The sequence below is a fragment of the Nocardioides sp. SYSU D00038 genome (genome assembly GCF_016924665.1).
Lineage (GTDB): Bacteria > Actinomycetota > Actinomycetes > Propionibacteriales > Nocardioidaceae > Nocardioides.
The window spans coordinates 1-57,671 of sequence record NZ_JAFFJT010000025.1 but is presented as its reverse complement, the minus strand read 5'-3'; the positions used below and the strand labels follow the sequence as shown (position 1 = coordinate 57,671).

The following is a 57,671-nucleotide window of genomic DNA, read 5'->3' as shown; positions in this document are numbered from 1 at the left end:
GCTGCTGAAGTACGACGAGCAGCCCACCACGTGGGCTGTCACCGACCCCGCGGTGAAGACCACGACGGCGGGCGGCGTCACGACGTACGAGGTGCGGCTGCCGGTCAACCAACAGCTCACGCCGTATGTGAAGCTCGGCGCCGCCACCGAGGCCGGCCGGACCGTCGGCCTCAAGACCGACCACGCGACCGTGCGCGGCTCCGGCATCGAGCAGGCGGTGCAGGCGGAGTACGTCACCAAGGCCGGCGCCCAGGAGTACGAGTCGCTGGTCTGGATGAACGGCGACAAGCTGTTCATCACGTCCCAGGCGGGCGCGCAGGTCGAGGAGATCGGCTACCGGTTCTCCGGCTACGCCTCGGAGTTCGACGGGTCCTTCACCTCCGACGACCCGTACCTGAACAAGCTCTGGACGATGGCGCGCGACACCCTCTACGTCACGATGCGCGACTCCTACATGGACTGCCCCGACCGGGAGCGGTCGCAGTGGTGGGGCGACGCCACCAACGAGCTCGAGGAGGCGTTCTACGCCCTCGACCCCGCGGCCGCCGACCTGGCCCGCAAGGGCATCACCAACCTGATGGGGTTCCGCAACGGTGACCTGATCCCGACCCAGGCGCCGGCGGCCAGCTTCTCGGAGCTGCCCGCCCAGTCGCTGGCCGCGGTGATGAGCTTCTGGATGTTCTACGAGTACTCCGGCGACCAGACCGCCCTCGAGGAGACCTACCAGCCGTCGCTCGCCTACCTGCGCACCTACAACATGGCCGCCGACGGGTTGCTGCAGCACGACCACGGCGGCACCTGGCACTGGCACGACTGGGGCTACAACGAGGACGGCCGCCTCATCGACACGCTCTGGTACTACATCGCGCTGCAGTCGACGTTGAAGTCGGGCGCGACCCTCGGCGTGCCGGCCGACGACCCCGGCACCACCTGGATGCAGGAGCGCGTCGACTCGATCGCCGACAACATCGACAAGCTGTGGGTCGAGGGCAAGGGCTACTACGAGTCCACCGGCGACGGCCGCGCCGACGACCGCGCCAACGCGCTGGCGGTCTACGCCGGCCTGGCCGACCCGTCGCAGTACGAGCAGATCCGCGACGTGCTGGTCAACGTCAAGAAGTCCAGCCCCTACATGGACAAGTACGCCCTCGAGGCGCTCTACCTGATGGGCTACCCCGACGACGCGATCGCGCGGATGAAGGACCGCTACGCGCCGATGGTCAACGATCCCGACCACTCCACGCTGTGGGAGTTCTTCGCCGGCCCCGAGCAGGACGCCGCCGGCACCTTCAACCACGCCTGGACCGGCGGGCCGCTGACCATGATGAGCCGCTACGCCGCCGGCATCCAGCCCGTGACGCCCGGCTTCGAGGAGTTCGCCGTCCGGCCCCAGCTCGGGTCGCTCAAGAGCGTCCAGGCCGGCGTCCACAGCGTCAACGGCAAGATCGCCGTGCAGATCGACGCCGCCGACCCGCGGCTCTTCGAGCTCGGCGTCACCGTGCCGGAGGGCGCCGTGGGCCGGATCCACCTGCCCAGCACGGTGCTCGGCGACATCGAGGAGTCCGGCTCGCCGCTCGACGAGTCGACCCCCGGCGTCCTCGACCTCTCCGTCGACGAGGCCACCGGCCAGACCGTGGTGCGGGTCGAGGCCGGCGACTACGACTTCGCCGTCGCGGCGCCCCCGGCGACGGTCACGCTGCCCCGGGTGGGCACCGTCAGCCCGGGCGCCGACGCCGCGGGCGTCGTGAAGGTGCAGAACACCGGCACCGTGTCGCTCGACGAGGTCTCGGCCGTCGTCGACGTCCCCGGCCTCACCGAGCCGGTCACCCTCACCGGTGGTCCGGTCGCGGTGGGCGAGACCGCCGACCTGCCGTTCACGATCGCGGTGCCGCAGGGCATGCGCAGCGGCTCGTCGTTCGACGCCCAGGCCGAGGTGACCGTCACCTACGGCGACCAGCAGCGCAGCTTCACGGTGCCGGTCGACAGCTACCTGCGGGTCGCGGCCGACGTCACCGTCGAGTCCGTGGTGGTCGGCGAGCGGACCGGGACCTATCCCAGCACCGGGCGGTGGACCGCCACCGCCACGGTGCGCAACGACAGCGCCACCGCGGTGGCCGGACGGGTCGTCGCGCGCTCGGTGGACGACGTCCTCGAGGCCGGCGCCCCGTCGGCGCTCGTGACCGTGCCCGCCGGCGGCTCGCTGCAGGTGCCGGTCACCGTGCACGGCGGCGGTGAGCACTGGCTGCCGATCATGCAGTCGGTGAGCGTCGACTTCGTCGACCGCGGCTCGGTGCTGGCGACCGGCACGAGCACCACCCGGATCAAGTGGTACGGCCCGAAGGGCCAGGGGTGGAGCACCACCGGGGCCGGGGCGATCGCCGGTGCCACCGACTTCGTCGACCTCGGCGACGGCGGCACCGGCTCGACCGGCAACAGCCCCGCCAACGTGCGGCCCGGCCCGACCGAGCTCGCGCACAACCTGCGCTGGAACTACCAGCCCAGCATCCCGGTGGGCGGCACCAACACCGAGGGCGGCCTGACCCGTCGGTTCACCTGGGCCCGCGACGGCAGCTGGTACAGCGTCGACGTCAGCGTGCCGACCGGCGAGCCGTTCGTGCTGAGCATGCGCGAGACGGCCGACACCTCGGTGGCGAGCACCGTCGCCGTCGTGCAGACCCGGCCGAAGGTCTACCGGGTGCTGGTCGACGACGTGCTCGTGCAGCAGGTGCGCTACCTGATGCCCAACGAGGGCGTCGTCGGCAACACCCTCGCCAACTACCAGGTGCTGGTCGACGACCCGGCCGCCCTCGACGCCGACGGCGACGGGAAGGTCACGGTCAAGTACCTCTACAACGGGCCCAGCGACGGCTTCTACGACCCGTCGCTCACCGACGTGTGGGTCTCGCCCGCGCCGACGCCCGCCGCCGACGTCAGCGCCCCGACGGTGTCAGCCGCGCCGGCCGACTCGACGGCGTACGGCAACAACGGCTGGATCACCGAGCCGACCACCGTGGTGGTCGACGCGGTCGACGACGTCGACCCCGAGCCCGCGGTGCGGGTCGCGGTCGGCGACGCGGCGCTCGCCCCCTACACCGACCCGGTGCCGGTGACGACCGACGGCACCCACGTGGTGCGCTACACCGCCACCGACGCTGCGGACAACGCCGCTGCCGAGCAGGCGCTGACCGTCAGGGTCGACACGACCAAGCCGGTGCCGGCGTTCGGCGAGTGGCCGACCGGCGTGATCCGCGAGGGCGAGGTGCCCGACGAGCCGGCGTGCCTCGGCACCGACGCGACCTCGGGCGTGGCGTCGTGCGTGCAGACGGGCTACGGCCGCACGGTCGGCCCGCACACGATCACCCAGACCGTGGTCGACAAGGCCGGCAACCGGGCGCGGGCGACGTTCAGCTACGTCGTGGTGGCCGTCGACAAGTCCGAGCTGGAGCTGGCGCTGCTGGAGCTCGCGGTTCTCGACGCCGACGACTGGACCACCTCGTCGTGGGCCGCGCTGCGGTCGGTCGTCGACGGCGAGTCGGGTGCGCAGGCCGTGCTCGACGGCACCGAGTTCTCCCAGGCCCAGGTCGACGCCGCCGTCGCGGCGGTCGAGGCGGCCGTGGGCGGGCTGGTGCCGCGGGGCGACGCCACCGCGCTGACGACGCTGGTCGATGCGGCCCGGGGTCTCGCCGACAAGCTCGACGGCTTCACCGAGGCGTCCGCGAACGCCCTGCGGGCGGCGCTGGCCGACGCCGAGGAGGTGCACGAGGCCCGGGCCGACAAGACCCAGGCCCAGCTCGACGCCGCCACCGAGGCGCTGCAGACCGCGCTGAACGGGTTGACGGTGCAGCCGCCGACGACCGACAAGGCCGTGCTGCAGCACGTGCACGACGAGGCGAAGGTGCTGTCGAACGACGACGGCGCGTTCACCGCGGCGTCGTGGGCGACCCTGCAGGCCGAGCTGACCGACGCCGCGGCGGTGCTCGCCGACGCCGACGCCACCCAGGCGGAGGTCGACCAGGCCGTCGTCGAGCTGACCTCGGCGGTGTCCGGTCTCGAGCCGGCGCCCGCCCCCGTGAGCAAGGCCGTCCTCGAGGCCGTGCTGGCCCAGGCGACGGGGCTGACGGAGGCGTCGTACACGAAGGACTCGTGGGCCGCGCTGCAGGTCGAGGTCGCCGACGCGACCGAGGTGCTCGGCCAGGCCTCGGCCACCCAGGCCGAGGTCGACGCGGCCACGGTCGAGCTCAGCGCGGCAGTCGCGGGTCTGGTGCCGGCGAAGCCCGACGTCCCCGCGGCCCAGGTGGTCGCGAAGGTGAAGCTCAACCAGGCCCAGCTGCGGCTGGTGCGCGGCAAGAAGCTCCAGCTCGAGGAGGGGGTCTACCTCACCGACGGGCGGGCGTCGTACGCCGGCACGGTCGTGTGGCGCTCCTCGAACCCGAAGGTCGCCACGGTCTCGGCCGCCGGCGTCGTGAAGGCCAGGAAGAACGGCCGGACGACGATCTCCGCCACCACGGTGGGGGCGAGCGCCTCGGGCGCGAAGCTCTCGACCAGCATCAAGGTGACGGTCGTCAAGAAGAAGCCGAAGGCCAAGGTCCGCAAGGTCTCCGCCGTCGTGCCGAGCACGATGAAGGTGGGCCAGGCGGTCTTCGTCACCGGTCGCTACCTCCCGGCGAAGGCGACCGGCCTGAAGGTGACCTACCGGTCGTCGGCGCCCGGCGTGGCCTCCGTCGACGTCGCTGGACGGATCCTGGCAAACGCCAAGGGCGTCGTGACCATCACGGTCCGCGCGGGCGGCAAAACGCAGGCCTACCGGGTCACCGTCCAGTAGTCCCGAGACGCACGCACCCCCGGGCCCGCGCTCGCGGGACCGGGGGTGCGTCGTCGTCCGGCCTACCTCGGTTACGACGGCGACCAGCGCAACGTCTCGGCCCGGACCGCGGAGCCGTCGCGCAGCGGCTGCCACTCGCCGGTCGCGGCGAAGCCGAGCTGCGCGTACAACCGCCGCGCGGCGTCGTTGCCCTCGGTGACGTGGAGGACGACGGCGCGCCCGATCGTCCCGGCCTCGATGAGCAGCCGCTCCAGCACCTGCCTCGCCAGGCCGCGCCCGCGCCACTCCGGCTCGGTCCACATGCCCCAGACCATCGCGTCGGGGGAGTCGGCGGCCAGGAACAGGCCGCCCATCGCGACCGGCTGCTGCCCGCTGAGCGCCAGCACGACCGGGCCAGCGCCGCCAGCGCGCCGCCGCCACTCCGCCTCGGGGTGGCCCTGCGCGTCGGCCAGCCTCGCCCCGAACTCCTCCGGCGATTCGGCCAGCGCCCGCAACCGGATGGTGCGCAGCACCTCCCAGTCGTCCGCGGTGATCACGCGCAGCTGGGTGTCGGGACCGTCGAGCATGGCGGGACTGTAACGACGGACGGCCCCTGGCGGGAGCCGCGCCGGCGCCCTACGGTGACGCTCGTGCAGGACCTGCTCTTCGTGCTGGGGCTGGGACTCTTCGTCCTCGGCCTGTTGACCGGCCTCGTCGTGCCGCGGATGCGCAACCCGCGGATGGCGGTGGCGAGCCACATGCAGGGCATGACCAACGGCCCGTTCCTCGTGGTCGTGGGGCTGCTCTGGCCCCACGTCGAGCTGCCGCACGCCTGGGAGGTCGTGGTCGTCGTGCTGCTGGCCTACGGCGCGTACGCCAACTGGCTCGCCACCCAGCTCGCGGCGTTGTGGGGGAGCGGGCACAAGCACGCCCCGCTGGCGACCGGCGACCACCGCGCCTCGCCCGCACGCGAGCGGGCGGTCGAGCTGCTGCTGGTGACGCTCGCCCCAGCCATGCTCGTCGGCACCGTGGTGCTGGCCGTCGGCGTGCTGCGCTGAGGTGCCCCAGGCAGGAGTCGAACCTGCGACCTTTCGCTTAGGAGGCGGCTGCTCTATCCGCTGAGCTACTGGGGCCCGCGTCGAGGACGCGAGCACCGATCCTAGTGCGGGTGGTGGTCCGGACCGGCGGCACCTCGAGTTGAGACATCGCCGTCTCATATGAGACAGTAGTGTCTCATTCAGGAGGTAGTTCGTGGTCCACACCCGCGAGTCGCTGCTCGCCGCCGCCCAGCGGCAGCTGAACGCCGACCCGCTGTCGTCGATGGCCGTCGTGGCCGCGGCCGCGGGGGCAGGCCGGGCGACCCTGCACCGCCACTTCGCCAGCCGCGAGGCGCTGCTGCTCGAGATCGGCGAGCGCTCGCTGGGCCGCTGGGAGCAGCGGCTCGACGAGCACGCGGTCGAGGAGGTCGCCGCCTCCGGCGACCCCGGGCGGATCCGCGAGTGCATCCGCGGGCTGGTCCGGTCGTTCGTCGACGACTCGGACGACTTCGGGTTCGCGCTGACCGACCACTTCATCGTCACCGACCCGGTGCTGGTGGCACGTGGCGACACCCTCGTCGAGCGCGAGGTGACGCTCTGGGAGGCGGCGCAGGCGGCCGGCGTGCTGCGACCCGACCTGGCGCCGCGCTGGATCAGCCACGCCATGTACGGCCTGCTGGTCTCGGCCCGCGAGGCGCTGCGGGCGGGCGACGTCGCGCGCCGCGACGTCGGCGACCTGGTGGTCTCGACCCTGCTCGTCGGGGCGGGTGCCCGGTGACCGCCGCCGTCGAGCCGGTCGGCACCGAGCCGGCCGTGCCGGTGCGCAACCGGTGGGCCGGGCTGGCCGTGCTGACCGCGAGCCTGCTCGTGGTCGTCATGGACATGACGATCCTCAACGTCGCGCTGCCCGAGCTCTCGGTCGAGCTCGGCGCCGGTGCCCTGGCGCAGCTGTGGGTGGTCGACGCCTACGCGCTGGTGCTGGCCGGGCTGCTGATCCCGATGAGCGCCGTGGCCGACCGGTGGGGACGACGCCGGATGCTGCTGTCGGGCTTCGCGATCTTCGCCGTCGCCTCGACGCTGGCGCTGGTCGTCACCAGCCCGGGTCAGCTCGTCGCGCTGCGGGCCGCGCTCGGCGTCGGCGGCGCGATGGTGATGCCGGCAACGCTGTCACTGATCCGCACGCTCTTCCCCGACCCGACCGAGCGCGCCTACGCCCTCGGGCTCTGGGCCGCGACCGCCTCGGTGGGCGCCGCCCTCGGACCGGTGATCGGCGGGGCGCTCCTCCAGGCGTTCAGCTGGCACGCGGCGTTCCTCGTCAACGTGCCGGTGATGGTGGTCGCGATCGTGGGCGGCGCCAGGCTGCTGCCCGAGAGCCGCTCCGCGCGGCCCGGCGTGCTCGACCCGCTCGGCGTCACGCTCTCGGTGGTCGGCATGGTGGCCACGGTCTACGCCGTCAAGCACCTCGCCCGCTCGGGTGTCGACGTCGAGGGCGTGGTCGCGCTCGTCGTGGGGGCGGCCGCGCTGACGGCGTTCGTGCGGCGCTGCCTCGCGCAGCCGCGGCCGATGGTCGCGCTGCGGCTCTTCGCCAACCCCGTCTTCCGCTCCGGGGTGTTCTGCGCCCTGGCGGCGAGCACCGCGATGATGGCGCTGCTCTTCACCGGCTCGCAGTGGCTCCAGCTGGTGCAGGGCTGGTCGCCGCTGGTGGCGGGGGTCGCGCTGGTGCCGCTCGCCGTCGGCGGGCTGGTCGGCTCGCCGTTCGCACCGGCCCTGGCCGCCCGGGTCGGGGCTCGACCGGTCGTCGTGGGCGGCCTGGTCATGCTCGGCCTCGGCTCGGCCGCGATCGCGCTGCTGCCCCGGCCGATGCCCTACGTCGGCCTGGCGCTCGCTTTCGGCGTGGTCGGTCTCGGCACCGCCGCGCTCGGGGTGGGCTCGGCGCTGATCATGGGCAGCGCCCCGGTCGACGACGCCGGCTCGGCCGGCGCGATCGAGGAGATCTCCTACGAGCTCGGCGGCGTGCTGGGCGTCGCGGTGCTCGGCAGCCTGGTCGGCGCGACCTACCGCCACGGGCTGCCGGCCGACGCCTCGCCCGCGGCCGTCGACTCGGTGGCCGGCTCGGTCGGCACGCCGTGGTCGGCGGTGGCCGAGGCGGCGTTCACCGATGCCTTCGCCGTGGTCGGCGCGGTCGCGGCGGTCGTGATGCTGGCTACCGCCTGGGCGGTGTGGCGGATGCTGCCCCGCGAGCTCGACCTGGCCGAGCTCCAGCACTGACCAGCACTGACCAGCATTGACCAGCACTGACCAGCACTGACCAGCACTGGTCGTGGCCTGGTCCTGGGCCGGGTCACGCCCGCGCCGCGGCCACCTGCTCGCGCACCGCGGGAGCGACCTCGGCGGCGAACCGCTCCGCGGTGCGGGCGTCGTCGCCGCCGATGATGAAGGCGCTCAGCCCGTGGTCGAGCGCCAGCCCGGTCAGCTGGTCCACCCACGCCTCGGGCGGCCCGTCGAGCAGGCCGCGCGAGGTGGGGGAGAAGTCGGCCTGCATGAAGTTCATCAGCCGGCGTACGTCGGTGGGCCGGCGGCCGGCGGCCGAGGCGGCGTCGTCGATGCGGGCGTTGAGCTCGGGCAGCGAGTCGGCGCCGCGCGGCAGGTACCCCATCGAGGGCAGCCAGCCGTCGGCGTACGCGCCGGTGAGCTCGAGCATCCGTGGCTTGTAGGCGCCCACCCAGATCGCGACGTCGTGGGCGGTGGTCGGCCCGCGCTTGGCGCCGTCGACGGGGTGGTGGTCGCCGCGCAGGTGCACCCCGCCCCTGGTGTCGGTGTCCCACAGCGCGCGGATCACCTCGATGCCCTCGCGCAGGGCGTCGACGCCCTGGCGCGGGGTCAGCCGCGGGCCGCCCATCGCCGCGACGCCGTCCCAGAACGCTCCGGCGCCGAGGCCGAGCTCGAAGCGACCGCCGCTGAGCTGGTCGAGCGAGGCCGCGGCCCGGGCGAGCACGGCCGGCGGGCGCAGCGGCAGGTTCAGCACGTTGCCGCTCACGTGCACCCGCTCGGTGCGCGCCGCGACCCACGACAGCAGCGTCCAGGTGTCGAGGAACGCCGGCTGGTAGGGGTGGTCCTGGAACGTGACCAGGTCGAGCCCGGCCCGGTCGGCGGTGACCGCGAGGTCGACCGCCGCCTGCGGGGGATGGGCGGTGGGGGTGACGAAGGTGCCGAAGAGCAGGTCGTGCCCGTAGTCGGTCATGATGCGTGCTTCTCCTGTCCTGCCTCGAGGTCCGGGCGGACGCCGAGGACGTTGAAGTTGTCGTGGAACCGGTTGGTCGGGTCGACGCACCGCTTCACCTCGCGCAGGCGGGCGAGCGTCGCGGGCGGGAAGGCCAGCTCCACCACCTCGGGCCCGGTGCCGGTCTCGAAGCTGAGGTAGAGCCCGGTCAGGTGGCGGCGCACCGGCGCCCACGCGGCGTCGAGCGGCCCGGCCGCGGCGCCCATGGCGGTGACCTGGAAGGCCGCGTCGCGGTGGGCGAACGCCGTCGCGCCGGGCGCGACGTCGGCGATCGCGCCGCCCATCGTGCGCAGCTGGAAGAAGTGCACGTCGCCGCCGGCCAGCATCCGGGTCACGTCGGCCGCGACCTCGGCGTTGATGCTCCTGAGGAAGCCCGAGCGGGCCGCGGGCTCGCCGAACCCGCGGTGCCCGTCGGGTCCCACGTCGGCGGCGCTCCCCATCACGTCGCGGTACGCCGCCAGCACGACCTGCTGGTCGACCAGCACGCCCAGCTCGGCGAACGGCGTCAGCCGCTCGACCACCACGTCCGGGTCGTCGGAGTCGACCAGGCCGTAGAGATGGAGGAAGGAGTGGTCGCCGTGGGGCCGCCCCGCGACGAGGAAGATCGTGGTGTCGCGAGGGGCCGACGTCGCGAGCTCACCGAAGCGCAGCAGCGCGTCGGCCAGGTCGGTGACGGCGACCCGGAGCTGGGCCCAGCCCACCGTGCCGACCTCGTCGACCTCCAGGTCGAACGACGTCACGACCCCCACGTTGGCCCCCGCGCCCCGGACCGCCCAGAACAGCTCGGGCTCCTTGTTCGCCGAGGCGTGCACGACCGACCCGTCGGCCAGCACCACCTCGGCCGCGCGCACGTGGTCGATCGTGAGGCCGTGTTCGCGCGAGAGCAGGCCGATCCCGCCGGCCGTGGCGAGCCCGCCCACCCCCACGCCGCCGTAGTCGCCCGAGCCCAGGGCCCAGCCGTGGGGGTGGAGCGCCGCGGCGACCTGCTTCCAGGTCGCGCCGGGGCCGACGCGCACCAGCCGGCGTGCGGGGTCGACCACCTCGACCGAGCGCAGCGCCCCCACGTCGACCACGATGCCGCCGCGGTTGGTCGACCGGCCGCTCACCCCGTGGCCACCGCTGCGCACGCCGAGCGGCACCGTCGGGTGCCGACCGGCGAAGCGCACCGCGTCAGCGACCTCGGCCACCGTGGTGGGGCGCAGCACCAGGCCGGGCGCACCCCCGCGCAGGTACGTCGACGACACCGCGGCGTACGCCGGGTCGCCGGGCTCGACGGCCCGGGCGGCGAGCGAGGGCGGCAGGTCGTCGTAGGCGATGCCGGGCCGGCGGCGGGCGCGGGCGGCGGCCGACCGGTTGCTGCGCCCGGCCGGCAGCGCCGACCGCAGAGCGGCGACCGCCCCGACCTCCTGCGGGGTCGACACCGCCACGACCACGGCGCGCCCGTCGTCGACGGCTGCCACCCGGTCGACGCCGCTGCCGGCGGGCAGCACCACCCACGCGTCCGCCCCGGAGACGACCCGGGGCCCGGCGAGGGCGTCGAGCGCGGCCAGCGCCTTGGCTCTCATCTCGTCGCTCACCAGGCCGTCGGCGAGCGGGTCGTGAGCCAGGCCGACCTGGAGCCGGACGGTGCGGGCGGCCACCCACGACGCGACCGTCCAGGGGTCGAGCCCTGGCTCCCCCGGTGGTGCCGCGAGCAGCACGAGGAGGTCGAGGCCGGCGCTCTCGGCCTGCTCGGCCAAGGCGGCGACGGTGGCTGCGGTGGGTGGGTGCGACCAGGTCGTGGCCAGGTCGAGGGCGTGCCGATCTCGGGCATGGGGGTCCTTCTCATTGATCTGAAAGTCAGACGATATCGGTACAAGATTGTTGAGGACCGCGCGTATTCCCGCGCTACGCTCGCAGGGTGACCGCAGCACCGACGCGCCGACCCGACCGACCCGACCGACCCGCCGGCCACGCCGCCCGCGAGGGCGAGGACCTCGCCCGGGCGCTCGCCGTGCTGCTGCGCGCCCACCGGTCCGCGGTCGCGCCGACGGTCGCCGACGTGCCGGGCGGGTCGCGCGGCTACCAGGTCCTGGTCGAGGTCGTCGAGGGCGGCCAGCCCAGCCAGCTCGCCCTGGCCCAGCACCTCGGGATCGACCGCACCGCGATGACCTACCTCGTCGACGAGCTGGTCGAGGCCGGCCTCGTCGAGCGCCGGCCCAACCCGGCCGACCGGCGCCAGCGGCTCGTCGTCGCCACGTCGCTCGGACGCCGTCGCCTGGCCGCCGCGTGCGGCCGGGTGGCCGAGGCCGAGGAGGCGCTGCTCGGCGGGCTCGACGCCGGTGAGCGTGCCGAGCTCCGACGCCTGTTGGCCCGAGCCGCCTGCCACGCGGTGTCCGTCGACCCCGCTGCCGAGCTCCAGCAGGACTGAGCCCGGCCCGATGGAACCTCGTCGAGCCGCCACCTCGTCGTCCTCCTGACAGACCGGAAGGACGCATGGACCGCGACGAGGACTTCTCGGCGTACGCCGAGGCGCGCTGGAGCGCACTCGTGCGGTCGGCGGTCTTCCTCGGGTGCTCGGTGGAGGAGGCTCAGGACCTCGTGCAGACCGCACTGCTCAAGTGCTACGTCGGCTGGTCGCGCGTCGCGCGCGCCGACGACCGTGACGCCTACGTCTTCAGGGTGCTGGTCAACGCCCTGCGCGACAGCCGGCGCCGCCGCTGGTGGGGCGAGCGGGCCACCGACGAGGTGCCCGAGCGCGGCGTCCCGGACGCCACCGGCGACGTCGACCGCGCCGACGCCGTTCACCGCGCCCTGGCCGGGCTCAGCCCGGTCAACCGCGACGTGGTGGTGCTGCGCTACTTCGCCCACCTCTCCGAGGCGCAGACCGCGGCGGCACTGGGCATCGCCCGCGGCACGGTGAAGAGCCGGCTCTCCCGCGCGCTGGCCCAGCTCTCCCTCGACGACCACCTGCTCGACCTGCGGGGAGGCGCGTCGTCGTGACCGGGCCCGAGCAGCGGCTCGAGGAGCTGTGGGGCTCGCTGCCGGTCGGCGAGCCTCCGCTCGACGCGCTCCTCGACCGGGGGCGGCGGGCCCGACGCCGCCGCCAACGGGTCGCCGTCCTGGCCTCGGCGGCAGTCGTGGCCGTGGTCGCCGTCCTCGGCTCCGGCTCCTACGTGGCGCTCGACCGGCTGCGCACCCCCGACGGGCCCGCGCAGACCACCGTCACCGATCTCGACGCCCGGATCAGCCGGCCGCCGCTGGTGGCGCCGCCCGGCACCCGGCTGGTGGGGCTCGGTCGGGCGGCGGTGGCGGTGCCGGCGGAGTGGGGCACCAACGACGTCGCCTGCCCGGAGCCGATCGCCGACACCGTCCTGGTCGGCAGCAACCTCGGCGACGCCGACTACTGCGCGGTGGCCGCGGATCCCGACGCCACGGCAGCCGCGTCGTGGCTGGAGATCTGGGACACCCGCCGCGAGACGCCGTCACACCTCTTGGAGCCCTACGGCACCGTCGACGGGCTCGAGGTGTTGGCGATTGAGCCGTCGTGCCACGGCCGCGGGGCAGAGCGGTGCACCGCCACGCTCGCGGTCCCGTCACAGCACGCGGCGTTCGTGGTGAGCGTCGTGGGCGACGACGCGCAGGCGCGGGTCGACGAGGTGGTCGGCTCGCTCCAGGTCGTGCCGGCCGGCTACGACGCCCTGCCCCTCACGCTGCCCTCGACCCCGAGCGCCGCGCGCGAGGAGCTGCGCGGGCTCGGCTTCGCCACCCGGGTGGTGGAGGTCGACACCCCGGCCGCCGAGCCCGGCCGCGTCGTCGAGACGGTGCCGCCCGGCGGCACCCCGGTGCCCCTCGGCAGCCAGGTCACCCTCCGCGTCGCGGCGCCCGCGCGCTGACCCGTCGTACCCCCGCCGCCACCGAGGAGGCCACCCGTGTTGCCCCGCTTCGTTAGTCTTGCCCCGCGATCTCGGCGCAGGGGGTTTGGCCTACTCACCGGTCACGGTGACAATGGCATCTCCGCGAAGACCCAGGGCGTCGACGCATGCCCGCTACCCGAGACCGTGCGCAGGTGACCGTGAGCAGGATCGACAACCTCGACGAGGTGCCCGGCCAGCCCTACGGCCGCGGCGGCAAGCGCAAGGGCAACGCCCGGCGCCGCCACACCGTCGCCAAGGTGCTCGGCTCGACGATGCTCGTGCTGGCGATGGTGACCGCGCTCGGCGTGACGTTCCTCTACCGCCACCTCAACGGCAACCTCAACGTCGTCGACGTGACCTCCCAGCTCGGCGACGACCGCCCGGAGGAGGTCGACGTCAAGGGGCCGACCCAGCCGATCAACATCCTGGTGATGGGCTCCGACGCCCGCGACGGCGCCGGCAACAACATCGACGGCCTGACAGGTGACGGCCAGCGCTCCGACACCACGATCCTGTTCCACCTCTCGGCCGACCGGAAGAGCGCCTACGGCGTCTCGATCCCGCGCGACTCGCTCGTCGACCGGCCGGAGTGCTTCGACGACGACATGAACAGCATCCCCGGCGGCTCCGGCGCGATGTGGAACGAGGCGTTCTCGGTCGGCGGCGCCGCCTGCACGATCAAGCAGTTCGAGGCGCTCACCGACATCCGGATCAACAACTACGTCGTGGTCGACTTCCGCGGCTTCCGCGACATGGTCGACGCGATCGACGGCGTCGAGGTCTGCATCCCTCAGGACATCAACGACGAGGCCCACGGCATCGTGCTCAAGGCCGGCACCCGCGAGCTGGGCGGTGAGGAGGCCCTCAGCTACGTCCGGGTCCGCCACGTCGAGGGCACCGACGGCAGCGACCTCGGCCGGATCCAGCGCCAGCAGGCGTTCATCGCCGCGATGGCCGCCAAGGTGATCTCCGGCGACACCCTCGCCCGCGTCGACCGGCTGATCGGCTTCCTCAACGCCGCCACCAAGTCGCTGACCACCGACATCGAGAACATCGGTCGGATGGCCCGCATCGGCGCCGACTTCAACGGCGTCGGGCTCAAGCGGATCCAGTTCATCACCGTGCCGTGGCAGTACTCCCCGGCCGACCCCAACCGCGTCGAGTGGCTCCCCGAGGCCGAGCAGCTGTGGGAGAAGATCCGCAACGACTCGCCGCTCGGCAGCTTCCGCAAGGGCGCGATCACCGCCGGCGAGGTCCCCGGCAAGGGCAACCGACCCGGCAACGGGAACGGCGGCGGCGCCGCCAGCGACGGCCCGAGCGCCTCGGCGACCGCGCCCGGCGACCAGGAGACCCAGTCGGCGGCCGAGGAGGCCGAGGAGCGTCGCGAGCAGCGCGAGGCCGCCGGCCTCTGCGCCTGAGGTGACCCGGTGACCGACTCGCGCGACGAGCCCGACTGGAAGCGCCGGCGCCGGCTGGCCGAGGTGTTCGGCGACGTCCTGCCCGAGACCACCAGCGACGAGCGCGACCCGGAGTCGCCCGGTGGCGACCCCGGCGAGGAGTGGCTCAAGGCCCAGGTGCCGCCTCACCACGGCTAGGGCGGCCCCGCTGGTCGAGCAGCGAGCGCCAGCGAGCGTCATCGAGACCCGGTGAGACGGGAGCCCTCCGGTGAGCAAGGGAGGGTGTTCGGGTGCGGGGTCTCGACGGGCGCTCCTCGCTGGGGCTCGTCGCTGCTCGACCACCGGTGGGTGGCGGTGGTCGAGGTGCGAAGGCCGCTCGGCCTGAGCCTCGAGACCCCGTACGACGAAAGCCCTCCCGTCCCTATCGGAGCGCGTTCGGGTGCGCGGGTTTCGAGGCTCGCTTCGCTCGCACCTCAACCAGCGCGGGGTGGCGGTGGTCGAGGTGCGAAGGCCGCTCGGCCTGAGCCTCGAGACCCGGTGAGGCGAGAGCCCTCCCGTCCCCACCGGAGGGCGTTCGGGTGCGCAGGTTTCGAGGCTCGCTTCGCTCGCACCTCAACCAGCGCCGGGAGGGCGTTCGGCCGGCGGGGGTTTCGAGACAGTCGCTAGCGCGACTTCCTCAACCACCGGTGGTCGAGCAGCGAGCGCCAGCGAGCGTCGTCGAGACCCGTGAGACGACAGCCCTCCGGTGAGAACGGGAGGGCGTCGGCCCGCGGGGTTCCGAGGCTCGGGTCGCTCGCACCTCAACCAGCGCGGAGGGTCAGGGCTGCGGGGGCGTCGCGCTGCCGCCGCGCTGGGCGGCGAGCAGGTCGCGGATCTCCTGGAGGAGCTTGACGTCCTCGGGGGTGCCCGGCTCGGGGCTGGGGAAGTAGCGCTCCTTGGCCTTCGTGTACGGCGCCACGATGAAGAAGTAGACGACCGCGGCCAGGATCAGGAACGCGATCAGCGCCGTCAGCCAGGCGCCCACCGAGACGCCGCCCGGGTCGTAGTTCGAGAAGTCGGGGCTGCCGCCGGCCTTGCCGACGAGGTCCATGATCAGGTCGACGGTCGCCGTCACGACTGTGGCGAACGCGCCGCCCATGATGAAGGCGACGGCGAGCTCGACGAGGTTGCCGCGCAGGATGAAGTTCTTGAAGCCACTGAGCATGAGGACTCCCTGAGATCGTGGTCGGCGGAGGTGTCGGACCTGGCACGCTAGCGCGACCACGCGAAGCTCAGGAAGTGCCGCAGCGAGGCGTCGGCGACGGCCGTGACGTCCCCGATCCGCAGGCCGACCACCACCAGCCTGCCCGGCAGTCCGTCGCCGGAGTCGGCGGCGGCCGGCGCCGGGAGGGCGAGCACGACGGCGCCGGAGGCGACCACGGCGGGAGCCGCGCCCTGGGGGTCGGCGGCCACCAGGTCGATCTCGTCGCCCACGCGCAGCAGCCCGGCCATCGCGCCGTCGGGGAGCCGCACCGGCGTGGTCACCAGGTCGGGACGGCCCTCGGCCAGGCCCGGACCGACGAGCCGGGTGGTGGTGACCGGCTCGCCGCGCGCCATCGGCCCGGCCAGCACCCGCCCCACCGGCGAGGAGACGACGCCGTCCGGCGGTGCGTGCTCCGGCAGCCGCACCGTCGCCAGGTCCGCGTCCGTCAGGGTCGCGCCGGCCGGCAGCGCCCGTGCGGCCACGACCACCTCGGTGGTGGCCGGCGGTGCCGGCGCGACCGAGCGTACGGCGGCCAGGGCGGCGACCCCGACGAGCACGGCCGCCAGCAGCCGGCGCCGGCGCAGCACCGCGCGACGGGCCCGGCGCAGCGCCGCGGCCAACCTGGCCCGGGGCGGGCGGGGAGGCGGGACGTCGTCGGTCGAGGACATGCCCCGACGCTAGGACGACTGCGCAGGACGGCGGGCCCGTCGTCCACAGGCCCTCGAGGGGCGGTTCAGCTGGAGGTGGCCGCGGGGGTGCTCGACGTGCTGGACGAACCCGAGGAGGCCGAGGTGCCCGACGTGCTGGACTTGCTGTCCGACGAGCTGCCCGAGGAGCCCGAGCCGGAGGAGTCGCCCGACGTGGCGGAGGAGGTCTTCGTCGACGAGTCGGGGCCCGAGCCGCGGCTGTCGGTGCGGTAGAAGCCCGAGCCCTTGAAGACGACGCCGACGGCGTTGAAGAGCTTGCGGAGCCGGCCCGAGCACTCCGGGCACTCGGTGAGCGCGTCGTCGGAGAAGCTCTGGACCTGCTCGAAGGCGTGGCCGCACTCGGTGCAGCGGTACTGGTACGTGGGCACGGGTCCTCCGGTGGTGCGAGGCGATCGGGTTGGCACTCTGGGCCGTCGAGTGCCAATCGTACGACACGGCACAATGACGTCCACCATGACCGACCAGCTCGTCGCCGACCCGCCCCACACACCCCGGCGAGGAGGATTCGGCAGCTGGCCGACCCCGGTGCGGGTCGCCCTGGTCGGCGGCCTGGCCCTGGTGGTGCTGGTCGCGGCGGTGGTCGTCACCGGCGTCGTGCTGGTGCGCCGCCCGTTCCCGCAGTACGACGGCAGCACGCCACTGCCCGGCCTCGAGGGCCGGGTCGAGGTGGTGCGCGACGAGCACGGCATCCCGCAGCTCTACGCCGACAGCCTCGACGACCTGATGCGCGGGCAGGGCTACGTCCACGCCCAGGAGCGCTTCTTCGAGATGGACGTGCGGCGGCACGCGACCGCCGGCCGGCTCGCCGAGCTGTTCGGCGAGAGCGGGCTCGACAGCGACAAGGTGGTGCGCACCATGGGCTGGCGCCGGGTGGCCGAGCGCGAGCTGGCCCTGGTGCGGCCCGCCACCCGGACCGCGCTGCAGGCCTACGCCGACGGTGTCAACGCCTTCCTGGACGCGCACGAGCCGTCGGAGATCGCGGTGGAGTACACGGTGCTGGCGGTGGGTGGGCTCGACTACGCCCCCGAGGACTGGACCCCCGTCGACTCGCTGGCCTGGCTCAAGGCGATGGCCTGGGACCTGCGCGGCAACATGCAGGACGAGATCGAGCGGACCCTGACCGTGGCGGCCGTGGGCGCCGAGCGCGCCGCCGAGCTCTGGCCGCCGTACCCCTTCGCCGAGCACCGGCCGATCGTCGCCGGCGGCACGGTGGCGGAGGGTGCCTTCGCGCCCGCGACCGCCACCGCCACCGAGGTGCCGGGTGGCGAGGAGGGCGCCAAGGCCCTCGCGCTGACCGCGCGCGCCCTCGACGACCTCCCGGCCTGGCTCGGCCGCGGCGACGGCGTCGGCTCCAACAGCTGGGTGGTCGACGGCGACCACACCACCACCGGCGAGCCGCTGCTGGCCAACGACCCCCACCTCGGCGTCGGGATGCCCGGGGTGTGGATGCAGATGGGGCTGCACTGCCGGACGGTCGGCGACGACTGCCCGCTCGACGTCGCCGGCTTCACCTTCTCCGGCGTGCCCGGCGTGATCATCGGCCACAACGCCGACATCGCCTGGGGCTTCACCAACCTTTCGCCCGACGTCACCGACCTCTACGTCGAGCGGGTGCGCGACGACCAGTGGTGGCGGGCGGGGGAGTGGCGGCCGCTGCGCTCCCGGCGCGAGACCATCGAGGTCGACGGCGGCGACGACGTGACGATCACGGTGCGCTCGACCCGCCACGGCCCGCTGCTCTCCGACGCCGCCGACGACCTGCGCGACGTCGCCGACGTGGCGGAGGGCGCCGACCCAGACCACGAGTACGCCGTCGCCCTGGCCTGGACGGCGCTCGAGCCCGGCACCACTGCCGACGCGATCCTCGACCTCAACCAGGCCGCCGACTGGGACGACTTCCGTGCCGCCGCGGCGTCGTTCGACGTGCCGGCCCAGAACCTCGTCTACGCCGACCGCGCCGGCCACATCGGCTACCAGGCCCCCGGTCGGGTGCCGGTGCGCCGCCCCGGCCACGACGGCAACCTGCCCGCGGCCGGCTGGCAGAAGCGCAACGACTGGACCGGCCGGCACGTGCCGTTCGCGGAGCTGCCGTGGGTGCTCGACCCCGAGGAGGGCTTCGTCGTCACGGCCAACCAGGCCGTGATCGGGCCCGACTACCCCCACCACCTCACCGACGACTGGGACCGCGGCTACCGCTCCCAGCGCATCCGCGACCTGCTCGACTCCTCCGGCCGGATCTCGCCGGAGCGGATGCTCGAGGTGCAGCTCGACTCGCGCAACCCGATGGCGCCCGTGCTCACGCCGTACGTGCTCGACCTGCGGGTGGTGCGCGGCTACTACCGCGCCGGCCAGGACGTGCTGCGGCGGTGGAGCTTCGACCAGGCCGCCGACAGCGCCGGGGCGGCGTTCTTCAACGTGCTCTGGAGCAACGTGCTCGCGCTGACCTTCCACGACGAGCTCCCCGAGGAGCTGTGGCCCGACGGCGGGGAACGCTGGTTCGCGGCCGTGACCGACCTGCTGCGCGACCCGCGCAACGCCTGGTGGGACGACGCCACCACCGACGACGTCGTCGAGGACCGCGACGTGATCCTGCACCGGGCGATGATCGACGCCCGCGACGAGCTGACCCGGCGTCAGGCGCTCGACCCGCAGGACTGGGCCTGGGGTGGCCTGCACCGCCTCGACCTCCACTCCCCGACGCTGGGGGAGTCGGGCATCGGCCCGGTCGAGTGGCTGGTCAACCGCGACGGCCGCAAGGCCGGCGGCTCCACCTCCGCCGTCGACGCGACCGCCTGGGACGCCGCCGAGGGCTACGAGGTCACCTCGGCGCCGTCGATGCGGATGGTGGTCGACCTCGCCGAACTCGACGCCTCCCGCTGGATCAACCTCACCGGTGTCTCCGGCCACCCGTTCCACGAGCACTACGACGACCAGACCGACCTGTGGCTCGAGGGCCGCACCCTGCGGTGGCCGTTCTCGCGGGAGGCCGTGGAGGAGACCGCCGAGGACACCCTGGTCCTCGAGCCCGCCCCCGATCCCGTGGGCTGACCGCTCACCGCTGGTCGAGCAGCGAGCGCCAGCGAGCGTCGTCGAGACCCCGTGAGCCCACCGCCCTCCCTCGAGCACCGCGAGCGACCCAGTTGTCGCCGAGCCGTCGTTATTTAACGCCGGGTCGGCGAGATCCGGTGACAACAAGCGCCGGCTCGGCGCACTCGAGCCCGGGGCCGCGGGGCCGGGAGAGCGTTCGGGTGCGGGGGTTTCGAGACCGTTGCTAGCGCAACTTCCTCAACCAGCGGAGGGCGACCACCGCTGGTTGAGGAACGACGAAGTCGTGTCTCGAAACCTGGTGAGACGAAAGCCCTCCCGTCCCCACCGGACGGCGTGCGGCCGGCGGGGGTCTCGACGGGCGCTCCTCGCTGGGGCTCGTCGCTGCTCGACCACCGGTGCTTGCGCTGGTCGAGGTGCGAAGGCCGCCAGGCCTGAGCCTCGAGACCCCGTACGACGAAAGCCCTCCCGTCACCACCGGAGGGCGTTCGCCCGGCGGGGGTTTCGAGACAGTTGCTAGCGCAACTTCCTCAACCAGCGAGGGCGACCACCGCTGGTTGAGGAACGACGAAGTCGTGTCTCGAAACCTGGTGAGACGAGAGCCCTCCCGTCCCCACCGGACGGCGTGCGGGTGCGGAGGTTACGAGACAGTCGCTAGCGCAACTTCCTCAACCAGCGGAGGGCGACCACCGCTGGTTGAGGAACGACGAAGTCGTGTCTCGAAACCTGGTGAGACGAAGGCCCTCCCGTCCCCACCGGAGGGCGTTCGGGTGCGGGGGTTTCGAGACAGTCGCTAGCGCGACTTCCTCAACCAACGCCGGGGTGTTGTGGCGCAGCTGCCGCCACCAACGCTGGGTCAGCCGGCGCGGCGGGGACGGCGGCGGCGGGCGGTGCCGACGAGAGGGGCGACGAGGTCGCGGATGGTGGGGGATGGGGGTAGGCCGAGCTCGGTGCCGATGAGGTGGCGGTAGGCGTCGTACTGTCGCAGCGCCTCGGCGTGGTTGTCCTCGGCGAGGTGCACCTCGATCACGGTGCGATGGGCGCTCTCGCGCAGCGGCTCGCTGCGCAGCGCGGCCAGCCCGACCAGCAGCGCCTCGCCGTAGCGGCCCTGCCGGCAGAGCGTGCGCGAGCACACCTCGAGTGCGTGCAGGCGCTCCTGTCGGTGGCTCTCGCGCTCCACGACCAGCCACTCGTCCGACCACAGCGGGAGCAGGTCGTGCTGGAGCAGGCGGTGCAGGTCGTGGTCGAGCAGGTCGTCGAGCTCCGCGTCGCTCGGCGGCGCGCTGCCGTGCACCGACTCCGCGCGGTCCTGGGCGTCCCACAGGTCGACCCGGACGTCGTCGTGGAGCCGCACGGTCCGCGAGGTGCAGCGCACCAGGACCCGGCCACGCGGGCGGGGCAGCCGCCACAGCACCGACCGCAGGTTCGCGGCGGCCCGCTCGGTGGCGGCATCGGGCCACAGCTGCTCGGCGAGGTCGAGGCGGGCCGCGGCCCGGTGCCGGTGCCGCACGGCGAGCAGGGCCAGCACCCGCTGGCCCGCGCCGCGCACGTCGAGGGGTTCGTCGCCGAACCTCACCTCGAACCCGCCGAGCACGCCCACCGACAACGTCGGCGCAGGCGATCCCTCCATGTGTCCTCCCCGAAGGACGAGTGCAGGTCGGCACGGTGTCCACCTCGGCGGAGGGCATCCCCACTGCAGGTGACGGTGGGGTGACGGTCCGCCGACGGCGCCGGGACGGCCGCGGCGACGTACGCCGGACGAGGCGGACACGACCGCCCGGCAGCGTGCTGCTCCCACGACCCGCACACCCGGAAAAGGGAGACCACCGTGTTCCGTCACAGCAACGAGCTGCAGTTCCACGCCAAGCCCGAGCGCCCCGACGCGCTCTTCGCCGCCAAGCTCCAGGAGCTGGTCGGCGGCCAGTTCGGCGAGATGACCGTGATGATGCAGTACCTCTGGCAGGGCTGGAACTGCCGGATTCCCGGCAAGTACAAGGACATGATCCTCGACATCGGCACCGAGGAGATCGGCCACGTCGAGATGCTGGTGACGATGATGGCGCGACTGCTCGAGGGTGCGCCGTCGGAGACCCAGGCCGACGCCGCCGCCGCCAACCCGGCGCTCGCCGCCGTGCTCGGCGGCCAGAACGTGCAGCACTCGATCGTGGCCGGTGGTGCGGCGATGCCGACCAACAGCCAGGGCGTCCCCTGGAACACGGGCTACATCGTCTCCAGCACCAACATGCTGGCCGACTTCCGCCACAACGTCGCGGCGGAGGCCCAGAGCCGGCTGATGACCGCCCGGGTCTTCAACATGACGGACGACCCCGGGGTGAAGGAGATGCTGCGCTTCAACCTCGCGCGCGACACCTTCCACCAGCAGCAGTGGCTGCTCGGCATCGAGCAGCTGGTGGAGGACGGCTTCACCGACGGGATCGAGGACTCGCTCGCCGACGAGGAGCTGACCGAGCCGGGCCGCACCTTCTACAGCTTCCACGAGGGCAGCGTCGCCCACGAGGGCCGCTGGGCGCAGGGCTCGACCCTGATCGGCGACCACGAGATCGCCTTCGAGCAGGGTCGCCCGCTCGCCGACGACGTCAACGAGGTGCCGGCCCCCGACCCGCTGCTGTTCGCGACCTACGACGGCAGCAAGGGCAAGGGCAAGCCCGGCACCGCCGGGGGCGCCTACGCCCAGGGCGCGGCGAACCTGCTGTCGAAGGCCAAGGACGCCATCACCCCCGACAGCTGAGCCGCGACCCGGGAGCGGGAGGAGGACGGTCATGGTCGAGCTGGTGCTGCGGCCGCTGGCGGACGCGTTCATGCAGGTGGGCGTGTTCGTGGCGTTGCTGGTCGCGCCGTTCGGGTGGGCGCGCTGGCGGTGGGGACACCGTTTCGACGCCCTGCTCGAGCGGCACCGCCGGCTGGGTCCGCTGCTCGCCGCGGCGCTGACGATGCCGCCCGGGTGTGGTGGCGCCATCGTGGTGATGGCGCTCTACTCCCGGGGTGCGGTGTCCTACGGCGCCGCGGTCGCGGCGCTGGTCGCGACCATGGGCGACGCCTCCTGGGTGCTGCTAGCCGCCGACCCGCTGCTGACGCTCCAGCTGAAGATGCTCTTGCTGGTGGTCGGCTCGGCGACCGGCTACGTCGTCGACGCGTGCGGCGTGCAGCCGCGGCGCAGCCACCCGCCGGTGCCGGCACCCCCGCGGGTGCCGGTGACCACCGCGCCGGTGGTCGCCGCACCGACACTGCAGTCGGTGCTGCCGACCGTCGGCGCGGGGAGCCGGCTCGCCGCCGTCGGTGCGCTGCCGGTGCTGCTCTGGCTCTCCCTCGGGGCCGGGGCGACACTCAGCGTGCCGGTCACCTTCCAGCTCACGGTCGCCGGGGACCTCTACCTCGTGGTGGGGGTCCTCGGCGCCACCCTGGCCGCGGTGGCGTTCGCGCTCGGCCGGGGCCGGCTGGCCGACGACGACACCCGCAGCGCCTTCCCCACCTCGATGGCGCAAGTGCTGCGCCACGGCGGCCACGAGGTCGCCTTCGTGACGGTGTGGGTGGCGGCGGCGTACGTCGCGTGGTCGCTGCTCACCCACCTCACCGGCTTCGACGGCTCCCAGCTGCCGGTGCTCGGCGCGGCCGGGGTCGTGGTCGGGGCGCTGGTCGGGCTGATCCCCGGCTGCGCCGTGCAGATCGTCTTCACCGGCATCTTCCTCGCCGGGGGCATGCCGGTGTCGACGCTCGTCGCCAACACCATCAGCCAGGACGGCGACGCCCTCCTGCCGCTCCTCGCCCTCGAGCACCGCTCCGCGCTGCTCGCCACCGTGATCACGACCGTGCCCGCCCTGCTCGTGGGCGGCGCGCTGCTCCTGCTGACCTGACCACCCCGACCCCGACCCGCTGGAGGAACCATGTCCGTCCCGACCCGCCTGCACGTCCTGCTCGCCGTCTGCTGCCTCGCCCTCGGGGGCGTGACCGGGGTCGCGGCCGCGGCCGTCGTCCTGCTCCACCTGCTCGCGCGCGGGGCCGCCCGCGCCCACCTCTCCCGGGCGTCAGTCGCGGTGGGTGGAGGGGGCCTCGCCGCGGCGCATCCCGGGCAGGTGCTCCACGGCGCCCGCCACCCGGGCGGCGCCCTGGCTGGCGCCCACCAGCGCGGGTCGTAGCGCCGGGAACCGCCGGGCCGCCTGGTCCATCCGGTCGCGCCCGCGGTCGAGCACCGTCAACGGCAGCGCCGACAGCGCGTTGCCGGGCGGTCGCCGCGACACCACCGGGTGGGGTCGGGTCGGCGAGATCCGTCGCACCGCCTCCCACGCGACGCCGAGCACCCGCAGCCGGCGCACGTCGACGGCCTCCTGGAGCCGGGGCAGCAGCTGGTCCTCCTCGTCGCGTACGTCCTCGCGCAGCACCGTCACGAGCCGGTCGAGCAGCTCGGCGCGCCGCGCCGGCCCGGTGTCGGGCCGCTCCAGCTCGACGACCAGCTCGTTGACCTCCTGGTGCTCCTCCTCCACCTGGCGGGTGAGCGCCTCGCCCTCCTCGACCGGGAGCACCCGGCGCAGCTCGGGCCACAGCACCGACTCCTCGGCGAAGGCGTGGGGGAAGACCAGCCGGTTCACCTCGTGGAGCACGCCGTCCTGCGCGTCGCCGTACGACGTGCGGCCGAGCTCGGAGAGCAGCTCGTCGAGGCGGACGTGGTCGGCGCGCTGGCGGGCCAGGATGCTCCACGGCCCGCCGAGCTCTGACAGGGACTGGTCGGCGATCGAGCGCATGCCGTCGGGTACCCGGGTCGGGACGGTCCATCCGGTGCCGCTGGTCGAGCAGCGAGCGCCAGCGAGCGTCGTCGAGACCCGGTAGCCGGACGCCCTTCCGTGCGTCGTGACTCCGCGGACGGAGCTCGGGCGGGGGCTGACTGCGGCTGGGTGGGGCGGGGTGCCGCGCGTTGGGGGGCACTGCGGCTGCTGCGCGCTGGCTTGCGGTGGTCGAGGTGCGAGGAGCCCTGGCGACGAGCCTCGAGACCCGGTGAGCCGAGAAGCCTCGCGTTCCCACGGGAGGCGTTCGGCCGGCGGGGGTTTCGAGGCTCGCTTCGCTCGCACCTCAACCTGGGGCTCGTCGCTGCTCGACCACCGGCGCGCACCGGTGGTCGAGCAGCGAGCGCCAGCGAGCGTCGTCGAGACCCGGTGAGCCGGACGCCCTCCCGTTCCCACCGGAGGGCGCTTGACCGGGGGGGTCTCGACGGGCGCTCCGCGCTGGGGCTCGTCGCTGCTCGCCCACCGATGTGGCCGCCTCCTTCAACCACCGGTGGGGCGGAAGCGGCGCAGGCCGGAGGGGGAGGCGGCGGCGGTGACGGGGCGGTCGTGGGGGTCGACGGGGACGGCGAGACCGACCTCGTCGTCGTGGAGGAGCGCGCAGGTGAAGGTGCCGACCGGCACCCGGGCGAGGGCGCGGTCGTAGGAGCCGCCGCCGCGGCCGAGGCGAGCGCCGTCGGGGGAGACGGCGAGGCCGGGCACGAGCACGGCGTCGGCGGTGGCGACCGCCTCGACACCGAGGCGGGGACCGGCGGGCTCGAGCAGGCCGAGGCGGGCCGGCACCAGGTCGTCGTCGCCGGTGAAGACGGCCCAGTCGAGGTCGCGGTCGGGGAGCAGGACGGGCAGGACGACGCGCTTGCCGGCGGCGACCAGGCCGGAGAGCAGGGGGGCGGTGCCGGGCTCGGAGCCGAGGGCGACGTACGCCGCGACGGTGGCGGCGCGGCGCACCTCCGGAGCGGCGAGCAGGTGCTCCGCGAGGGCACGTGCGACCTCGGCCCGCTCGAGCAGCGGGCGGGCGTTGCGGGCGGTCAGCAGCTGGTCGCGGAGGGCGACCTTGGCACCGGATTGGGGGGTCCCCACGGGGGAAGCCTACGATCGACGGCATGGGTAGCCCGGGGTTGCACGCGGCACGGCAGAAGATGGTCGACGCCGGCGTCGACGAGGTCGCGATCGAGACGTTCGCTCACTACTACCGCCTCCTCGAGCACGGCGAGACCGGGATGATCCCCGAGTCGACGATCGAGCCGGTCGACATGGAGTCGCTGGCCGACGTCACGGTCGACGAGGAGCTGGCGCGGCAGGCGATCCGCACCACCGCCGTGATCAAGCTCAACGGCGGCCTCGGCACCTCGATGGGCATGGACCGCGCCAAGTCGCTGCTGTGCGTGCGCCGTGGCCTGTCGTTCCTCGACATCATCGCGCGGCAGGTGCTGCACCTGCGCCAGCAGTACGAGGCGCCGCTGCCGTTGATCATGATGAACTCGTTCCGCACCTCCGCCGACACCATGGCGGCGCTGGCCCGCTACGAGGACCTGCCGGCCGAGGGGCTGCCGCTGGAGTTCCTGCAGAACAAGGAGCCCAAGCTCCTCGCCACCGACCTCAGCCCGGTGAGCCACCCCAAGGACCCCGACCTCGAGTGGTGCCCGCCCGGCCACGGCGACCTCTACACCGCGCTGCGCGGCACCGGCCTGCTCGACCGGCTGATCGAGGCCGGCTTCGAGCGGGTCTTCGTCTCCAACTCCGACAACCTCGGCGCCGTGCCCGACGCGCGCGTGGCCGGCTGGTTCGCCCAGAGCGGCGCGCCGTTCGCCATCGAGGCGGTGCGGCGTACGCCGTCCGACCGCAAGGGTGGCCACTTCGCGCGCCGCAAGGTCGACGGCCGGATCGTGCTGCGCGAGACCGCGCAGACGCTGCCCGAGGACCTCGAGGCGCTGGCCGACCTCGACCGCCACCGCTACACCTCGACCAACAACCTCTGGTTCGACCTGGCGGCGATGAAGGAGGCGCTCGACGTGCGCGGCGGCATCCTGGGCCTGCCGCTGATCCGCAACGTCAAGCACGTCGACCCCGGCGACCCCAGCACCCCCGAGGTGATCCAGGTCGAGACCGCGATGGGCTCGGCGATCGAGGTCTTCGAGGGCTCGACGCTGATCGAGGTCGGCCGCGACCGGTTCGTGCCCGTCAAGACCACCAACGACCTGCTGGTGCTGCGCTCCGACGTCTACGACATCGGCCAGGACTTCGTGCTCGACCAGGTCACCGACGAGATCCCCTACGTCGACCTCGACGGCGCCTTCTACAAGCTGGTCCGCGAGTTCGACAAGCGCTTCCCCGAGGGTGCGCCGTCGATGCGCGAGGCGGAGTCGCTCCGAGTAAAGGGCGACTGGACCTTCGGCCGCGGCGTCCGCATCGTCGGCGACGTCGAGCTCGAGGCCGGCTCGGCCCAGCGGGTGCCGCCGGGCGAGGTGCTCTCGGGCGACGGCGACGCCTGACCCACCATGGCCGACCAGCCCTGCACCGTCGAGGAGCATCTCGCCCGGGTGCTCGACGGCCTGGAGCCGCTGCCCGCGGGGCCGCAGCCGCTGCTCGGCGCGCTCGGGCTGCCCGCCGCGGCCGACGTCCGCTCCCCGATGCGGCTGCCGTCGTTCGACAACTCCGCGATGGACGGCTACGCCGTGCGGCACGCCGACGTCGCCGCGGCCACCGAGCGCGAGCCGGTGGTGCTGCCGGTGGTGGGCGAGATCGGTGCCGGCCAGGCCGCGCTGCACACGCTGGGGCCCGGCCAGGCCGCCAAGATCATGACCGGTGCGCCGGTGCCGGAGGGCGCCGACGCCGTGGTGCCCTACGAGTGGACCGACCGCGGCACCGAGCGGGTGCGGGTCGACCGCGCGCCCGTGCCGGGGCAGCACGTGCGACCGGCCGGCGACGACGTGCGCGAGGGCGACCTGCTGGTCGCCGCCGGCACCCTGCTCACCCCGCGCCACCTCGGGCTGCTGGCGTCGGTGGGCCACGACACCGTGCCCGCGCGGCCGCGGCCACGCGTCGTGGTGATCTCGACCGGCTCCGAGCTGCGCGACCCCGGCCAGCCGCTGGGCCACGACTCCATCTACGACGGCAACTCCTGGCTGCTCGCCGCCGCCGCGCAGCGCGCCGGGGCGGTCGCCGTGCGGGCCGGCATCGTGTCCGACGACCCCGAGGAGTTCCGCGCCGCGCTGCACGCCCGGCTCGACGACGCCGACCTGGTGGTCACCAGCGGCGGCGTCTCGATGGGCGACTACGACGTGGTCAAGGCCGCGCTCGCGCCGGAGGGCGTCTGGTTCGGGCCGGTGGCGATGCAACCGGGCAAGCCGCAGGGGTTCGGCCGCCTCGGCCCCCGGCGGGTGCCGGTGGTGACGCTGCCGGGCAACCCGGTGTCGTCGTACATCTCCTTCGAGCTGTTCGTGCGCCCCGCGCTGCGCCGGCTGGTGGGCCGGACGCCGGAGTTGCGCGAGCCGGTGCCGGCGCGGCTGACCGGGCCGGTGACCTCGCCGCCCGGCCGACGCCAGTACCTGCGCGGCGACCTCGACCGCGACGGCGACGTCACCGTGGTCGCACCGGTCGGCGGCTCCGGCTCCCACCTGGTCGGCGACCTGGCCCGCGCCAACGCGCTGATCGTCGTGCCGGAGGCGACCACCGCGCTCGAGGCCGGCACCACGGTCGACGTGCTCCCGATCGACGAGGACTATTGACATGGCCGACGAGCTGACCCACCTCGACGAGTCCGGCGCGGCCCGGATGGTCGACGTCTCCGACAAGGCCGTGACCGCGCGCACGGCCACCGCGACCGGCCGGGTGCTGGTCTCGGCCGAGGTGGTCGCACTGCTGCGCGGTGAAGGGGTGCCGAAGGGCGACGCTCTCGCGGTGGCCCGGATCGCCGGGATCATGGGCGCCAAGCAGACGCCGGCGCTGGTGCCGCTGTGCCACCCGCTGTCGATCTCGGGCGTGACCCTCGACCTCGAGGTGGCCGACGACGCCGTCGAGATCGCCGCGACCGTGCGCACCACCGACCGCACCGGCGTCGAGATGGAGGCGCTCACCGCGGTCAGCGTCGCAGCCCTCACCGTCGTCGACATGGTCAAGGCCGTCGACAAGCGCGCGGTGATCACCGACGTCCGCGTCGAGGCCAAGTCGGGCGGCCGCTCCGGCGACTGGGAGCGCTGAGCCGTGGCCGAGCCGCTGCGCGGGGTCGTGGTGGTCGCGTCCAACCGTGCCGCCGCGGGCGTCTACGACGACACGACCGGCCCGGTGCTCGTGGACTTCCTGCTCGGCCTCGGCTTCGCCGTCGACGCGCCCGTCGTCGTACCGGACGGCGAGCCGGTGGGCGCCGCGATCCGGGCGGCGGTCGACGCCGGCGCGCGGGTGGTGCTCACCACCGGCGGCACCGGGCTGACCCCCACCGACCGCACCCCCGAGGCCACCCGGCCGCTCCTCGACCGCGAGGTGCCGGGGGTCGCCGAGGCGATCCGCGCGGCCGGCGTCGCGAACGGCGTGCCGACGGCGATGCTCTCGCGCGGCCTGGCCGGGGTGGCCGGCACCTGCCTGGTGGTCAACCTGCCGGGCTCGCGCGGCGGCGTGAAGGACGCGTGCGCGGTGCTCGAGCCGGTGCTGGTGCACGCCGTGGAGCAAGCGGTGGGGAGCGACCATTGAGCCGCCGCGCCTGGCCGGCGGTGCTCCGCTCGGGCGACGTGGTGCTCCGGCCGATCCGCACCTCCGACGGTGACGACTGGCGCCGCTCGCGGCAGCGCAACGCCGCCTGGCTGGTGCCGTGGGACGCCACCCCACCGCCGGGCTCGGCGCCCCGCCCCACGTCGTTCCGTGCCCTGGCCCGCCGGCTGCGGCGCCAGGCGCGCGCGGGCACGACGTACCCGTTCGTGATCGAGGTCGACGGCCGGTTCGCCGGGCAGGTGACGGTCAACAACATCGTGCGCGGATCGGCGCAGTTCGCGTCGGTGGGCTACTGGATCGACAAGGACTTCGCGGGCCGCGGGGTGATGCCCCGGGCCGCGGCGCTGGTGGTCGACCACTGCTTCCAGGTCGCCGGCCTGCACCGGATCGAGGTCTGCATCCGCCCCGAGAACACCAACTCGCTGCGGGTGGTGGAGAAGCTCGGACTGCACGAGGTCGGCTACGCGCCCCGCTTCCTCCACATCGACGGCGAGTGGCGCGACCACCGGATCTACGCGATCACCAAGGAGGAGGTCCCCCAGGGCCTGCTCCGCCGGCTCGAGCAGGCGCGGGTCGAGGAGGGCTGAGCGTCGTGTCCGGGGCCGGCCGAGCGGGATAGTCCCTGACGATCTGGTCGGGTTGACGGGCGAAAAGGGGGCCATTTCGTCCGGGACTACCGCGCCGTCGTCCCCACGAGTCACACCAGCAATTTGCGACACACGGGTAGACATCCGCCCCACCCTGCGCTAGCACCCCTAGCCTCGGAGCCGTGGATCCCAGCGCCCTCATCTTCGTCGCCCTCGCGGTGGCGTGGGCCGTCTACCTGATCCCGAAGGCCCTCGACCACCACGAGGAGGGCGCCCGCGGCCGCACCGTCGACCGGTTCTCCGACCGGATGCGGGTGCTCGCGCGCCGGGAGCCGGTCGGACCCCGCGCCTCGACCCTGGTGCCCGCCGGCCAGCCCGCGCCGCCCACCCCGCGCGAGGCCCGCAGGGCTGCCCGTGCCGAGGCCCGCCGCGAGCGGGAGCGCGAGGCCGCGGCCCGCGAAGCTGCGCTCACCCCCGAGCAGCGCCGCGCCCGCGAGCGCGCCCGCCGGCAGGCGGCGGTCCGGGCCGCTCATCGCCGGCTCCGCGTCGTCACCCTGATCCTGCTCGGTCTCGGGGTCACCGCGGGCTTCGCCTGGCTCGGCACCATCGGCTGGCCCTGGGTCGGCGTCCCCGCCGGCGTGCTGGCGCTGTGGCTGGTCGCCTGCCGGTTGATGGTGCGCCGCGAGCGCGCCGCCGCCCCCGGCGCCCGGATCCCCGCCGACACCCCCTCGCCCGACGACGACGCCACCGAGACCATCGCCGCCGTCGAGGCCGAGCCCGTCGCCGCGGTCGTCGTCGCCGACCCCGACCCCACCGACCCCCGCGGCTGGGCGCCCGTAGACGTCCCGCTGCCGACGTACGTCACCAAGCCCGTCGCCACCCGCGCGGTGCGCACCATCGACCTCGACTCCACCGGCGTGTGGAGCTCCGGCCGCTCCGAGGCCGACTCCGCCCTCGTGCGCGACCACGAGGCCAGCGAGTCGGCGAAGGCCCGCCCCGACCAGGACGGCCAGGCCGGGTCCGAAGCCGTGGGATCCTGATTCGGTCCTGTGCCGGGGCCGGTGCTAACGTTCTGCCTCGCGTCGTACGACGCACCCGGGGCTGTGGCGCAGTTGGTAGCGCGTCTCGTTCGCAATGAGAAGGTCAGGGGTTCGAATCCCCTCAGCTCCACCACCCGACGACGAACCCGCAGGTCCCCAGACCGGCGGGTTCTCGTGTTTCCTGCCGGTGTCCGGGGTCGCCGGCGGCCCGGGCGGCGGTGACTGAGACGCCGTTGGCTTGCGCGATTCGGCGGCCCGCTCACCGCTGCCGGCAGCTACCCCGGCCGCGGCCCCGGTAGCGGTGAGTGAGCCGCCGTTCGCTGGTCCCGTTACGGGGCCTGCTCACCGCCGCCCCCTAGGACCGGACCACGTGGAGCACCGACACCGAAGGCTCGGAAAAGGAAGAACAGCCGTGGACGACACCGACAGACGCATGCTGGAGCTCCTCGCCCAGGGGAGGTCGCACGCCGCCGTGATCGACGAGCTGGGCCTGACCGAGCGGTCGCTGCGCACCCGCCTCACCAACCTGCGCACGGAGTTCGGCGCCCGCACCACGATCCAGCTGGGCGCCGAGGCCGTCCGCGCGGGGCACGTCTGAGACCCCGACACCGCTAGCCTGAGCACCCGTCCCCCGAACCACAGGAGCACCCCATGAGCGTCGTCGTCGTCGGAGTCGATGGCAGCACCACGGCAGCCCGGGCGGCCGAGACCGCCGCCGGCCTGGCCACCGCCCTGGGCTCGGAGCTGCTGGTACTCGTCGGCTTCCCGAGCATCGACCGGCCCGAGCCCACCGACAGCGAGACGCTGACCACCCGCGAGGCGGCCGAGCAGCTCGCCGACGCGGTCGCCGAACCGCTGCGCGCGGCCAACCCCGGCCTCGTCATCCACGCCGACGCCGAGCCGGGCAAGCCGGCCGAGGCGCTCGTCTACGCGGCGGAGTCGCGCGAGGCCTCGCTCATCGTGATCGGCAACAAGCGGGTGCAGGGCGTCTCCCGCATCCTCGGCAGCGTGGCGGTCGACGTCGTCCGCAAGGCCAGCTGCGACGTCTACATCGCCCACACCACCGGCTGATCCGGTGGCTCCCAGGGTCGGCATGGCCGGCTCGACGGGCGGGTATCGGCCGGTCGTGGCGGAGCAGGAGGTCGCACCGGTGCGGCGCGGACGCTCGATCCGGCGCAGCGGCAGGCCTGCCGAGCGGGTGCTCGCCGTCGGTGCCGCGCTCGTTCTGGCGGTCGTCCTCACCGGGTGCGGGCAGGACGACGCGCCGGCCGCCCGGCGGACCGTGCACTTCTACGCCGCGCTCGCCGCCGACGACGGGGCGGCCGCCTGCGCCGACCTCGCCCCGGGCGCCCGGCAGCAGGTGGAGGACCAGCAGGGCGCGCCGTGCGCCGAGGCCATCCTCGAGCTGGGCCTGCAGGCGGTGGCGGGGCCGGTGTCCGAGGTGGAGGTCTACGGCTCGGCGGCGCAGGCCGTGGTCGGTGACGACACCGCCTTCCTGTCCCGGTACGCCGCGGGGTGGCTGATCACCGCTGTCGGCTGCACGCCGGGCGGCGGCGACCGGCCCTACACCTGCGCGGTGGAGGTGTCCTGATGCGCGGGCTGTTCGTGGGCTACCTGCTGGTGATCGTGCTGGGCCTGGCGTTCCTGCTGTCCGTCGGCCTGGGGCGGTGGTGAGCGTGGCTGCCGGCCACGACCGTGGCTTCCTCAAGCGGAACTCGCTGGGGATCTTCTTCGGCCTGATCTTCCTGCTCAGCCTGGCAGGACAGGCCGTCGCCGGGTGGCACGCCTTCAACTCGGAGCAGGCCGCCGAGGGCCTCGGCACGCTGTCGTTCGTCCGCTACCTGGTCTCCTCCGACTTCGCGGTCGACGTCGCGGAGAACTGGCAGAGCGAGTACCTCCAGTTCCTGCTCTACATCACCGCCACGGTCTGGTTCCTCCAGCGTGGCTCCCCGGAGTCCAAGGAGCTCGAGAAGGCCGGGCTCGAGTCCGACGAGGACCAGAAGGTCGGCCCGCACGCCGACGCCGACTCGCCGCGCTGGGCCGCGGCTGGTGGGTGGCGCACCGCGGTCTTCTCGTGGTCGCTGACGCTGGTGATGGCGGGCATCTTCCTGGCGTCGTGGACGGTGCAGTCGATCGCCGGCCGGGTCGCCCACAACGAGACCCGGCTGGGCCGGCTGCAGGACCCGCTGACCTGGACGGAGTACGTCACCGGCGCCGACTTCTGGGCGCGGACGCTGCAGAACTGGCAGTCGGAGTTCCTGGCCGTGGGGTCGATGGCGGTGCTGGCCATCTACCTGCGCCAGCGGGGGTCACCGGAGAGCAAGCCGGTCGGCGAGGCCCACACCTCCACCGGCGTCGAGGGCTGACGGGCACCTCGGATGGACGCCGGTCCACCGGGGCACCGGCCGGTCATGACACGCGAACACCACCCGTCCCTCGCCGTCGTGACCGGTGCCGACTCCGGCATCGGCCAGGCCACCGCCAAGCTGCTCGCCACCGAGGGCTTCGACGTCGGCATCACCTTCCACACCGACGAGGCCGGCGCCCGGGCCACCGCCGAGGAGATCACCAAGCGCGGCCAGCGCTGCGTCGTGGAGCAGCTCGACGCCGAGGCTCCCGACGCCGGGCAGGTGGTCGACCGGCTCGCCGAGCAGCTCGGCGGGGTGGGGGTGCTGGTCAACGTCGCCGGCACCGGCCACTCCTCCCGCGCGCTCGACCTCGACCTGGCCACCTGGAGGCACGTGCTGGCCACCGACCTCGACGGCCCGTTCCTGTGCGCCCAGGCCGCCGCCCGTCGGATGATCGCGACCGGGCGCGGCGGCCGGATCATCAACATCACCAGCGTGCACGAGCACGTCCCGCGCCTCGGCGCGGCCGCCTACTGCTCGGCGAAGGCCGGGCTAGGCATGCTCACCAAGGTGCTGGCCCTCGAGCTGGCCGAGCACGGCATCACCGTCAACGCGGTCGCGCCGGGCGAGATCGCCACCGAGATGACCGGCATGGACGAGTCCGAGGCCTACCACCAGGAGCGGCCCGGCAACCCGATCGGCCGCCCTGGCCACGTCAACGAGGTCGCCTCGGTGATCGGGTTCCTCGCCTCGCCGCGCTCGGCGTACGTCACCGGCTCGTCGTACGCCGTCGACGGCGGGCTGATGCTGATGGCCGCCCACGGGCACGACGAGGCGCAGGGCTGGCGCCAACCCTGACGCCGGACGCAGCACGGCCCCCGTCCCCGGGCAGGGACGGGGGCGGTTGCGCCGTTCGGGTCAGTGGCGGGCGGTCTGCTTCCGCGAGGACATCAGGCCCTCCGCGACGCCGATCAGCAGGACCGCCGCGACGATAGCGACGACCGCGCCCAGGATGTTGAGCTCGAAGATGTCGCCGGTGCCGAGGGCGGAGGCCACGATGCCGCCGATCAGGGAGCCGACGACGCCGAGCGCGAGGGTGCCCAGGAGGCCGAGGCTCTGCCGCCCGGGCTTGATGAGCCGGGCCAGCACGCCCACGACGAGGCCGAACACGAGAAATCCGATGATTGCCATGCCCGGTCGGTACCCGGTCGCCGACGGGTGAACCTCCGGTGGGGACGGGAGGGCGCTCGTCTCGCCGGGTCTCGACGACGCTCGCTGGCGCTCGCTGCTCGACCACCGGCGCTGGTTGAGGTGCGAGCGAAGCGAGCCTCGAAACCTGCGCACCCGAACGCCGACGGTTCCCAGCGGAGGGCGTTCGTCTCACCGGGTCTCGAGGCGTAGGCCTACCGGCCTTCGCACCTCGACCCGCGCCACCACCGGTGAGCCGACCGATCAGCGGCGGACCTTGAGCCGCACCATGGTGGATGAGGCCGCGATGTCGGCGGTGCCGACGTAGGTCACGCGCACCTTCCGGACGCCGGGTCGCTGCCGGGGCAGCCGCACCCGGACGGTGCCGTCGGCCGCGACCCGACGGGTCAGGGTCGTGCCGCCCACCTTGATCCGCACGGCGCCGGTGGGCCGCACCCCGACGGCCGAGACGCGCACGACCAGGCGCGGACGGGTGCCGGGTCGCACCCGCACGGGCCAGGTGCGGGCCCGTACGGCGGTCGGTGCCTTCGCGACGCGCATCGTCGTCGTGGTCGACGACGGCTGGTTGGCCGGGTCGCCGCCGTAGGACAGCGTCAGGGTGTGGGTGCCTGCCCCGGTGCTGGTGCCGCCGAGGGTGACCCGGGCGACGCCGCCGGACACCGCCGCCCGACCGAGCACGCGGCCCCGCTCGGAGACGGTGACGGTGCCGGTGGGCGCCGTGCCGGTCACCGTGGCGACAACGATGCGGGCGCGGCCGTAGACCCCGCTGACGGGGGTGGCGGAGACGCTGCTGGCGTCGGGGACCACGTTCGGCCCGGAGCGCAGCTCGTGCTGGCCGGAGCCGAGGGTGTACGTCGCGTAGCCGTCGCGCACCTCGACCAAGGTCGCACCGGCGGGCACGGCGACCTCGTCGCTGTCGCGGACGGGCATCGAGACCTTCGCGGTCGCGCCGACCGGGATGGTCACCCGCAGCGTGAAGACGTCGTCGGCGCGGGTCCACGCCGAGGCGACCCGGCCCAGCGGCGAGCGGACGTGGGCGCTGGCACGGTCCAGGTCGCCCACCGGGTGCGGCCGGATGGCGACCTCGGTGTAGCCGGGCGCCGTGGGCTCGATGCCGGCGACACGCTGGTAGAGCCAGTCGTCGACCGTGCCCATGAAAGCGTGCTGCCGCGAGCGCGACCCCGCGCCCCACTCCTCCCACATTGTGGTGGCGCCGAGCTCCTCGAACCAGTAGCCCCAGCCGGGGTAGGTCGGGTTGGTGGCGACCTCGTAGGCGAGGTCGGCGTGACCGGTGTCGGTGAGCACGGGGAGGATCAGCCTGGTGCCCAGGGCGCCGGTGTTGAGGTGGCCGCCCCGCGCCTCGATGTCCGCGACCAGGTTGGCCACGACGGTGTCGCGCACCTCGTCGGGCACGATGCCCAGGCTGAGCGGCAGCAGGTTCGACGTCTGCCGGTATCCGGCGGCCGGATCGTCGTAATAGCCGCCCCTGGCCGCGTCGTAGAACTCGGCGTGGAAGGCGTCGGCGATGGTCGCGGCCAGCTCGTCGAGCTCGGTGGCGTCGTCGTCGTGGCCGAGGGCCCGGGCGATGTCGGCGATCTTCGACGCGGTCTCGTAGAGGTACGCCGTGCCGGCGAGGCGCGCACCCTCGGGGGGCATCGCGTGTCCGGGGGAGAGCCAGTCGGCGTAGCTGGTGCCGGTGTAGACGTAGCCGGTCTCGGCGATGTCGTCGACGAAGAAGTCGAGCCACTTCCGCATGGCGTCGTAGTTCTCGCTGAGCGGCCGGGTGTCGCCGTAGTACCAGTAGAGGTCCCAGCTGACGAGCACGAAGCTGGCCGTCCAGATCGGGTCGACGACCTGCTTCGCGCCCACGGTGCCGGGCACGGTCTGCCCGATGTTGCCCTCGGCGGTCTGGTCGTCCTTGTGGGAGCGCATCCAGCTCGCGTAGAAGTCCTGCACGTCGAAGCTGGCCATCGCGGAGGGCGCCATCAGGAAGCCGTCGGCGGTGTAGGGGCGCTTCTCGTACATCGGGGTATCGGTCGGCACCGAGTGGAGGTTGTTGAGGATCGTCTCGGCCTGCGCTCGGTGATAGCGGTTGAACAGGTCGCTGGAGCTGTCGAAGTCGCCGGTGCGCGGCACCGCGGTGTGCACGCGCTCGGCGGTCACCGAGTCAACGGTGACGCCGGCCGGGGCGCTGACCTGCACGTAGCGGAAGCCGGCGTAGGAGTAGCTCGGCGTGAAGTCCTCGACCCCGCCGCCCCGCAGCACGTAGGTGTACTTCTGCAGCTGCATCCCGAAGCCGCCGACGTTGTCGACCGTGCCGTCCTGCTTGAGCTTCTCGCCGTAGGTGATGGTCACCGCGGCACCGGCGGGCCCCTGCACCGCGACGGTCGCCCAGCCGGACGTCGGGCTGCCGTAGTCGTGCACGGTGGTCCCCGGTGCGGGGGTGGTGACCGCGGTCGGCGTGAGCGGCTCGGTCGCCTTGATCGGCGGGAACGACTGGGCCCGCAGCTCACCGGCGATGCCCGGCACCTGGGACGCGGAGCGCCAGCCGGAGTCGTCGAAGCCGACGTCGTTCCAGCCCGGCTGCTCGAGGCGGGCGTCGTAGGTCTCGCCGAACCACAGCGACTCCGAGGTGGTCGGCCCGTCCGCCAACCGCCAGCTGCCGTCACTCACCACGCGGTCGGTCGTGCCGTCGGTGTAGGTGAGGTCGAGCTGGAGCTTGAGCTTGGGCTCGCCGTGCCAGGGCGAGGTCATCCACTCGTCGGGGTTGAGCATCGAGTAGTAGCCGCGCCCGAGCGTGACGCCGAGGGCGTTCTCGCCGTCGCGCACCTGGTCGGTCACGTCGTACGTCGCGTAGAGGCCGGTCTTGTCGTAGACGGTGAACGCGGGGTCGAGCTCGTGGTCGCCGACCCGCTCGCCGTTGAGGTAGAGCTTGTAGTAGCCCAGGCCGATGACGTACACGCGGGCCGAGGCGAGCTCGCGGTCGGTCTCGAAGTCCTTGCGCAGCATCGGCTCGGGCGGGGCCGCCGTGCCGACGGAGCCGCCCCACGGTCCCGAGCCGAAGCCCGCCGCCACCAGGGCCGTCGGCCACGCGCTGTCGTCGAAGTCGACCTGCTCCCACCCCGCGACCTCGGTGTCGTGGGCCTTCCAGGACGCGTCGGTGACCAGGTCCGGCTGCGTGCCGTCGGCGAGCTCGAGGCGCAGCTTGCCCACCAGCCCGGAGGGGCCGGGCTGGGTGTTGGTGGCGCGCACCGCGATCACGTTGCGTCCCGGGCGCAGCTCGGCGGTGACGTCGACGTCGACCGCCGTCCGCCACGACTCGGCCACCTGCGGCGAGCGCCCGACCACGGTGCCGTTGACGTGCAGCACGAAGCTGTCGTCGGCGGTGAGCTGGAAGGTCGCCTTCGTGACCTCCGCGTCCTGGGGCAGGTCGATGGTGCGCCGGAAGTAGCGGGTGCCGACCGGGGCGGAGTCGGCGGGGTTGCCCTGGGGGTACCAGATCCAGCTCGCACCCTGCAGATCGGTGCTGACCCGCTCCGAGCGGCCGCCGATCCAGGCGCCGCCGAACTCCTCCTCGTCGAGGAACGCCGTCTCGAACCACGCAGGCGCGCTCCAGGCCGACGCCTGCTCGGCGGCGTCCCAGACCCGCACCCGCCAGTGGTAGCGGGTGCGCGAGTCGAGCGCCGGTCCGTCGTACTCGACGTCGAAGGAGCGGGTCGACCCGACCTTGCCGCTGTCCCACACGTCCCCGGCGCCGTCGGCCGTCGTCGACACCTGCAGCTGGTACGCCGACTGGGTGGCCCCCTGCGCCGTCGACCCCAGCACCCAGCCGAACCGGGGCCGGTCGGCGTCGATCCCGAGCGGGTTCGCACGGTGCTCCACCGTCAGGTCGCCCAGGGTGAGACCGGCCGTGCTGGCGCTCGCGCCGGCCGCGACGGCCGGAGGGGTGTCGGTCGCCGGCGAGCCGTGCGCCGTCGGGGCTCCGGCGAGGGCGGCGCCCAGCGCCGCGAGCAGGGTGGCCTGGGTTGTGAAACGTTTCATCAGCGCGGACATGGGCTCACCTTAGGGTGATGCGCGTCACGCTCGCAACGGATGTCAGTGGCGTCATCCGGCCAGGGTGGCGCCGCCGGTCACACCCCTGGGAAGGTGTCGGGCCGGGCTCGCGTGCTGCACGGTAGGCAAGGCCCGTCGGGTGACTCCAGACACCCGAACTCGCTGCGGCGGCCCTTGCTCGGGCAGGGGCCGTGCCCGCGCCCTGGGGGGACGCCACCCGTTCGGGTGGTTCGTCGTGCCTCCGTGCGGACTAGGGTCGAAGGACCCGATCGGGTTTGGCGGCTTGCCTCCCTCGCGCACGGGACCTGACCGAAGGAACCCGTCGATGCAGACTGGCCCGCTAGGTGTTGCCGTCGTCGGCCACCAACCCGTGCTGACCCACGGGCTCTCCTCGATGCTCGCCGAGCACCCCGACCGCGTGCAGGAGGTCAAGTTGCCTCGTGCCTGGATGTCGCTCGCCGCCGTCGACGTGGCCCTCTACGACGTCCTCGGTCTGCACCGCACCTGCGGTGACGACCTCCGCCACCTGGTCAACGAGACCCGGGCCAAGGTGCTGGTCGTGACCCGTGACCTGCGCCCCGACCTGCGTGGCCAGGCGATGGCCATGGGTGCCGACGGCTGGATCTCGATGAGCGCCGAGCCCAAGGAGCTGGTGGACGCGATCGAGGCGGTGGCCAGCGGCGAGCTGCTCGACCAGGCCGAGGACCTCGATCCGCTCGGGCAGCGGGCCGGGCTGACCGCCCGCGAGGTCGACATCCTGACCCTGGTCACCCAGGGCCTCAGCAACCAGGACATCGCCGCCCAGCTCTACCTGTCGGTCAACTCGGTGAAGTCCTACATCCGCAACGCCTACCAGCGCATCGGCGTGAAGACCCGGCCCCAGGCCGTGGCCTGGTGCGTCACCAACGGCTTCCCGACCACTCCCGTCACGGTGCCCCTGGAGTCGCGGCGTCCCGCCGCGCCCACCGGCTACCGCGCCGGCGCCCGGCTCGGCTAGGACGCACCGACGGCTCGCCGGCACTGCGGGAACCGCCGGCGCGTCGCCTACTCCGAGGCAGCCATGGTCGCGCCCAGGCCGATCATCATCACGCCGCCGGCGACGCCGAGCCGGTCGAGCCGCTCGGGGCTGCGGGCGAACCAGTCGCGCGCCTTGCCGGCGACCAGCGCCCACAGCGAGTCCGATGCCGCGCACATCACGCCGAAGACCACGCCCAGCGCGGCGAGCTGGAGCCCGGCGTGCCCCGCGGGCTCGTTGACGAACTGGGGCAGGAACGCCACGAAGAACACCACGGTCTTGGGGTTGGTGACGCCCACGACGAACCCGACCCGGAGCGAGCGCGACACCTGCGCCGGCGTCCCGTCGGCGGCGGCCATCGCGGTGCGCGCTTCCGCCCGGTTGCGGATCGCCTGCACGCCCAGCCACACGACGTACGCCGCCCCGACGAGCTTGAGCGCGACGTAGGCCTCGGTGCTCGCGGCCACCACGGCCCCGAGCCCCACCGCGACGAGCAGCACCTGCACGGTGATGCCGAGCGCGTTGCCGACGACCGAGAGCAGCGCGTCGCGCCGGCCGACCGTCAGGGCGCGCCCGATCGTGAACAGCAGGCTGGGTCCGGGGACCTGGATGAACAGGGCGCTCGCGATCACGAAGGCGAGCCACTGGCTGGTGGTGGGCACGCAGGCATTCTGCGGCCGCCGGGCCTCCGGAATCCACCGACTTCCGGCGCTGGTTGAGGTGCGAGCGAAGCGAGCCTCGAAACCTGCGCACTCGTACGCCGACCGTCCCGTCCCCACCGGCGGGCTTCCCTCTCACCGGTGGTTGAGGAAGTCGCGCTAGCGACTGTCTCGAAACCCCCGCCGGCCGAACGCCCTCCGGTGGGACGGAAGGGTTTGCGTCTGACCCCGGGCCGCCGAACATCCTCCCGTCCCCGAGGATGCGGCTGGGGTACGCCGACCCGGCGCTTGTTGTCGGCGGATCGCGTCGACCCGGCGTTAGTCAACGACGGCTCGGCGAACCCCGGGGGTCGCCGTTCGCGAGGGAGGGCTTTCGGTTCACCGGGTCTCGAGGCTCGTCGCCAGGGCTCCTCGCACCTCGACCAGCGCACCGCCGGCGTGCCACGCCGCGCGGCACGGAGGCGGCCGAACGACGTCCGGCGCGCAGCAGCCGCAGTGCCCCACCACGCGCGGCACCCCGCACCCCACCCCACCAACAGTCACCCGGCCGCCGGATAGCACCAGCCGCAGTGAGCACCCGACCGAGTCACGTCCCGGGAGCCACCCGCAACGGCGGGCGTTCGGCTCAACCGGTCCCGCCGACGGTCGCCGCTCGACCAGCGGCTGGGTCAGCGGACGCTGCTGTTGCCGTGCTCGGAGGCGAGGCGGGCGCGGACGCTCAGGAGCGTCTCGATGATGACGTCCTCGCGGCCACCGTCGAGGCGGCTCATCGGGACGGCGACGCTGATGCCGTCGACGATCGGGCGGGCGAAGGGGAGCGCGACGCCGAAGCAGCGGACGCCGATGCACGACTCGTCGCTCTCGGCGGCGTACCCGAGCTCGGTCGCGCGGTCGATGATGGAGAGGACGGCGTCGCGGTCGGTCACCGTGTGGGTGGTGATCGGGGCGATGTGGTGGGGGACCAACGAGGCCCGCACCTCCGCGGGCTGCTCGGCGAGGATGGCGCGGCCGAGCGCGGTGGAGTAGGCGGGGAGCCGCCGGCCCACGGGGGAGTGCATCCGCAGCGGGTGCACCGACTCGCGCTTGGCGGTGTAGATGACGTGCGCGCCGGTGAGTCGGCCGAGGTTGACGGTCTCCTCGGTGGCGGCGGCGATCTCGTCCATGACCGCAGCGGCGCGCGACAGCACGGGGTCGCCCGCGAGGTAGGCCGAGCTGACCACCAGGGAGTGGATGCCGAGCTGGTAGACGCTGCCGGTCGGGTCGGTCTGCAGCCACCCGCGGTCGGTCATCGTCCGCAGCAGCGCGTGCAGGCTGCTCTTGGGGATGTTCAGCCGCGTCGACAGCTGCAGCTGGGTGCCGGGACCGTTGGTCGCGATCTCGTCGAGCAGGTCCAGGGCGCGCGCGGCCGACTTGACCGGCCCCGCGGCCGGACTGCCGTTCGTCTTCTCCTGCAGTGGCATCAGTGACGCCTCCCGATCCATGTCTACGCACCCTAGTAGGTACCGGTCACCCTACCGGCTGGTTCCCATACATGGACAGACTTCGGCCCCTTGACCGTGATCGCGGTCACGTGTACGTTCTCGATTCACATAGACGAACACAGTTCACAAAACGAGGAGCCCGCGTGATCCAGGTCCGATATTCGACTTCTCCGTCGAGCGTGGAGACCGCCCACGCCGCGGACCTGCGCGCGAGCTTCGTCCTCGACGACCTGTTCGAGGCCGGCGAGGTGCACGGTGTCTACACCCACGACGACCGCCTGCTCGTGGGCGGGGCCGTCCCGGGTGCCGGCCAGCTCGAGCTGCCCGCCTGGACCGAGGTGCTGGGCGTCGAGTCCCACCTGGAGCGTCGCGAGCTCGGCATCATCAACGTCGGCGAGTCGGGCCACGTGCTCGTCGACGGCGAGAAGTTCGAGCTCGGCCACCTCGACGGCCTCTACGTCGGGCGCGGCTGCGAGGTCACCTTCGCGGGCGCCGACGCCGCCTTCTACTTCGTCTCCGCCACCGCGGGCGCGTCGTACCCCACGACTCCGCTGGTGCACGCCGACGTCGAGCCGGTCGCCATCGGCAGCGCGCAGGCCGCCAGCGAGCGCCACCTCTACCGCTACGCCTGGGGCTCGGACCTGCAGACCGCCAACCTCCAGTTCGGCGTCACCGTGATCTCCGACGGCTCGGTGTGGAACACCCTCCCGCCGCACCTGCACGACCGCCGTACCGAGGTCTACCTCTACGCCGACCTCGCCGAGGGGGAGCGGGTCTTCCACTTCATGGGCCAGCCCGGCGCGACCCGCCACGTGGTCCTCGCCGACCGCCAGGCCGTCATCTCCCCGCCGTGGTCGATCCACGCCGGCGCCGGCACCAGCTCCTACGCCTTCATCTGGGCGATGGCCGGCGAGAACAACGCCTACACCGACCTCTCGCCCGTCGCCCTGGAGGACCTGTGACCACCTCGCCCTTCGACCTCACCGGCAAGCTCGCCGTCGTCACCGGGGCCGGCCGCGGCCTGGGCCAGGGCGTCGCCCTCGGCCTCGCCAACGCGGGAGCCGACCTCGTGCTGGTCGGTCTGCCCGACAGCCAGACCGAGACCGAGAAGATGGTCCGCGACCTCGGCCGCGACGTCGAGGTGCTCGACCTCGACGTCAGCGACCACGAGGCCGTCGCGGCCCTCGGCCAGCAGGTCTCCTCGGACCACCAGGTGGACATCCTGGTCAACAACGCCGGAATCATCGACCGCCACGACACGGTCGACGTGACTCCGGAGTCGTGGAACACGGTGCTCGACATCAACCTGTCGGGGCTGTTCTTCCTCACCCAGCACGTCGGCCGCCCCATGGTCGAGCGCGGACACGGCAAGATCGTCAGCATCGCCAGTCTCCTCGCCTTCCAGGGCGGCATCCGTGTGGTGTCGTACACCGCCAGCAAGCACGGCGTCGCCGGCATCACCAAGGCGCTGGCCAACGAGTGGGGCCCGTCCGGGGTGCAGGTCAACGCCATCGCGCCCGGCTACATGGCCACCGACAACACGACCGCCCTCCGCGAGGACCCCGAACGGTCCAGGTCGATCCTGGACCGGATCCCGGCCGGTCGGTGGGGGACGCCCGAGGACATCGCCGGTGCGGCCGTGTTCCTCAGCTCCTCCGCCGCCGACTACGTCAACGGTCACGTTCTCGTGGTGGACGGGGGCTGGATGGCCCGTTGACCGTGTGCCAGCCCATCACCACCGCCGCTCGGGGCGCCGCACCTGACCATCAGTTCCAAGCCCGCCGGTAGTTCACGGCACCAAGAAACGAGGATCGACGATGACCCGCATCACCCGCCCCGCTGTGGCGCTCGTCAGCATCTCGCTGGCTGCGCTCGCCTTCACGGCCTGCAGCGAGGAGTCCAACGCTGGTGACAACAACAACGGCTCCTCCGCCTCCGGCGCGTGCGACCCGTCCGACGTCAAGCTGGTCGGCCAGGTCCGCAACGAGTCCAACCCCTACGAGGCCTCCTGGCTCGACGGCGGCGACGAGTTCGCCGAGTCCGTCGGCCTGACCCAGGAGCGCCTGACCTACGACGGCGACTCGACCCGCCAGCAGGAGCAGATCAGCCAGCTGCTCGCCGGCGACACCGAGTGCCTGGTCATGAACATCCTGCCCAACGGCGACTCCGACACCCCGCCGATCGTCGAGGGCGCCGAGGAGGCCGGTGCCTTCCTGGTGACCCAGTGGAACAAGCCGGCCGACATGAACGTCACCGACTACGACCAGTGGCTCTCCCACATCACCTACAACGGCGTGGAGTCCGGCAAGCAGATCGGTGACGCGCTGGCCGAGGCCATCGGTGGCTCCGGCGGCATCGTCGCGCTGCAGGGCATCCTCGACACCGGTGCCGCGAAGGACCGGTTCGCCGGCCTCGAGGAGTCGCTGGCGGCCAACCCGGACGTCAAGCTGCTCGACGACCAGACCGCCAACTTCTCGCGCGCCGAGGCGCTCGACGTCACCAAGACGCTGCTGACCAAGCACGGTGACGAGCTCAAGGGCATCTGGGCCGCCAACGACGACATGGCCCTCGGTGCGCTCGAGGCGCTCCAGCAGGCCGGTCGCGACGACGTCGCCGTCGTCGGCATCGACGCCGTGCCGGACGCGCTCACCGCGATCCAGGACGGCACGATGACCGCCACCGTCTCGAGCGACGGCCCGTGGCAGGGCGGCATCGGCCTGGCCATCGGCTACTGCGTGGCCACCGGCGAGCTCTCCGTCGACGACATCGCCGACGAGGACCGCGCCTGGTACGCCGAGCAGTTCCTCATCCAGGAGGACAACGTCGCCGACTTCCTGACCCCGGCGACCGACGAGGCCGACTTCGACTGCGACAACGTCTTCAGCCGCTCGCAGGGCGCGATCTCGTGACCATGACATCCCCCGCCGAGGACGTTGACGTCGCCCCGGCGCGCCCCCAGCCTCGGCGGGGGGTGTCGTTCCGGGACGCTGGTCCCCCGATCGCCCTGGTCGTGATCTTCGGTGTCTTCGCGGCACTGAGCTCCGACTTCCGGACGATCAGCAACGTGCAGAACATCATGGACACGGCGGCGGTCCTCGCCGTCGTGGCCTGCGGCATCACCTTCGTGCTGATGATGGGGTCGATCGACCTCTCCGCCCCGGGGATCATGGGGGCGTCCGCGATCGCGGTCGCCCTCATGGTCGCCAACAACCGCAACGACAACGACCTCGGCCTGATCGGGGTCCTGGTGGCGGTGCTGCTGGCCGCGGCGCTCGGCTGCCTCAGCGGCCTGGCGCTGGTGCTGCTCAAGGTGCCGTCGTTCATGACCACCCTGGGGGTCTCGGCCGTGGGCCTCGGCGTCGCGACGCTCATGTTCGCCGGCGTCCAGCCCAACATCTCCGACGCCATGCTCGAGGGCTGGGCGGTGGAGCGCTTCCTCGGCTTCGCCTACCTCACCTGGATCGCCGCCGGCTGCGTGCTGCTCGGCTACCTGGTGCAGCGCTACTCGCGGCTGGGCCGCTACGCGTTCGCCATCGGCGGCGCGGAGGAGGTGCTGTCGCTCTCGGGGGTCAAGGTGGCGCCGTACAAGGTCGCCGTGTTCACCCTGGCCGGCGCGTTCTACGGGCTGGCCGGCGTGATGGTGACCAGCCAGCTCGGCGCCGGCCTCGTGCAGGCCGGCAAGGGCTACGACTTCGCCGCCATCACCGCCGCCGTCGTCGGCGGCACCCTGCTCACCGGTGGCCGCGGCGGCGTGCTGCACTCGGTCGTCGGCGTGCTGCTGGTCACGGTGCTCGTCAACGGCCTGGTCCAGGTCGGCGTGAGCCCGTACTGGCAGGGCGGCGTGCAGGGCCTCATCGTCGTCGCCGCGGTCGCCGCCGCGGTCCTACCGCAGCGCCGAAGGAACCAGGTGACCAAGTGACCACAGATCTGCAGAGAGAGGTCGAGGTGCCGGCCCCCGGCTCGGTGCCAGCCCTCGAGGTGCGCGGCCTCGTCAAGCACTACCCGGGCGTCAAGGCGCTCGACGGCGTCGACCTCGTCGTCCGCCAGCACGAGGTGCTCGGCCTGGCCGGCGAGAACGGCGCCGGCAAGTCCACGCTGCTCAAGGCGCTGGTCGGGCTGGTCAAGCCCGACGCCGGCGAGATCTGGGTGCGTGGCGAGAAGGTCCGCCTCCGCAGCGTCGTCGAGGCGGCCGACCACGGCATCGGCATGGTGTTCCAGGAGCAGTCGCTGGTGCCCAACCTGACCGCGGCCGAGAACATCGTGCTCGGCTCGGAGGGCCCGGGCGTGCGCCGCGGCATCTACCGCTGGGACACCATGCGCAAGCTGGCCCAGGAGCAGCTCGACAAGATCGGGTCCCACATCGACCCGCTGGCCCGCACCGACACGCTGTCCTTCGCCGACCGGCAGATGGTCGAGATCGCCAAGGTGCTGCGGATCGAGCAGCGCACCCAGCACCCGCCGGTGATCATCCTCGACGAGCCCACCTCGGTGCTGGAGTCGAAGGAGATCGAGACCCTCTTCACCCAGGTGCGCCGGCTGCGCGAGTTCGCCTCGGTCGTGTTCGTCTCCCACCGCCTCGACGAGGTGCTCGACGTCTGCGACCGGGTGAGCGTGCTGCGCGGCGGCCAGTCGGTGGGCGAGGTGCCCACCGCCGGCGCGCTGCCGGCCGAGCTGCACCGGATGATGATCGGCTCCACCGGCTCCGACGACCACTACCACGACACCGCCGCGGTGCGGACCGAGGAGCCGTTGCCGCCGATGCTGTCGGTGCGCGGCATGTCGAGCAGCACCTTCCGCGACGTCGACCTCGACGTCCGGGCGGGCGAGATCGTCGGCATCGTCGGCGTCCACGGCTCCGGCCGCGAGGACGTCTGCCGTGCACTGTTCGGCGCCGAGCCGATCTCCGCCGGAGAGGTCACCCTCGACGGCAGGAAGCTCGACCTCTCCAGCACCCGCGCCGCCTGTGCGGCCGGGATCGGCTACGTGCCGGCGGAGCGCAAGATCGAGGGCATGGTCGGCCCGATGTCGGTCGCCGAGAACATGACCCTGACCAAGCAGAAGTCGCGCTGCGCCGGGCCGATCGTGGTGCCGAGCAAGCAGGCATCGCTGGTCGACCGGTGGATCGAGCGGCTCTCGATCCGCACCCCCCACCGGGGCACCGCCATCCAGCGACTGTCCGGTGGCAACCAGCAGAAGGTCGTGCTGGCCCGGTGGCTGGTCGCCGGCGACATCCGCCTGCTGCTGCTCGACCACCCGACCCGCGGCCTCGACATCGGCGCCCGCTCGGAGGTCTACCGCCTGATGCGCGAGCTGGCCAACAGCGGGGTCGCCACCGTGCTGCTCGCCGACAGCCTCGAGGAGGCGATCGGCATGTCCGACCGGATCCTGGTGATGAGCGACGGCCGCGTGACCAAGGAGGTGGCCTGCCCCTCCGGGAGCAAGCCGACCCCGCTCGACCTCGTCAAGGAGATGGTCTAGCCATGAGCACCCCCGTCATCGCCAAGCCGGTCGCCGACGCGGCGGCGGTCAAGGGCGGCGCGACGGTCGGCCAGCGGCTGACGTCGTTCATGCCGGTGATCGCGCTGGTCACGCTGCTGGCCGCGCTCACGATCGCCGACCCCGACTTCCTGACCCAGCGCAGCCTGACGGCCGCGGTGCGCACGTCGGCCCCGCTGGTCGTGCTCGCCGCGGGCGCCACCCTGGTGGTGCTGTGCGGAGGCATCGACCTGTCGATCGCCGCGCTCTGCTCGTTGTCGACGGTCTTCTTCGCGATGTGGCTGCCCGACCTGGGCGGCCTCACCACCCTCGCGGTGATCGCGGCCGCGGGCGCGATCGGTGCGGTGCAGGGGCTCGCCCACGTGACGCTCCGCATCCCGTCGTTCATCGTCACGCTGGGCGGGATGAGCATCTTCTCGGCCGTGGCACTGGTGATCTCCGACGCCGGCCCGATCCGGATCGTCGACCGCGACGCCACCAAGTGGCTGACCCTCTACGTCGGCGGCTACCTGCCGATGGCCTTCGTCGTGGCCGTGATCGTGGTGGCCGTGGTCGCCCTGGTGCTGAAGCTGACGCCGCTGCACAGCTACATCACCGCCACGGGCTACTCGGAGTCCGCCGCCCGGCTGGCCGGCACGCCGGTCGACCTGGTCAAGGTGGGCGCGTTCACCGTGTCCGGCGCCTGTGCCGGGCTGGCCGCGGTCATGCTGGTCTCCCGCAACTTCAGCGGCAGCCCCACCATGGCCGACAACCTGCTGCTCCCTGCGGTCGCGGCCATCGTGGTCGGCGGCACCGCCATCACCGGCGGTCACGGCAGCATCTGGCGCTCGCTCGTCGGTGCGCTCGTGATCACCCTGCTCCGGGTCGGCCTGCCGATCGTCGGTGTGCCGTCGGCCTGGGAGCAGATCCTCTACGGCGCGATCATCGTCGTCGCCGTCGCCCTCACCCTGGACCGATCGAAGGTGTTGATCATCAAGTAGCCGTCCCCGAGGCATCTCCTCCAGCACCAAGCAGCACCAGCCCCGTATCCGAATCCGCACGTCCCTGGAAGGCACCCATGTCCGAGAGCACCACCACCCTCCTGCCCTCCGTCCAGTCGTTCCTGTCCTCACCCAAGCAGCTGCTCATCGACGGCGAGTGGGTGGACGCGAAGGACGGCCAGACCTTCGACACGGTCAACCCCGCGACCGAGGAGGTCCTCGTCAAGGTCGCGCAGGCCTCCGCCGTCGACGCCGACCGTGCCGTCGTGGCCGCCCGCAACGCCTTCGAGTCCGGCTCGCCGTGGTCGCGGATGAGCCCGCGCGAGCGCTCGCACCTGCTGTGGCGCATCGGCGACATGATCGACGAGCGCGCCGAGGAGTTCGCCCAGCTCGAGTCGCTCGACAACGGCAAGAGCCTGGCCTCCGCCCGCGGCGACGTGGGCGTCGCCGCCGAGCTGTTCCGCTACTTCGCGGGCTGGGCCACCAAGATGGAGGGCACCACCATCCCGATGTCGGTGCCCGGCCGCGAGTTCCACGCCTACACCCGGCGCGAGGCCATCGGTGTCGTCGCCGGCATCGTGCCGTGGAACTTCCCGCTGACGATGGCCTGCTTCAAGGTCATCCCGTCGATCACCGCCGGCAACACCGTGGTGCTCAAGCCCGCCGAGCAGACCCCGCTCACCGCGCTGCGCCTCGGCGAGCTGCTGCTCGAGGCCGGCGTCCCGGCCGGCGTCGTCAACGTGCTCCCCGGCTTCGGCGACGCGGGCGCGGCGCTGGTCGACCACGCGGGCGTCGACAAGGTGGCCTTCACCGGCAGCACCGAGGTCGGCAAGAAGATCGCCGCGGGTGCGTCGAAGAACCTCAAGAAGGTCTCCCTCGAGCTCGGCGGCAAGGCGCCCAACATCATCTTCGCGGACGCCGACCTCGACGCCGCGATCGCCGGTGCGGCCCTGGCCGGCTACTTCAACGAGGGCCAGTGCTGCGTCAACGGCTCGCGCCTCTACGTCCAGCGCGAGGTCTTCGACCAGGTCATCGAGGGCGTCGCCGCGGCGGCCCGGTCGATCCGGGTCGGCGACGCGTTCGACCCGGCGACCACCATGGGCCCGCTGGTCTCGCAGGAGCAGCACGAGAAGGTCATGGGCTACGTCCGGGGCGCGGTCTCCGACGGCGCGACCCTGGCCGCCGGCAGCGCCGACCCGGCCGCCGACCGCGGCTACTTCTTCTCGCCGACGCTGATCACCGACGTCACCGAGCAGATGGCCGTGCAGACCGACGAGATCTTCGGCCCGGTCATCACCGCGATCCCGTTCGACACCGAGGACGAGGTCGTCGCGGCCGCCAACAACACCGTCTACGGCCTCGCCGCGGGCGTGTGGTCCAAGGACCTCGGCACCGCACACCGGGTCGGCTCCAAGCTGCGCGCCGGCACGGTGTGGCTGAACACCTGGCACGCCGACGACGTCACGCTGCCGCGCGGTGGCTACAAGCAGTCGGGTTGGGGTCGTGAGCTCGGGTCGTTCGGACTGGACGACTACACCGAGCTCAAGACCGTCATCGCCGAGCTCCGGTGACCGCCACCGAGGTCCTGAGGGGGCACCGGGTCGTCCCGGTCGTCGTCCTCGACGAGCCCGAGCGGGCCGACGACCTCGGTGCGGCGCTGGTCGCCGGCGGGCTGCCGGTCGCGGAGGTCACCTTCCGCGTGCCGGCGGCCGCCGCGGTGCTCGGCCGCCTGGCCGAGCGCGGCGACCTGGTGGTGGGGGCCGGCACGGTCCTCACCACCGAGCAGGTCGACCAGGCCCACGGGGCGGGAGCGCGCTTCGTGGTCTCGCCCGGCCTGAGCGCCGACGTCGTACGCCGCTGCCAGGAGCTCGGGCTCCCGGTGATCCCCGGCGTCAGCACCGCCACCGAGCTCATGCAGGCTCTCACCCTGGGGCTGGACACCGTGAAGTTCTTCCCGGCGGAGGCCTGCGGCGGACTCGGTGCCGTCAAGGCGCTGGCGGCGGCGTTCCCCCAGGTGCGGTTCGTGCCCACCGGCGGGATCACCGCCGAGACCGCCCCGACCTACCTGGCCCACCGCGCGGTCGCCGCCGTCGGCGGCAGCTGGATGGTGGCGCCGGACCTGCTCGCCGGCGGCCGCTGGGACGAGGTGGAGGCGCGGTGCGCCACCACCGTCGCCGCCCTGGCCCCCTCCGCCACCCCCACCTCCGTAGCCCAAGGAGCCCCGGCATGATCCAGACCCGTCCCGCCAGCGAGTGCGAGCTCGACATCGTCGCGCTCGGTGAGGTCATGCTGCGGCTCGACCCGGGGGAGGGCCGGGTGCGCACCGCGCGCCGGTTCGAGGCCTGGGAGGGCGGCGGCGAGTACAACGTCGCCCGCGGCATGCGCAAGGTCTTCGGCCTGCGCGCCGGCGTGGTCACCGCCCTCGCGGACAACGAGGTGGGCCGACTCGTCGAGAACCTGATCATGCAGGGCGGCGTCGACACCTCGATGATCCGCTGGGTGAAGTACGACGGCATCGGGCGCACCGTCCGCAACGGCCTCAACTTCACCGAGCGCGGCTTCGGCGTGCGCGGCGCGCTCGGGGTGTCCGACCGGGCCAACACAGCGATCGCCCAGATGACGCCCGGCACCGTCGACTGGGACGACTTGTTCGGCCGCCGCGGGGTGCGCTGGCTGCACACCGGCGGCATCTTCGCCGGACTGTCCGAGAACGCCGCCCAGGTGGCCGAGGAGGCGATGGCCGCCGCGCAGAAGCACGGCACCGTCGTCTCGTTCGACCTCAACTACCGGCCCAGCCTGTGGGCCGGCATCGGGGGCAGCGAGTACGCCCGCGACGTCAACACCCGCCTGGCCAGCCACGTGGACGTGATGATCGGCAACGAGGAGGACTTCACCGCCTCCCTCGGCTTCGAGGTCGCCCACGTCGACGAGAACCTCAGCAGCCTGCCGATCGACAGCTTCGCGACCATGGTCGGCACCGTGGCCGAGAAGATGCCGTGGCTCTCGGTCGTGGCGACCACGCTGCGCACGGTCCACACGGCCAGCGACAACGACTGGCAGGCGATCGCCTGGTCGCCCGAGACCGGCGTGCTGTCGTCGGTCGCGCGCGACCACCTCGCGATCTTCGACCGCGTGGGTGGCGGCGACGGCTTCGCCTCGGGCCTGGTCTACGGCCTGCTCGAGGGCGAGGACCTGCAGACCAGCCTCGAGCTGGGCGCCGCACACGGCGCCCTGGCCATGACCACGCCGGGGGACACGTCGATGGTGACCGCCGACGAGGTCCGCTCGCTGGCAGGGGGCGGGAGCGCCCGCGTCCGCCGCTGACCGCCTCGCCCCCGAAGGGCGACCCCGCAGCAGCTGCCGGTGGTGGTGCCGGCAGTGCCCTGTCCACGCCGTCGGCCCGGCTCCCGCACCCGGGGGCCGGACCGACGGCGCGGACGACCGGCCGGCCAGGGCGACGGGAACCTCGTCGCCCGACCGGCCAGCCTCCGGGTCCTCGCCGACCCGGGCCCGGCCGCCGAGCCGGCCCAGCCGATCTGGCGGCCCGCGCGCCCATCCCCTCGCGCCGCTCCCCCGAGGTGCACGCCCGTTGTGTTCACGTCCGTGAACAGAACGCAGAAATTGTTCACAAATCTGGATCAGGTTCTTGCACATGTGTGACGGGCGCCATAGCGTCCGGGGCAAGAGACGGTCGGTGCGACCTGGCCGACCCCTCGGAGCCGAGCCGATCCGAGCCCGAGACAAGGGATCCCGCATGAAGCCACGCAGATCAGTCCGCGTGCGTACGCCGCATCGCCTCCGGCGATGGGTCACGCACCTCACCGCGCTGGCGGTCGCACCGGCCCTCGCGCTGCCGATCATGGCCGCGACCGCCGCTCCCGCCTCCGCAGCGGATGACGAGAACCTGCGCGTCATCCTCTTCTACAAGTCCGAGTTCCACGCCTCGCACGTGCAGGCGCGCCAGGCCGTGAACGAGCTGGCCGCCGAGCTGGCGACCCAGTACGGCAAGACCCTCCAGGTCCAGGAGACCAACCAGGCCTCGGCGTTCACGACCGAGAACCTGGCCACCGCCGACGCGGTGGTCTTCGCGCAGACCGGTGGGGTGCTGTTCAACGAGGCGCAGCGCGCCGCGCTCGAGACCTACATCCGCGGTGGCGGCGGCTACATGGGCCTCCACTACGCCGGCTGGTCGGTCGGGCAGAGCGAGCACGACGTCAACCCGTTCTACCTGCGTCTCGTGGGCGCCATGTCCGAGGGCCACCCGGAGAACCCGGGCGTCCGGCCGGGTCGCGTGGTCAACAACGACCCGACCCACCCCCTCGCCGCGGGCCTGCCGGCCGAGATCAACCGCAGCGACGAGTGGTACGACTGGACCGTCAACCCCGCCCCCAACGTGCGGACGATCCTCTCGGCCGACGAGAGCTCCTACCAGAGCCTCGGCCGCCAGGGCACCACGCACCCGATCACCTGGTGCCAGCAGATCGACAGCGGTCGGTCCTGGTACACGGGCATGGGGCACGAGGGCACGGCGTACAGCGAGCCCTTCATCCGCACCCAGATGAAGAACGGCCTGGCCTACTCCGCCGGTCTCCTGCCGGCCGACTGCTCGCCGCCGGAGAAGGACGTCGAGGGCTCGTGGAGCGGGGTCACCCCGTGGCCGCTCATGCCCATCAACGCGGCGCTGACCTCCGACGGCAAGGTGCAGTCGTTCGGCTCGGTCGTCTACGGCGGCACCGACACGACCCCCTACGACTGGACCGGCAACAGCGCGGTCTCCCAGGGCGGCCAGTTCGAGATCGACGTGTGGGACCCGGCCCAGCCGCGGACCCTGGCGAACGTCCTCGACGGCGTCCTGCCCAACACCACCTACACCGACCTCTTCTGCTCGATGCAGGTGCAGAACCCCCACCGTCGCTCGACGATGACCATCGGCGGTGACGACGGTCTCGGCTCCAACGACCCCGTCAACGCCTCGATCGGCGTCACGAGCTACAAGACCAACTCCGGGCTGCGCAACGAGGCCCCGATGAACTTCCCGCGCTGGTACCCGACCGGCACGACCATGCCCAACGGCGACGTCGTCGTGCAGGGCGGCAGTGTGCGCGGCGTCGCGGGGCCGGGCGTGCACACGCCCGAGGTCTACCGCCCCAACGAGGGCAACGGCTGGAAGGCGCTCACCGGCGCGACCAGCTCGGCCGCGTACGGCGACGGCCCGGTCGACAACGCCGGCCCGGTGGACGAGAACCGCTGGTGGTACCCCCGGGCCTTCGTCTCGCCCGCCGACGGCAAGCTGTTCAACATCAGCGGCACCGGCATGTTCACCCTCGACCCGGCCGGCAACGGCGGCAACGGTGAGCTGACCATGCTCGGCAACCTGCCGGCCGCGGCCGCCAACCAGGCCGCCCTCGGCCGTCCCGTCGGGGCGACCTCGACCGCCGCGATGTACCGGCCGGGCAAGATCCTCCAGGCCGGTGGCGGCGCGTGGGACAACGGCGGCGGCGGCAACGGCGCGCGAGCGGCGTTCACCGTCGACATCACCGGTGGCTCCGCCACCCCGGTGGTCGAGGCGACCAACCCGATGAAGCACGGGCGCCACTGGGGCACCGCGACGATCCTGCCCGACGGCGACGTGATGGTCACCGGCGGCAGCCGAGGCAACAACAACAACGACGGCTACGTCACCAACGCCGAGATCTGGGACCCCGACACCGAGGTCTGGACCGAGGTCAAGGTGCCCTACGAGCACGCCCGGCTCTACCACTCGACCGCGCTGCTCCTGCCCGACGGTCGGGTGATGATCGGCGGCGGCGGTGCCCCGGGCCCGCGCAACTACACCGACGTGGAGTACTACTCCCCGGCGTACCTCTTCGACGGTGACCAGCCGGCCACCCGCCCGGTGATCACGCAGGCGCCGCGCAACATCGGCTACAACGGCACCTTCGGGATCAAGGCCAACGGTCCGGTCTCGCGCGTCACCCTGGTCCGCAACGGCTCGGTGACCCACGGGTTCAACAACGACCAGAACTTCCAGGACCTGGAGTTCACGCAGGCCAACGGCTCGCAGGACGTGACGATCACCGCCCCCTCGAACGGCAACTTCGCGCCTCCCGGTGCCTACATGCTGTTCGTCTGGAACGCCGACGGCACGCCCTCGGTCGCCAAGATCGTCAACATCGACCCGGCCGTGAAGATGGACCAGCGCAGCCCGCAGGTCGTCGACCAGTTCGAGTACCCGCGGATGCCCACCGAGTGGAAGGGCGCCAACCCGCCCGGCGTCGTCGACGTGCCGGCCAACGGCGGCCGGATGTCGCCGTGGACCGTCAACAGCGGCGTCCAGCTGGTGCGCGGCAACCAGCCCAGCCAGGGCGGCCTCGGCGTGGTGGGCTACCACCTCGGCCTCGGCAACGCCGGCAGCATCGAGCGCCCGATCACCGGGCTCCAGGCGGGCAAGGAGTACCGGCTCTCGCTGCGCTACGCCCGCGACAGCCGCACCGCCGGCACCGAGCCGGCCGCGGCCCAGCTGAAGGTCGGCGACCTCGACACCACGATCACCGCCGGCCCCGAGATGCCGTCGCAGAGCGGCCGGGCGGTCACGTTCGGCACCCTGGTGACGACGTTCACCGCCGACGCGAAGTCCGAGACCCTCTCGCTGGTGGGTTCGGGTGCCGGCGCCGGCCTGATGGTCGACGACCTGGTCATCACCCCGCTCGAGGCCGGGCTGGAGGACGTCCCGGTGCACTACGAGCTCGACGAGGGCTCCGGCACCACGGCGGCTAACTCGGGCACCGACGCCTCGGTGGGTGACGCCGTGCTGACCGGCACCACGGGCTGGTCGGAGGAGGGCATCTACGACGGTGCCGTCGACCTGAAGGGTGGCGCCACCGCCAACGCGGTGGACCTGCCGGACAACCTGCTCCAGAACGCGACCGACTTCACGACGTCGTTCTGGGTCAAGCCGCGGGCGCTCACCCACTGGGCCGGGCTGTTCCACATCGGCAGCGGCTTCGAGGGCGCTGGCAGCTTCTTCCAGATCCAGACCCAGACGCAGGCCCGCAACCCGGGCGCGTCGGGCCTGGCGGCGACGTTCAAGAAGAAGGGCAGCACGCTCGAGGAGCGGATCTACGCCACCCCGACCAAGGACATCGCGCTCAACCAGTGGAACCACGTCGCGTTCACGCGCACCGGTTCGACCGGCACGCTGTTCCTCAACGGTGAGCAGATCGCCCAGCGCACGGACCTGACGCTGACGATGACCGACGTCGGACCCACCGAGAACAACTGGCTGGGCCGCAACGGGTTCAACGACACGCCGTTCAACGGCCTGATGGACGACGTCCGGGTCTACACGACCGCGCTGGCGCCGGCCGACATCGGGTCCATGTACGCCGAGGGCTCGGCGCAGAACACGACGACGACCGTCTCGGTCGCGCCGGCCTCGCCCTCGCCGTTCAACGAGCCGGTCACGGTCTCGGCGACCGTCGAGGACCCGGGCGGGGTCGGTGCCGACGGCACCGCCGAGCTCTGGGTCGACGGTGCGCGGGTCGGCACCCCGGTCGACGTGACCGACGGTGTCGTCGAGTTCCCGGGCGTCACGCTCGAGCCCGGCGAGCACGAGATCGAGGTGCGCTTCACGGCGGCCGAGGGCTTCCGCGACTCGGTGGGCACGACGCAGCACGAGGTCGAGCGTCCGCCGCCGCCGCGGGGCATCCCCGTGCACGTCCGCTTCGACGAGGGCTCGGGCACGACCGCGGCCAACAGTGGCACCAACACCGCGATCGGCGAGTCGGTGCTGCAGAACCAGGTGGGCTGGAGCCAGGACGGGAAGTTCGGCTCGGCAGTGAACCTGCCGGGTGGCGACGCCGCCAGCGGCAACCACGTCAAGCTGCCCAACAACATCGACGCCGGTCTCACCGACGAGTTCACGGTGTCGGTGTGGGCCAAGCCGGACGCGCTGCCCAACTGGACGTCGCTGGTGCAGATCGGCAGCAGCACGGACACGTTCTTCCTGCTGCAGTCGTCGACGCAGGTCACCGGTAGCAACACCGGCTTCGCCGCGACGTTCAAGGCGCCGGGCAACCCGACGCAGGAGCGGCTCGTGCTCGGGTCGGGCAACGACCTGCCGCTCAACGCCTGGACGCACGTCGTGTTCACGCTGCGTGGCTCGGTCGGCAAGATCTACTTCAACGGCGAGCTCAAGGGCACCCGCAACGACTTCACCCTCGACCTGGGTGACGTGGGGGTCAACGGCAACACCGTCGCCAACATGGTCGGCGGCACCAGCTGGGGCGACGGACGTTGGGACGGAGTCGTCGACGACTTCCGCCTCTACGGGCACGAGATGTCGGCCAGCCAGGTCGAGGACCTCTACGAGGCGCCGGAGTACAACGCGTTCCCGCGGGTCGTCGACGACACCTACGAGGCCGTGCAGGACGAGGTCCTCGAGGTCGACGCGCCGGGCGTGCTCGACAACGACTCCGACGTCGAGGACGACGCCTTCACGGCGACCGTCGCCGACGGCCCCGACCACGGCGAGCTGACGCTCGACGCGGACGGCGGGTTCACCTACACCCCCGACGCCGGCTACACCGGCACGGACACGTTCACCTACACGGCGAACGACGGTGCACCCTCGGAGCCGGCCACGGTCACGATCACCGTCTCGGAGCCGCCCAACACGGCCCCGGTCGCGGTGGCGGACGCCTACTCGACCCCGGCGGGCACGCCCCTCGAGGTCACGGCGCCCGGTCTGCTGGCCAACGACACCGACGTCGAGGGCGACCCCCTCACGTCGACCGACGTGACGCAGGCAGCGCACGGCGAGGTCGTGCTCGGCTCGAACGGGTCGTTCAGCTACACGCCGGACGCCGGCTACGTCGGTCCCGACTCGTTCACCTACCGGGCGAACGACGGCACCGCCAGCTCCGCACCGGCGACGGTGAGCATCACCGTGACCAAGGCGGCCACCACCGTCTCGGGCACCGCCGGGACCTTCACCTACGGCAAGGCCGGCTCCGTGTCGGTCACCGTGACCCCGGCCGCGGCCGGGGGCCAGGCGGAGGTGCTGCTGGGGACCCGCTTCATCGCGAAGGCCACGGTGGCGCAGGGCAAGGCCACGATCGCCCTGCCGGCCAGGTCGCTCGTGCCCGGCACCCACCGGCTCACGCTGCGCTACGTCGGCAGCGAGACCCACGCGACCTCGTCGTCCACGGTGTCGGTGACGGTCAAGAAGGTGACGCCGGCCCTCAAGGTCAAGGCACCCAAGAAGGTCAAGAAGGGCAAGCGCGCCACCGTCAAGGTGTCGCTCACCGCCCCGGACCGGGTGCCCGTGACCGGCAAGGTGACGGTGACGGTGAAGGGCAAGAAGTTCACCCGCACCATCAAGAACGGCAAGCTGACGCTGAAGCTGCCCAAGGCGGCCAAGGTCGGCAAGCTCAAGGTGAAGGTGGCCTACGCAGGTAGCCCCCTCGCCACCGGGGTGACGAAGACGGTCACCATCAAGGTCAAGCGCTAGCACGACCGACGAACGCGGGCCCGGAGGAGCTTCTCCTCCGGGCCCGCTTCGTCGTCCTGGTGCTTGGTGGAGCAGCGCGCGCCAGCGAGCGTCGTCGAGACCCGGTGAGCCGAACGCCGGGCGCTGGTCGAGGTGCGAGGAGCCCTGGCGACGAGCCTCGAGACCCAGTGAGCCGACCGTTCTCCGTAACGGGCGACTCCGGGGACCGGGCTCGGGTGGGTGCTGACTGCGGCGGGTGTGATCCGGGGCGCGGGTGACTGTTGGGTGGGGCGGGGGTGCCGCGCGTTGGGGGGCACTGCGGCTGCTGCGCGCCGGGCGTCGTTCGGCACTCGTTGCCGTGTCGCCGGACGCTGCTGTCTTGTTCCCCGGCTGGTCAGCGGCGCCACGCC

Annotated in this window: 47 protein-coding genes and 2 tRNA genes (1 of these 49 running past the window's edge); 35 read left to right on the top strand and 14 right to left on the bottom strand. The window is 72.9% G+C overall.

Annotated features, from left to right (window positions below; genetic code table 11):
• Positions 1–4,822 carry the 3' portion of an Ig-like domain-containing protein gene (locus tag JT721_RS14990; RefSeq protein WP_205474060.1) on the top strand. It extends 1,361 nt beyond the left edge of the window, so only the last 4,822 of its 6,183 coding nucleotides appear in the window; its start codon lies off the left edge, out of view; the stop codon is at positions 4,820–4,822.
• 71 nt (positions 4,823–4,893) lie between these two features.
• Here the strand turns inward: JT721_RS14990 and JT721_RS14985 are convergent, their stop codons facing one another.
• On the bottom strand, positions 4,894–5,388 hold the full coding sequence (locus JT721_RS14985; RefSeq protein WP_205474059.1) for a GNAT family N-acetyltransferase: 495 nt from the start codon (positions 5,386–5,388) through the stop codon (positions 4,894–4,896).
• 63 nt (positions 5,389–5,451) lie between these two features.
• Here JT721_RS14985 and JT721_RS14980 point away from each other — a divergent pair, with 63 nt between their 5' ends.
• Positions 5,452–5,859, top strand: coding sequence for a hypothetical protein (locus JT721_RS14980; RefSeq protein ID WP_205474058.1), 408 nt, complete (start codon positions 5,452–5,454; stop codon positions 5,857–5,859).
• 2 nt (positions 5,860–5,861) lie between these two features.
• On the opposite strand, the gene JT721_RS14975 is transcribed toward JT721_RS14980, so the two are convergent.
• A tRNA-Arg gene (locus tag JT721_RS14975) sits at positions 5,862–5,934 on the bottom strand.
• Positions 5,935–6,052: 118 nt separating this feature from the next.
• Here JT721_RS14975 and JT721_RS14970 point away from each other — a divergent pair.
• Both JT721_RS14970 and JT721_RS14965 read left to right on the top strand, forming a co-directional pair.
• Positions 6,053–6,616 carry a TetR/AcrR family transcriptional regulator gene (locus tag JT721_RS14970; protein ID WP_205474057.1) on the top strand — a complete coding sequence of 188 codons (564 nt, stop codon included), beginning with the start codon at positions 6,053–6,055 and terminating at the stop codon, positions 6,614–6,616.
• Entirely contained in the window at positions 6,613–8,106 is a 1,494-nt protein-coding gene (locus JT721_RS14965) for an MFS transporter (protein WP_307828075.1), read from the top strand. The genes JT721_RS14970 and JT721_RS14965 overlap by 4 nt, the downstream gene beginning before the upstream one ends.
• Positions 8,107–8,179: 73 nt before the next feature.
• On the opposite strand, the gene JT721_RS14960 is transcribed toward JT721_RS14965, so the two are convergent.
• Both JT721_RS14960 and JT721_RS14955 read right to left on the bottom strand, forming a co-directional pair.
• On the bottom strand, positions 8,180–9,079 hold the full coding sequence (locus JT721_RS14960; RefSeq protein ID WP_205474056.1) for an LLM class flavin-dependent oxidoreductase: 900 nt from the start codon (positions 9,077–9,079) through the stop codon (positions 8,180–8,182).
• Positions 9,076–10,857 carry an FAD-binding oxidoreductase gene (locus JT721_RS14955; protein WP_205474055.1) on the bottom strand — a complete coding sequence of 594 codons (1,782 nt, stop codon included), beginning with the start codon at positions 10,855–10,857 and terminating at the stop codon, positions 9,076–9,078. Before JT721_RS14955 ends, JT721_RS14960 begins: the two co-directional genes overlap by 4 nt.
• A 161-nt stretch (positions 10,858–11,018) precedes the next feature.
• Here JT721_RS14955 and JT721_RS21010 point away from each other — a divergent pair, with 161 nt between their 5' ends.
• The 5 genes from JT721_RS21010 to JT721_RS14930 all read left to right on the top strand — a co-directional run bounded on the left by JT721_RS21010 (position 11,019) and on the right by JT721_RS14930 (position 14,609).
• A complete protein-coding gene (locus JT721_RS21010) occupies positions 11,019–11,528 on the top strand; it encodes a MarR family winged helix-turn-helix transcriptional regulator (protein WP_205474054.1) in 510 nt (169 codons plus the stop codon).
• A 65-nt stretch (positions 11,529–11,593) separates the two neighbouring features.
• Entirely contained in the window at positions 11,594–12,100 is a 507-nt protein-coding gene (locus tag JT721_RS14945) for a SigE family RNA polymerase sigma factor (RefSeq protein WP_205474053.1), read from the top strand.
• Positions 12,097–12,993, top strand: a complete 897-nt coding sequence (locus tag JT721_RS21780; RefSeq protein ID WP_205474052.1) for a PASTA domain-containing protein — start codon at positions 12,097–12,099, stop codon at positions 12,991–12,993. The genes JT721_RS14945 and JT721_RS21780 overlap by 4 nt, the downstream gene beginning before the upstream one ends.
• Before the next feature lie 173 nt (positions 12,994–13,166).
• The gene (locus JT721_RS14935) at positions 13,167–14,432 is read left to right on the top strand and encodes an LCP family protein (RefSeq protein ID WP_307828074.1); all 1,266 of its coding nucleotides are present in this window, start codon (positions 13,167–13,169) and stop codon (positions 14,430–14,432) included.
• Between the two features lie 9 nt (positions 14,433–14,441).
• Complete coding sequence (locus tag JT721_RS14930; protein ID WP_205474050.1) at positions 14,442–14,609, top strand: hypothetical protein; 168 nt, start codon at positions 14,442–14,444, stop codon at positions 14,607–14,609.
• Positions 14,610–15,228: 619 nt separating this feature from the next.
• On the opposite strand, the gene JT721_RS14925 is transcribed toward JT721_RS14930, so the two are convergent.
• The 3 genes from JT721_RS14925 to JT721_RS14915 form a co-directional block, all read right to left on the bottom strand.
• A complete protein-coding gene (locus tag JT721_RS14925) occupies positions 15,229–15,615 on the bottom strand; it encodes an MscL family protein (RefSeq protein WP_205474049.1) in 387 nt (128 codons plus the stop codon).
• A gap of 47 nt (positions 15,616–15,662) precedes the next feature.
• On the bottom strand, positions 15,663–16,322 hold the full coding sequence (locus JT721_RS14920; protein ID WP_205474048.1) for an SAF domain-containing protein: 660 nt from the start codon (positions 16,320–16,322) through the stop codon (positions 15,663–15,665).
• A gap of 65 nt (positions 16,323–16,387) precedes the next feature.
• A complete protein-coding gene (locus JT721_RS14915) occupies positions 16,388–16,729 on the bottom strand; it encodes an FmdB family zinc ribbon protein (RefSeq protein WP_205474047.1) in 342 nt (113 codons plus the stop codon).
• Between the two features lie 85 nt (positions 16,730–16,814).
• Between JT721_RS14915 and JT721_RS14910 the strand changes: the two genes are divergently transcribed.
• Positions 16,815–19,409, top strand: coding sequence for a penicillin acylase family protein (locus tag JT721_RS14910; RefSeq protein ID WP_205474046.1), 2,595 nt, complete (start codon positions 16,815–16,817; stop codon positions 19,407–19,409).
• 853 nt (positions 19,410–20,262) lie between these two features.
• Here JT721_RS14910 and JT721_RS14905 read toward each other — a convergent pair.
• Positions 20,263–21,036, bottom strand: coding sequence for a BTAD domain-containing putative transcriptional regulator (locus JT721_RS14905; protein WP_205474045.1), 774 nt, complete (start codon positions 21,034–21,036; stop codon positions 20,263–20,265).
• A gap of 198 nt (positions 21,037–21,234) precedes the next feature.
• Between JT721_RS14905 and JT721_RS14900 the strand changes: the two genes are divergently transcribed.
• Together JT721_RS14900 and JT721_RS14895 are read left to right on the top strand one after the other, a co-directional pair.
• Positions 21,235–22,155 carry a manganese catalase family protein gene (locus JT721_RS14900; protein WP_205474044.1) on the top strand — a complete coding sequence of 307 codons (921 nt, stop codon included), beginning with the start codon at positions 21,235–21,237 and terminating at the stop codon, positions 22,153–22,155.
• Positions 22,156–22,186: 31 nt separating this feature from the next.
• Positions 22,187–23,278, top strand: a complete 1,092-nt coding sequence (locus JT721_RS14895) for a putative manganese transporter (RefSeq protein ID WP_205474043.1) — start codon at positions 22,187–22,189, stop codon at positions 23,276–23,278.
• Between the two features lie 171 nt (positions 23,279–23,449).
• On the opposite strand, the gene JT721_RS14890 is transcribed toward JT721_RS14895, so the two are convergent.
• Positions 23,450–24,163, bottom strand: coding sequence for a hemerythrin domain-containing protein (locus JT721_RS14890; RefSeq protein WP_205474042.1), 714 nt, complete (start codon positions 24,161–24,163; stop codon positions 23,450–23,452).
• A gap of 519 nt (positions 24,164–24,682) precedes the next feature.
• Entirely contained in the window at positions 24,683–25,279 is a 597-nt protein-coding gene (locus JT721_RS14885) for a 5-formyltetrahydrofolate cyclo-ligase (protein WP_205474041.1), read from the bottom strand.
• A gap of 23 nt (positions 25,280–25,302) precedes the next feature.
• Between JT721_RS14885 and JT721_RS14880 the strand changes: the two genes are divergently transcribed.
• From JT721_RS14880 to JT721_RS14825, 12 genes are all read left to right on the top strand, one after another.
• Positions 25,303–26,691, top strand: coding sequence for a UTP--glucose-1-phosphate uridylyltransferase (locus JT721_RS14880; protein ID WP_205474040.1), 1,389 nt, complete (start codon positions 25,303–25,305; stop codon positions 26,689–26,691).
• Positions 26,692–26,697: 6 nt separating this feature from the next.
• Positions 26,698–27,927: a gephyrin-like molybdotransferase Glp gene (glp, locus tag JT721_RS14875; protein ID WP_205474039.1), complete on the top strand. Its 1,230-nt coding sequence runs from the start codon at positions 26,698–26,700 to the stop codon at positions 27,925–27,927.
• 1 nt (position 27,928) lies between these two features.
• On the top strand, positions 27,929–28,399 hold the full coding sequence (gene moaC, locus JT721_RS14870; protein WP_205474038.1) for a cyclic pyranopterin monophosphate synthase MoaC: 471 nt from the start codon (positions 27,929–27,931) through the stop codon (positions 28,397–28,399).
• Between the two features lie 3 nt (positions 28,400–28,402).
• Entirely contained in the window at positions 28,403–28,885 is a 483-nt protein-coding gene (locus JT721_RS14865) for a MogA/MoaB family molybdenum cofactor biosynthesis protein (protein WP_307828073.1), read from the top strand.
• Positions 28,882–29,490, top strand: a complete 609-nt coding sequence (locus JT721_RS14860) for a GNAT family N-acetyltransferase (protein WP_205474037.1) — start codon at positions 28,882–28,884, stop codon at positions 29,488–29,490. Before JT721_RS14865 ends, JT721_RS14860 begins: the two co-directional genes overlap by 4 nt.
• 182 nt (positions 29,491–29,672) lie before the next feature.
• A complete protein-coding gene (locus tag JT721_RS14855) occupies positions 29,673–30,530 on the top strand; it encodes a hypothetical protein (RefSeq protein WP_205474036.1) in 858 nt (285 codons plus the stop codon).
• A 57-nt stretch (positions 30,531–30,587) separates the two neighbouring features.
• Positions 30,588–30,663, top strand: a tRNA-Ala gene (locus JT721_RS14850).
• Positions 30,664–30,942: 279 nt separating this feature from the next.
• Positions 30,943–31,128, top strand: coding sequence for a hypothetical protein (locus JT721_RS14845; RefSeq protein WP_205474035.1), 186 nt, complete (start codon positions 30,943–30,945; stop codon positions 31,126–31,128).
• Between the two features lie 53 nt (positions 31,129–31,181).
• A complete protein-coding gene (locus tag JT721_RS14840; protein ID WP_205474034.1) occupies positions 31,182–31,601 on the top strand; it encodes a universal stress protein in 420 nt (139 codons plus the stop codon).
• Between the two features lie 22 nt (positions 31,602–31,623).
• Positions 31,624–32,121 (top strand): hypothetical protein, encoded by a 498-nt coding sequence (locus JT721_RS14835; RefSeq protein ID WP_205474033.1) that lies wholly within the window; start codon positions 31,624–31,626, stop codon positions 32,119–32,121.
• An 85-nt stretch (positions 32,122–32,206) separates the two neighbouring features.
• Positions 32,207–32,896: a DUF6766 family protein gene (locus tag JT721_RS14830; RefSeq protein ID WP_205474032.1), complete on the top strand. Its 690-nt coding sequence runs from the start codon at positions 32,207–32,209 to the stop codon at positions 32,894–32,896.
• Between the two features lie 45 nt (positions 32,897–32,941).
• Complete coding sequence (locus JT721_RS14825) at positions 32,942–33,736, top strand: SDR family oxidoreductase (RefSeq protein WP_205474031.1); 795 nt, start codon at positions 32,942–32,944, stop codon at positions 33,734–33,736.
• Between the two features lie 60 nt (positions 33,737–33,796).
• On the opposite strand, the gene JT721_RS14820 is transcribed toward JT721_RS14825, so the two are convergent.
• Together JT721_RS14820 and JT721_RS14815 are read right to left on the bottom strand one after the other, a co-directional pair.
• Entirely contained in the window at positions 33,797–34,069 is a 273-nt protein-coding gene (locus tag JT721_RS14820; protein WP_240340814.1) for a GlsB/YeaQ/YmgE family stress response membrane protein, read from the bottom strand.
• 261 nt (positions 34,070–34,330) lie between these two features.
• Positions 34,331–38,128, bottom strand: a complete 3,798-nt coding sequence (locus JT721_RS14815) for a family 78 glycoside hydrolase catalytic domain (protein WP_205474030.1) — start codon at positions 38,126–38,128, stop codon at positions 34,331–34,333.
• 337 nt (positions 38,129–38,465) lie between these two features.
• Between JT721_RS14815 and JT721_RS14810 the strand changes: the two genes are divergently transcribed.
• Positions 38,466–39,137 (top strand): response regulator transcription factor, encoded by a 672-nt coding sequence (locus tag JT721_RS14810; RefSeq protein ID WP_205474029.1) that lies wholly within the window; start codon positions 38,466–38,468, stop codon positions 39,135–39,137.
• Between the two features lie 47 nt (positions 39,138–39,184).
• Here the strand turns inward: JT721_RS14810 and JT721_RS14805 are convergent, their stop codons facing one another.
• A complete protein-coding gene (locus tag JT721_RS14805) occupies positions 39,185–39,817 on the bottom strand; it encodes a LysE family translocator (protein WP_205474028.1) in 633 nt (210 codons plus the stop codon).
• 665 nt (positions 39,818–40,482) lie between these two features.
• Positions 40,483–41,274 carry an IclR family transcriptional regulator gene (locus JT721_RS14800; RefSeq protein ID WP_205474027.1) on the bottom strand — a complete coding sequence of 264 codons (792 nt, stop codon included), beginning with the start codon at positions 41,272–41,274 and terminating at the stop codon, positions 40,483–40,485.
• 200 nt (positions 41,275–41,474) lie between these two features.
• Between JT721_RS14800 and kduI the strand changes: the two genes are divergently transcribed.
• The 10 genes from kduI (at position 41,475) to JT721_RS14750 (ending at position 57,282) form a co-directional block, all read left to right on the top strand.
• Positions 41,475–42,257, top strand: coding sequence for a 5-dehydro-4-deoxy-D-glucuronate isomerase (kduI, locus tag JT721_RS14795; RefSeq protein WP_307828072.1), 783 nt, complete (start codon positions 41,475–41,477; stop codon positions 42,255–42,257).
• Positions 42,254–43,012 carry a 2-dehydro-3-deoxy-D-gluconate 5-dehydrogenase KduD gene (gene kduD / locus JT721_RS14790; RefSeq protein ID WP_205474025.1) on the top strand — a complete coding sequence of 253 codons (759 nt, stop codon included), beginning with the start codon at positions 42,254–42,256 and terminating at the stop codon, positions 43,010–43,012. The genes kduI and kduD overlap by 4 nt, the downstream gene beginning before the upstream one ends.
• 100 nt (positions 43,013–43,112) lie before the next feature.
• Positions 43,113–44,204 (top strand): sugar ABC transporter substrate-binding protein, encoded by a 1,092-nt coding sequence (locus JT721_RS14785; protein ID WP_205474024.1) that lies wholly within the window; start codon positions 43,113–43,115, stop codon positions 44,202–44,204.
• Positions 44,205–44,266: 62 nt separating this feature from the next.
• The gene (locus JT721_RS14780) at positions 44,267–45,214 is read left to right on the top strand and encodes an ABC transporter permease (RefSeq protein WP_205474023.1); all 948 of its coding nucleotides are present in this window, start codon (positions 44,267–44,269) and stop codon (positions 45,212–45,214) included.
• Entirely contained in the window at positions 45,211–46,773 is a 1,563-nt protein-coding gene (locus JT721_RS14775; protein WP_205474022.1) for a sugar ABC transporter ATP-binding protein, read from the top strand. Before JT721_RS14780 ends, JT721_RS14775 begins: the two co-directional genes overlap by 4 nt.
• A gap of 2 nt (positions 46,774–46,775) precedes the next feature.
• Entirely contained in the window at positions 46,776–47,771 is a 996-nt protein-coding gene (locus JT721_RS14770; protein ID WP_205474021.1) for an ABC transporter permease, read from the top strand.
• Between the two features lie 77 nt (positions 47,772–47,848).
• The gene (locus JT721_RS14765; RefSeq protein WP_205474020.1) at positions 47,849–49,342 is read left to right on the top strand and encodes an aldehyde dehydrogenase family protein; all 1,494 of its coding nucleotides are present in this window, start codon (positions 47,849–47,851) and stop codon (positions 49,340–49,342) included.
• Positions 49,339–50,001 carry a bifunctional 4-hydroxy-2-oxoglutarate aldolase/2-dehydro-3-deoxy-phosphogluconate aldolase gene (eda, locus tag JT721_RS14760; protein WP_307828071.1) on the top strand — a complete coding sequence of 221 codons (663 nt, stop codon included), beginning with the start codon at positions 49,339–49,341 and terminating at the stop codon, positions 49,999–50,001. The genes JT721_RS14765 and eda overlap by 4 nt, the downstream gene beginning before the upstream one ends.
• Positions 49,998–51,095, top strand: a complete 1,098-nt coding sequence (locus tag JT721_RS14755; RefSeq protein WP_205474019.1) for a sugar kinase — start codon at positions 49,998–50,000, stop codon at positions 51,093–51,095. The genes eda and JT721_RS14755 overlap by 4 nt, the downstream gene beginning before the upstream one ends.
• Positions 51,096–51,549: 454 nt before the next feature.
• The gene (locus JT721_RS14750; RefSeq protein ID WP_307828070.1) at positions 51,550–57,282 is read left to right on the top strand and encodes a LamG-like jellyroll fold domain-containing protein; all 5,733 of its coding nucleotides are present in this window, start codon (positions 51,550–51,552) and stop codon (positions 57,280–57,282) included.
• The last annotated feature ends 389 nt before the right edge of the window (positions 57,283–57,671 follow it).

Coding starts and splice junctions, on each gene's coding strand:
- JT721_RS14985 (WP_205474059.1), bottom strand. CDS start 5,388: ATGCTCGACGGTCCCGACACCCAGCTGCGCGTGATCACCGCGGACGAC.
- JT721_RS14960 (WP_205474056.1), bottom strand. CDS start 9,079: ATGACCGACTACGGGCACGACCTGCTCTTCGGCACCTTCGTCACCCCC.
- JT721_RS14945 (WP_205474053.1), top strand. CDS start 11,594: ATGGACCGCGACGAGGACTTCTCGGCGTACGCCGAGGCGCGCTGGAGC.
- JT721_RS14925 (WP_205474049.1), bottom strand. CDS start 15,615: ATGCTCAGTGGCTTCAAGAACTTCATCCTGCGCGGCAACCTCGTCGAG.
- JT721_RS14920 (WP_205474048.1), bottom strand. CDS start 16,322: ATGTCCTCGACCGACGACGTCCCGCCTCCCCGCCCGCCCCGGGCCAGG.
- JT721_RS14910 (WP_205474046.1), top strand. CDS start 16,815: ATGACCGACCAGCTCGTCGCCGACCCGCCCCACACACCCCGGCGAGGA.
- JT721_RS14905 (WP_205474045.1), bottom strand. CDS start 21,036: ATGGAGGGATCGCCTGCGCCGACGTTGTCGGTGGGCGTGCTCGGCGGG.
- JT721_RS14895 (WP_205474043.1), top strand. CDS start 22,187: ATGGTCGAGCTGGTGCTGCGGCCGCTGGCGGACGCGTTCATGCAGGTG.
- JT721_RS14890 (WP_205474042.1), bottom strand. CDS start 24,163: ATGCGCTCGATCGCCGACCAGTCCCTGTCAGAGCTCGGCGGGCCGTGG.
- JT721_RS14880 (WP_205474040.1), top strand. CDS start 25,303: ATGGGTAGCCCGGGGTTGCACGCGGCACGGCAGAAGATGGTCGACGCC.
- glp (WP_205474039.1), top strand. CDS start 26,698: ATGGCCGACCAGCCCTGCACCGTCGAGGAGCATCTCGCCCGGGTGCTC.
- moaC (WP_205474038.1), top strand. CDS start 27,929: ATGGCCGACGAGCTGACCCACCTCGACGAGTCCGGCGCGGCCCGGATG.
- JT721_RS14840 (WP_205474034.1), top strand. CDS start 31,182: ATGAGCGTCGTCGTCGTCGGAGTCGATGGCAGCACCACGGCAGCCCGG.
- JT721_RS14835 (WP_205474033.1), top strand. CDS start 31,624: ATGGCCGGCTCGACGGGCGGGTATCGGCCGGTCGTGGCGGAGCAGGAG.
- JT721_RS14825 (WP_205474031.1), top strand. CDS start 32,942: ATGACACGCGAACACCACCCGTCCCTCGCCGTCGTGACCGGTGCCGAC.
- JT721_RS14820 (WP_240340814.1), bottom strand. CDS start 34,069: ATGGCAATCATCGGATTTCTCGTGTTCGGCCTCGTCGTGGGCGTGCTG.
- JT721_RS14815 (WP_205474030.1), bottom strand. CDS start 38,128: ATGAAACGTTTCACAACCCAGGCCACCCTGCTCGCGGCGCTGGGCGCC.
- JT721_RS14810 (WP_205474029.1), top strand. CDS start 38,466: ATGCAGACTGGCCCGCTAGGTGTTGCCGTCGTCGGCCACCAACCCGTG.
- JT721_RS14800 (WP_205474027.1), bottom strand. CDS start 41,274: ATGCCACTGCAGGAGAAGACGAACGGCAGTCCGGCCGCGGGGCCGGTC.
- JT721_RS14785 (WP_205474024.1), top strand. CDS start 43,113: ATGACCCGCATCACCCGCCCCGCTGTGGCGCTCGTCAGCATCTCGCTG.
- JT721_RS14770 (WP_205474021.1), top strand. CDS start 46,776: ATGAGCACCCCCGTCATCGCCAAGCCGGTCGCCGACGCGGCGGCGGTC.
- JT721_RS14765 (WP_205474020.1), top strand. CDS start 47,849: ATGTCCGAGAGCACCACCACCCTCCTGCCCTCCGTCCAGTCGTTCCTG.
- JT721_RS14755 (WP_205474019.1), top strand. CDS start 49,998: ATGATCCAGACCCGTCCCGCCAGCGAGTGCGAGCTCGACATCGTCGCG.